Genomic DNA, 53,578 nt, shown 5'->3' on the forward strand with positions numbered 1-53,578 from the left:
TCTTCACATCACCGCCCTTAACCTCAACAAACCCAAGATATACGGCGGCATTTAACGCGGGCATCAAGTCATCAATGTCGGACTCCATCTCCTTCGCAATCATGAATATGTCGGCCTGCCCCTTAAACTCATTGGCGAGTGTATCAATTAATCCAAGCACATCGGCAAACCTCGCATCTAAGGGCATAAATGGCAAATCGGGCATAAAACCTGCTTCCATAGGTTATCACTTTAGTGGTTAATAAGTATTATTTTCGAGTAAAACCCACCATTATAATCATGAAAGAATTAACCTATGTGAAATTACCCTACACTTATCACAAACCTCAACATACTCATTAACCCACGTCCTCCACCTACGTGAGTAATACCTTGAGGAGTATACTAGGGTCATTGGTGAGCCACAGCTTGGGCAGGCATCCCCCATCAGTACTACGTTACTGGCCTCCCTATAGAAGTTCGTTATTGCAAGGTTAATGCCATCCTCAAGATCCTCCTCAAGCCTATCAATGTTTATTGTGTATACCTTAATATTCAATTCCTTATTAAACCAATAACGCGCCCTTGACAAATTATTAACTATGTAATCACTGATTACGTAAGGCCTTTCAGAAACAACAAACAATGCATTGATATCGTTAAGCTCAAGCTCCTCAATCATGTCAAGCGGGTTCGACCACCATGGGAAGTAATCTCCAGGAACGACCCAGACCTTAGCCCTTAACCTATTAAGGTCCGCCTTCACTGAATCGTCATGGATAATCCTAATCCTAAACCCCCTATTCCTCAATACCTCAATAACCCTATCAATAATCCTCATGGTATTTCCTCAACTAATAACCATGACGGGTTAATAAATTATTTATTACCTCCAGGAAAGTACTAAATGAGTGATGAGGACCGGAGAGATGACCAATGAAGAGACCACGCAGGACTGACTCACCTCCTACCCAATCGAAACACCGATAATGTATTCTCAACAATGATATTACCCAGTTCTATTGGGTCAACGTTCCGAATCTTTGAGAGCTCCATCAACACAACCCTAATGTGAACAGGTCTCGATGCCTCATCAGGGCTAGGCCCAAGCTCTGGCGTGTCGCTTTCAAGGAGTACTCGATTTAGGGGTAGTACCATGGCTAGATCCCTCTTTTGTCTCGACCTGGTTATGGTTGGTGGTATTGAGAAGTAACAACCAAGTTCGAGTAATCTCATTACCTGCTCCTTACTGCCATTAAATGCATGCATTATGCATTTAACGGGTCCGTACTTACTCAGTAATTTAATAACGTCATCCTCGGCATCCCTTGAATGGATTATTAATGGTAGGTCAAGGTCCTTAGCCAGTAATATCCACTTGGTGAATATGTGCCGTGAAATCTCCCTAAGCATTCTATCTCTAACAACGCTATAGTCGAGCCCGACCTCACCAATACCAACAATTAAATCCCTCCTCTCATTAATGATCCTAGTGATTTCCTGAACCTCCCTAATATCGAAACCCCCATAGTCATACCCCAACGCTGTATAGACGAACCCACTATGCCTATTCACGAGATTCAGGGCATTGCCCACTTCGTTAAGTCTCATGGTCACATTAATTATGGCTAATAATCCACCCCTACGAGCCTCATCAATTAGCTCATCCGCGTGTTCGTACACATCCCACCTACTTAAATGGGCATGTGTGTCTATCAAGGCCCCAAGCTTCGTGGTAGTCACTCCTATAAATTAATTTATTTTGAACTTATAGGGCTGGGGCGTTAAGTATAGGTTTTTAAAGAGCCATTACTGCGTAACTCGATGTCGGCACTCAACATAAACCCATTAATCTACAGGTTTGTTAGGTACTGCCTAAACAGGGCTTACCTGGAGCTTGACGACTCTAGCTATCGGCTGATGAGAGGTATAGCCTAGAGACTATATTATCGATAATTAGGCAGGCTGAGGATAATTGGCAGGACATTGATGATGTCGTGAAGTTCATAAGTAATGAATTACCAAGGATCTATGGAGAGGCTCTCGAGAGACTCCCTGATAAGATAGTTGATGATTTATTTGAGAAGATTTTAAATAATTGTAAGGACCTTGATGAGGTCAAGACGGACCCGAGGGTGCTTAATGCAATTGATAACGCTCTTGAGAGTATGAAGAACATAAAGAAGAAGTTCCTTGAGGGTTCCAAGACGAGGATTTACGAGCCATCAGCATAAATCAGTGCCTAATTAATTGGTTTGAGCATAATTATACTGAGTAATGGATATTACTGATTACGTATACTCAATATTGAGGGAGAAGGATATAGTCCTACTAAATGCCTATCCAGGCTTTGGTAAGTCTAGGATAGCGGTAGCAGTGGCTAAGAGGTGGGTTGATGATGGTGGTCAAGTATTAATAATAACTAGGTCTAGGGCAGAGGCGCTGCAGCTTTGTGAATTCGCAAGGCAGGTCGGTATTAGGGATAGGGCATCATTGTTCCTTGGCAGGGAATTAATGTGCCCATTTAGTGCACGTAACTCTAAGCAATGCCTACTATATAGGTTAAGCGGTAAGTGTAGGGTTTGGAAGACCGAGGTAACGGCACCCATAATGACCTGCAATCCCCTTGACTTATTTAATGATGGTTTATGCCCATACGAGGTTAATGAGGCCCTTGCCCATCAATTACCCATAGTCATATCAACCCACGCATACCTATCGAGCCCTGAACTTTATGGTAAAGTAATGAGCATAATCAATACCTGGGATAAACCCCTTGTAATAATTGATGAGTTCCATAATGTTGCCGCTGGTCTTGAGGAATCAATAGGTATAAACCTCGATGAGTTAAGGCAGTGGGCGCTGCATGGTAATGACATAGCCAGCAAATTGCTTGATAGGGTGAGTAATTACGTACCGCAAAGGGAGGTTGTGGTTTTAAGGAGGTTTGACATTGATGACTTACTAAAGGGGTCGGAATTAATTAATGATAAGGTTATTGAAATACTAACGCACTTTGGAAATGACCTATGCGCATTTACGTATGACGGTAAGCTGGTCAGGCTTAGGTGCCTCTCGCTTAAGCCCATCCACGATTTAATAATGAAGTCACAAAAGGCCCTCCTTCTAACGGCCTCCATTAGCAAGAGATTCTCCTACATTATGAGCATTTACTCTAAGCCATCATACTACGTGGCAGTGGATTCCCTGCCAATGGAATACCGGGAAAACCTAACAATCATCTCCATAGTGGATGTTGAGTTCACGCATAGGAATAGGTTATTGAGGGAGTACCTGGAAATCGTTAATAGGAGTATTAAGGCATTTATTGATTCGTCACCACCAACCGGTGGTTTAGCCATTTTCTTCCCAAGCATTGAGTACCTAAGCACCTATGTTAGCAAATACGCCCCACCAGTTTGGGGAGTACCGACCTTCGTGCTTAGGGATAGTTCTGAAGCTGTGAATGCCATTGGGGCGTTCAAGGAGAATGCTAGGGTTACTAAGTCACTAATAATAACGTATGCGCAAAACCCAATTGGTGAAGGCGTTAACTTCCTTGAGCAGGAACTGGTCGGCGTCATGATCATAGGGTTTCCACTGCCCCAATATAGTCAATGGAGTTTCCTAAAGTCCCGTTATTACGGAAGGCTAGGGATCAATGGATTCACGACCACCTACTTATTCCCAGCCGTATCAACGACTACGCAGATAATTGGTAGGTTACTGAGGGACTTGGATAGGCATAGAAAGGTCGCTGTACTGCTTGATGGGAGATTCTACCGCTACAGGAGGTACATGCCTAAGTGGCTCGTGTCCAGGATGAAGCCGTTGAGGCTGTCTCAATTCCTAAATGCATCATTATGGAAATAAATGAGTTCATTATAGTGCCTTATAAGTCCTGTTGGGATTTTCATAATGAAGTCTATGGACGTGTTAAGTATTACTGCGGTAGCAATACCTGCCTCATTAGCCATTGCATCATTAGCGAGGGAATTCTCTGGAGATAAGGTTACGGTAGGCACGCGCATCATGATACCCTACAGGGTACCGCTCGATAAGCATCTATGCATACTAGGCCCTACCAGGGGTGGTAAATCCTCCTGGTTAAAGCCATGATTAAGGAGCTCAGTCGAAAGTACGTGGTCACCGTGTTGGACTGGCACGGTGAATATGCAGGATTATTACCGACATTACCAACCTCTGCAATTAACATAGACCTTGAGAAGATACCGCCGAAGTTATTAACCGAGATCCTAGCTTCGGCCTGGGGCTTAATGAGCCAAGTATGTACATGCTATATAGGATGATCCGCGATGGTAATTATACAAGCTTTAATGACTTAATAAGTAAGATAGATAATTACCTCGTAAACACGAGGACAGAGGCCGAGATGAAGGCAGCCATATTGAGGAGACTTGAGTACTCGGCAATGAATATCGGCAAGGGCATCATAGGCATTGAATCGCTCATGGAGGGCGATGCTGTCATAGACCTCAGTGACCTAACGATTATTGAGGAGAAGAGACTTGTCTCCTCATTAATACTAGCCGCTCTATACATGCATTACATGAGGAGGGGCTTGATAGAGAAGGGCGTTAAGCATGTATTAATCATTGAGGAGGCTCAAAATCTACTTGACATGGGCGGTCCCGGTTACTCAATTATTGATCACATAATAATGGAGTTGGCAAAGTACGGTTTAAGGACCATCCTTGTGAGCAATGCCGTGCCGAAATCATCAATACTAAAGCATTGCAATGTAGTGCTATTTAAGATAAATCCCGAACTCCTGGATGAGGGTGTGGTTTTTTTCCAGGAACTTAATTAATAAATTAAATGAGATGTCCACGGAGGAAGCAATAGTAATAACGAGTAAGGGTGTCACTAAGGTAAGGCCCTTGAGGGCGATTATCGAACCAACCCACATAATCATTAGGGGGTCTAATGATTTAAGAAATGCGTCGTCGCAGGAAGCCACCTTTTCAACAGGCAATGGAGGATTTAATGAAAGATTAGGTGGTAGAGTAAGTAATGATGGGACTGAGGTTAAAGCCATTAATACTAAGGCAAGTGTGAATCTGGGTAATGGCGATGATGGTAGGGCATCCGCGAAGCAGGTTAGCCCTAATAATGAGTCCGAATTAATTAATGACTCAACTATTAGCAACGGTGACTCCTTATTTAGAAAGCAGGTAATGGAACTTGAAAGGGAGGTTGCCAATTTACGTGATAAGGTTAATGAAATAGAAAGAATACTAGACGCAGACGAGAAACTCATTGAAAAGATACTGGAGCTTGATGGTAAATTGAAAAATAACCTACACGGTTGATTATAAAGGGATTTCATGAAACTCTAGCGTTTATTTATTACGAGAGTGTCTCCAATTCTCAATTTATTTATTTAAGTAGATATATACGAGAACCCTGGTGCCCTAATGACGGTCTCGGAAAATTTAATGGTGGATACAAAGAAGGTGAAAATCCTAATACTCCAGATGTTAAAGGACATGGTTCTTAACGCAAAGGGTCAATTAATAACCTTCAGACCCGCCAAGGTTGCCCAGGACATATCAATCTGGACTAGGAAAAGTCCACGCTCAGAGTCTGTGATAGTTAGGAATTTCCTTGAGGAGCTCGTTGAGCTCGGCCTCATTAGGGTTATTAAGAGGAGTGCCAGAGGTAAGGTTTACGGTATAATGAGGAATACAGAGTTCTGGTTAATCCTTGAGCATAACAACGTTCATGAGATATTATCCTTCATCGACGGTTATAAATCGGCAAGGAGAAGTAATACAAGTATAAATATGCTGAGGGAATTAACTAATGCCCAAAAAAATAAACCTGGCACAGACAGCCACGAATGGTGGGAATAAAAACATATCGGGTAATCCGTGATTTAATTAAAGATCCTCAATCCATAATCAATTACGTAGAAGATTACTTGCTGAGGATTGCTGAGTTGACATACGTGACTAAGGAGATAAATGGTGATACCGCTAAATTAATGGTGCATGGAAATAATGGAGATGCTGAGTTGAGCATTAATCATGAGGTTAGGGTGAGAGGACGAGGTAAAATGAGGGATCTCGTGAATGCCCTGGTCCTAAGGTACCTGGGCACCGATGGCATGCGTAGAATAACAATACTGCTGGTGCAGAGGGATAATAGAATTTATAGGGTTAATGACCTGCCGAGGGCCTATTCACCGTCAATTGGTTTGATAGGACTTATGTTGGTATCTATCATGGCATTATCAATAATCGTTGCGGTACTGAGGATCATCAATGTAATACCGTCAATACACCTAATACTAATACTGCTTTTATCACCGCTCCTCATACCAATAATATATTCATACGTTCTCCAGCTAAGGGTAAGGCACGGTGATTTAAGGAATTCACGAATTATAAAATTCGTCCTGGAATATGGGGATTTTGAGGAGAGGAGGTTTAATGAGGCCCTACGGCTTTTATCTAGAATAGAGAACACTAGATCGTTAAGCGAGATCAGGAGGTTCCTAATCTCGTTAGTTAATGATGTTAGGACGAAACCACAAAATTTCTATGAGGAGTATATTGACATTAATTCACTAATCAGTAAATTGGGGATTAGAAATAACTATGGTATTTACCTAGTTAATGTAAATCAATGCAATGCGGCGTCTATAGGACTGCCTGGTATTAATTACATAGTCCTAACCTCAAGGCTTGTGTCATGCCTAAGCACTGATGAGTTGGCCGCCGTAATAATGCATGAAGTTGGTCATATAGTTCATGGAGATTCTGCGAAGACGCTCTTTTTAATATCGCTGGCTCAACTGGTGAATATTGCATTAATAACCTATATAATCCCATTAATGAGCCTACCGGCAATACCAATACTCATGGCTGCAATACTCCTTGAGGTATTCGGCATAGTCTCCGTAATGAAATTGAGCGAGTATTCGGCGGATAAGTATGCACTTAGGTTCGTACATAGGAGAAGCTTGGCCATGGCGCTTATTAGGGTTACCTGGAAGGAACTGCATAATGAGTTGGTAAGTAGAAGGTTTGGTGTCTTTGCGTCACATCCTTCGGTATCAAGTAGGTTGGTCAGGATTCTGCGCTGACTTACTATATTTCGTTGTTATTTAGTGGTTAGTTTAATTTTTGTTCCTAATTACGGCGTATACATGGACTTAATTGAGAAAATGAGTGAATTGAGGATATTAATTAGTAGGCTAGAGACTAAGTATCCTGAATTATCGGAATTGTCGTCATTAATAAACGATGTAATAACCAAATGCGTATCACTATCAGACGTATTAATAAGCATATACTCAATCACGGACTCGGCGATTCACGAGCTCATGCTTGAGGGGAATTCACCATTTATTAATTTAAACTCGGCATTGTTAAGGAAGTACCTGGACGTAATTAATAATTCTGAGGACCTAAATGATGCGTTAAGCAGGGTAACACCACAGGAGAGACAATTATTAATTGATGCGATTAGGATTCTTAAGAAGAAGGGCGCCATTGACCTAGATATTAATTACGATAGTGAGGGGCTTAAGGTAAAGATAATAAATAGGGTTGGTGACGTAAGTCCGTGAGCGACTTCGATGATTATTATAAAGACGCACTGGAGAAGGATATATATAGCCCCAGCTTTTTTTGCGTATTTCAATATGCCCTACGATGTTCCATTCGTACCCACGCCAGAGGTCGTGGTCAGGAGAATGCTTCAATTAGCCAATGTTAAGAGGGATGAGGTTGTTTATGATCTTGGTTGCGGTGATGGCAGGATCGTAATAATGGCAGCCAGGGAATTCGGCGCACAGGCAGCATGCATTGAAATTAGGAAGGATCTATATGAACAAACCCTTAGGAGGGTTAAGGACCTAGGGCTTGAGGATAGAATTCGTGTGATTTACGGAAACTTCTTTGAGGAGGACTTGTCCGAGGCCGATGTGGTTACGATGTACCTACTTACAAGCGTTAATGAGAGGATAAGGCCTAAGCTTGAGCGTGAGTTAAAACCCAGTACTAGGGTTGTGTCTCATGACTTTGAGGTTCCTGGTTGGAAACCGTTAATCGTAGAGGATCTATACGAGGAGTGGAGGAGCCATAAGATTTACCTATACAAAATACCTGGCCTTGAAATACCAGTACCGTTGAGGGTTTAGAGGATAAATTGAAGAATACTCAGCTCAATGAGAAATACTTGGAAATTCTCGAGTTAATTGATGGTAATAGGTCTATTGAGGAAATATCGAACAAGACACAATTGACGATAAGGAGCGTTAGGAATATAGTGAGTGAGCTGATGAAGCAGGGACTTATTAAGGAGGTAAGGGTCATTAAGTAATTTAAATTCGTAAAACATTAAAAATTGGTAAACCTGCATCATTCAATGAGTGGTTCGCCATTCATATCGGGCGAGGTTTACGATCTAGATGTTGGAATAAGCACGATAGATGATTTAATAGAGGCTTATAGGCGAATCGGAGGTTTTCAGGGTAGGTACATAGCCGAGGCTGCTGACGTATTGTTAAGTATGTATAGTGATTCGAATACTACCGTCTTTCTCTCCTTCACGGCAAACCTGATCTCGACTGGTCTCCGAGGCCTAATAGCTAAGTTTATTGAGAGGGGTTTTGCGGACGTAGTAATCACGACGGCCGGAACCCTGGACCATGACATAGCCAAGTCAATGGGTGGTAAGTATTACCAGAGTTACTTCGATGTTGATGATGTTGAGATGAGTAAGGCTGGTATTCACAGGATTGGCAATGTTGCAGTTAGGAAGGAGCATTATGGGCCATTAATTGAGAAATTCGTGCATTCCGCACTTGAGGATTTATCCAGAATTAAGGAGGAGTGGGGTGTTAGGGAGTTGCTTTGGGAGATGGGTAAGAGAATTGATGATGATTATTCAATACTGAGGGCAGCGTCAAGGGCTAGGGTACCCATTTACGTGCCTGGATTTGTGGATGGCGCATTCGGTACGGCAATACTCACGTACAACGATACGCAGAGGGCGAGGACTGGGGGTAGGCAAGTCAGGGTCGATGTTCTTAAGGATGAGCATGAGTTAATGGACATCGTTTACTCAAGTAAGTCCCTTGGCGCGTTAATAATTGGCGGCGGCATATCCAAGCACCACGTGATTTGGTGGAGTCAGTTTGCCGGTGGGCTTGATTACGTGGTCTACATAACAATGGCTATTGAGTGGGATGGGTCGTTAAGTGGTGCCCGCCCGAAGGAGGCAATTACGTGGGGTAAGGTGAAGCCGACGGCGAGGCAAGCCTTTGTTCTTGAGGATGCCACTGTCGTACTGCCAATATTGATACCCTATGTGGTGAGGAAGACTGGATTTAGGAGGGGTGTTAGGGTTATTGCTTAGGCGTAGTGCCTTATATATCGAGTTGAGTATTACTAATTGATGGGCGTAAAAATGAGGAAGGCTGGGAATAGGGGAGACATATTCATTGAGGAGGTCCTACTAATAGCGATATCGATGGCCGTGCTCGTGGCCCTAGTATCACTAATAAGTGGTTTATTCGGTAATGCAGTCACCGGAATAATGCATTTGCAGGGCTCCGTCAATAATGCATTGAGTGGTTTCATTAATGACCTTCAGAAGGTGGTCTCTAATGCTTTCAATTTCACAGGCTAAGGACATAAAGAGCATAGTAAACGAGCTAAGAAGCAAGGGTTTCAGTAAGCTAGACATATACCTAATACTTAGGACATTAAAGCCGGACGCCAAGTTCGAATACCTACTATCACCAAGCGAGTTAGACCTAGTCAATAGAGTTAATGGATTAAGGATTGAACTTTACAGGATGAGGACCGAGCTTTATGACCTAGAAAGAAAGGTGAAGAGGAGGCATGAAATAATCATGGGAGTTTACGATGAATTAATGAAGGGCAAAAATAAGTAATGACCTACCAGTATAAGAGTAAGTATTAAATATTAAGCTATACCGTGCTTATTATGACGACAAAGTACATCTTTATAACCGGCGGCGTATTATCAGGCTTAGGTAAGGGCATCACGACAGCATCAATCGGAAAAATACTACAGGCCAGAGGCTATCACGTAACCGCCATTAAGATAGACCCATACCTAAACGTTGATGCTGGTACAATGAACCCGTTCCAGCACGGCGAGGTTTTCGTAACATTTGATGGTGGCGAGACCGACCTCGACCTCGGGCACTATGAACGATTCCTCGACATAGAGGTTCCAAAGTACCACAACATAACCAGCGGCCAGGTATACTACACTGTCATTAGGAGGGAGCGTAAGGGTAAGTACCTTGGGCAGACAGTTCAGTTAATACCGCATGTTACTGAGGAGGTTAAGAGGAGAATACTGTTCGTAACGAGGAGGGAAAAACCTGACATAGTGTTGATAGAGATTGGCGGTACGGTGGGCGATTACGAGGGATTACCATTTCTTGAGGCGGCAAGGCAGATGAAGCTTGAGATGCCTAACGATGTACTCTTCGTCCATGTCGCTCTGGTACCAATACTATCAACAACAGGCGAATTAAAGACAAAGCCATTACAGCACAGCGTTGCTGAGCTTAGGAGGGTTGGTATTCAACCAGACATAATAATTGCCAGGTCTCCTAAACCACTAGATGAGCAGACGAGGAGGAAGATTTCCCTGTTCACGAACGTACCCCTTGATGCCGTGTTCACGTCATACGACGTAGACACGATATACAAGGTGCCATTAATACTTGAGGAGCAGGGCTTGGGTAAGTACGTATTGAGCAAACTTGGCTTGGCACAGGTGGAGCCTAAGCTTGATGATTGGATAGCCTTTGTTAATGCCCTTGAGAATGGTAAGGAGGAGATCAATGTTTATATGTGCGGTAAGTACGTTAAGCTTCATGACTCCTACATAAGTATTGTTGAGGCTATTAAACACGCAGCCGCCAAATTGAGCTTAAGCCGAACATCATCTGGTGCGATACTGAGGAGATCGAGAAGGATCACGTTAAGGTCACCGAGCTTAATAATGCGGATGCCGTAATTGTACTACCTGGGTTTGGCGCTAGGGGTGTTGAGGGTAAGATCGAGGCTATAAGGTATGTACGTGAGAATAACATACCATTCCTAGGCATATGCTACGGCATGCAACTTGCCGTTGTCGAATTTGCGAGGAATGTCGTGGGTCTTAAGGGCGCCCACACGACTGAGGTTGATCCTAATACGCCCTACCCCGTCATCGACATAACACCCGAGGAGAAGAATGTTGAGGAATTAGGTGGAACTATGATACTTGGTGATAGGAGGATAAGCATTGTTAAGGGTACGATAGCCCACGCCATCTATGGAACCACCGAAATCAGGGAGAGACATAGGCATAGGTATGAGATTAATCCTAAATTCTTCGAAATACTTAGGGAGAAGGGCCTAGTGTTCTCAGCATGGAGAATTGACGTGCCCAGGGTTGAGATGATTGAACTACCAAACCATTACTTCTTCGTGGCTACGCAATTCCACCCAGAGTTTAGGAGCAGGCCTCTTAGGCCGCACCCATTATTTGTAGCCCTTCTGAATGCAGCCTATAATAGAAAGCATGGGTTGCCATCACCGTATAGTGTTAACACGACTGTATATGCGTGATCAGTTTTCGAAGGCCCTGTCATTCAATCCTCCGCGAACTGCATCATCACTTGGTTATTTTACGTGTTTGTATTATTTATAATCCCTTCTTAGCTATTTACCGTGATAAGGCGCTTAGCTGGATAGTAATTATTGCCATATTCGTGATACTGCCCATTCTCAGTTATGCGCAGGTAACCATTAACTACATGGGCATTAATATTTACTATGGCAATCAGACATATACCGAGACAATCAATATAACGAGTAATCAATTAATAATACCAATATACCAATACTGCTCACAGGGGGGCAATGCATTATTCAGCGCATACCTGGATCCCCTATCGAACCTAGGCATAGTATCTGTGTCTCTAGTATTGTATAATGGCTCATTAATAAGCATCCCCGTCATTAATTACAGCCCTAAGTACGTTGATGCACGGATTGACTGTTCATTACCCGTATACGGAATTTACCTCAGAATTAGTTCATATGGTTCATACCCACTTGAGGCCTTAGTAATACCTGGCTCGAACATCACGTATACGCTAACCCAGGGTTCCTTGAACATATCAATACCGTCAATTCCCGGGCTGAACTACCTATTCTCAATTGTTAGGTTAATATCGATATCACCAGCTAAGGCCAGCATTAGCAATTACTTAACGGCGGAGTTAGGTATGGAGCATTCAAACATTAATATTGATTCGATAAGTACTTACGCCGAGATAGCCACGTATGTCACATACTCAAGTAATGTGGATGTTACAGCCAATGGTACGACGTACATAGTGATAACGCCGTATTACTACGCACCAGCAGTAAATACGCAGAACCTAATAATAACTACTTCATCAAGCCCCATGATAATGCTTACTGGTGCGCCGTGGATTAAGTACCACTATAGTAACTGCTCATTGGTTAATCCAGGGATGCCAAGAATAACCCCATGGACTACCTACCTATCATACACACCTTACTGCGTAGTCAACGAGTCAATCAGCCCAGTGACTGTGAATATAGTTGGTGCATCAATGCAGGGATTGAGGTGTAATAACGTATTTATAACGACGGGGGGTGGTTCAATAATGGGTTTAACGGGTAGCCTAGCAATAAACCTGTGTTGAATAGGGTGTTATACGTAATTATCAGCGGTATAAAGACTATAGGCATTTACCTAAACTCAATACCCACATCAACAGTTACGGTGAGTCTCCCCTTAATTCCGCGTTCAGAGGTATCAATAGTTGATGAAGCAGGCAACCCATTAAGTGCCTTAATATACCTAAACATTAATGGGACGCTGATACCGTTCACAAACGACTCATGTATTTACCCAGGCACTTATGACGTGTATGCGTTAATGAACGGCGAATTAATGAACCTGGGCCCGAGCACTATTTACCAGGGCAGTTCATTAAAGGTCCCCGTATTCTCAAGCTATACCTTAAACATAACAATACCCAGGGAATGCCCAGACCTGAACCTAGAATTGCTAATTAAGTATGGTGGTAATCAATACGCTATTCCACTAAATGGTAATAACCAAGTGGTGAGTATACCCAACGCCATTATTGGTGATCAGGTACAGGTTGAATTGCTTGGTAATGGATCATTACTTTACCAGCGTGAGATAGCAATAAATGGTAGCAACCCGGAGACTCTCCTCATTAATCCACGTATGATTAGCTTCACACCCGTTGACCTACTAAATAATGAATTACCAAATGCCGTGCTAAATATTGGTAGCCTATACTACGTAGGCCCAGGTAAATACTGCATACCCATTAATTCCTCAATTGGTATGGTAATCTATGGTAATGACGTATACGTGGTTAACATAACTAGCGATAATGTCTACGTCAGGGTTTGGACGTTTGGGGTATTAGGCATTAAGTCATTATTAGTAATACTTGGCTTATTAACGCTCCTTATAATAATTGCATCAATAATTAAGGGATTAAGTAATGGCAGATCTGACGGTGGCGAGTACGTAATCATTAAGTAGCCATGATGATATCACTCAATGCCTTTACACCCTCCTTTATTAAGTCGATGCTTATTGAGCCAATGCTAAGCCTAGCTGTGTTCTCCAACCTCCTATTGATGAAGAATCTACCACCGGGAACGAACACTATACCCTGCCTAACACTCTTCCTCAGCAGCTCCCACGCATTTACCCTGGTATTTATGAATGCGTAAAATCCACAATGGGGCCTATACATTAGGGCATTCGGTAAATACTCATCCAACGCACTAATGAGTTCCTTGAGTTTCCTAGGATACAACTCACGTGCCCTTTTTATAACATCATTAGCAACGCCCCTCCTCAACATATCATACACCAGGTATTGACTAAGCGTTGATGCAGCAAAGTCATGCTGCTCAAGCTTTTCCAAGTCATTCCTTAATACACCATTGACTACTACGAACCCAATCCTTAGGCCGGGACCTAACACCTTTGATAGTGTTCCGACGTAAATAACATCGTTACTCATGGATTTAAGGGTGGGCTCTGTATTGGGGTATAGCGATGTGTATGGGTCGTCCTCTATAATTATTAATCCATGTTCCTTTGCAATCTCGATTAGGTGCTTCCTCCTGTCCATGCTGAGCGACACACCCGTTGGGTTATGGCAATTGGGCACTGCATACACAATGCCAGGTCCGTATTTCTTAATCAACTTCTCCAGTTCGTGCGTGTTCATTCCCTCATTATCGACGGGAACGCCGATTAATCGAGCCCCTTGAAACCTCATGGGCGCCACGGTCTCTACGAACGTGGGATCCTCAACATAAACGGTAGTCCTCCTCCTCATTAATAATTGCGATAGTAGTTTAATGGCATGTTGAGCACCGGCGGTTATTATTATATCTCTCCAATTAGTGTTTATGCCAAGTGTTCTACCGACATACCTCGAGAGTTCAATCCTCAATTCCCTTAAACCACCGGCGCCTGGATATGCAATGATCGCCTTGCCATACTCCTCATAAACCCTCTCGAAGGACCTTCTCAACTCATCGATTGGTAATAAACCTGGGTCAGGCGCACCGCTGGCGAAGTTATACCTCATGCCCTTCCTCGCTAACCTACTGGCTAACTCAACGGGTGACCAGTATAGCCTCATTAAGCCCTACTATTTTATAATTTAATAACTTATTTATGTTCTTCCTGCCAACGCCTCATTAACTCCCTCCTCGCCCTATAATACTGCACTATTGAGAATATTACCAGGGCTAGGAATATTAGGAAGATTACATACGTGAACCAAATCAGGGGCTGAGTTATTTGTGGTTTACCGAAGGTTATGAGTATTGGTATTGGCACGATTGGGAATATGACGATGGCACCACCCACATTGGATGGTGCCGTGTACGAGCTACTCACTCCTGCGGCTATGGCCATTACGACGGCTATAATGGGTATGAGAATCGCAAGAATTATTAGTAAAATGCCAAGTTGGTAAAGTCTCATGGGCAATCACCTCATAAAATGCCAGGTAGTAACGTTAGTATTACGAATAATACGACTATTACTATCGTAAGCACTATAGCCCACTTAATGATGGATGGGTCATTACCAAAGATTATTGGTACGGGCCCTATCAAAACAACGCCACCAACCCCGGACTTCCTCTCCTCCCGCCTTTCCTCGCCCTCCTCCTTATCCTCCTCCTTATGGCTTCTCAATATGTCAATCATTATTAATGCAATGCCCAGTAACGCTAATACTATTGATAATATCACCGCAATGCCGATTATATAGGCCGTATTCATACCTCACCTACTATCTATTAAAGGGGATTAAAACCTATTTCTCCTATACAGCTTAAAATTTAAAAGGGGCGGTCAACCGGTTCATAGTCGATGCCATTTCAGAAGGGTGACTACGTATTGCTTGAGTACACGGTTGTTGATAAGGATGATAATAAGGTTGTGGAGACTACGGTAGAGGACAAAGCTAAGGAGGCAGGCATTTACAAGCCTGATGAGGTTTACGAACCGCGATTGATAATCATCGGTGAGACTAAACTCTTCGAACCATTGGAGCAGGCAATAATGAATTCAAGTGAGGGTCAGGAAATAACCGTGGAGATACCACCGGACAAGGCCTTTGGCCAGAGAGACCCGAGTAAGGTCAGGGTTATATCCATTAGGGAGTTCTATAGGTATGGTAAGTTACCTAAGGTCGGTGATGTTGTTGAGATTAATAATCAACAGGGTAGGGTGGTCAGCATAACCGGTGGTAGGGTCACCCTAGACTTCAACCACCCGCTGGCTGGTAAGACGTTGGTGGTCACGGCTAAGGTTGTTAAGAAGCTTGAGACAGTTCAGGATAAGGTGAGGTACATAATTAAACAGTACATGCCAAGGATCGAGATCGATAAGGTCAATGTTGAGCTTAGCGAGGGTGGTTCCGCCGTGACTATTAAGTTGCCCATCGAGACGCTATTCATGGAGAACATAGCACCATAAAAGCCAGAATAGCGGATGATATTGGGAGTAGGTTCACGAATGTGAATAAGGTGGTCTTCATTGACGAGATAGAGATTAAGAGGGAGGCCGAGACAAAGCCCGCAGAGGCTAAGGCCGAGGAGAAGCAGGCCGAGTCGAAGCCCGAAACCCAGCAGGCTCAGCAGTCATCTCAGTAATTAGAGGATCAGGTTAAGATTTATTAATAAAGCAGTTCTCATTGGGATTGATGTTCAGTGCAGGTGATAATGAAAGACTTAGCAGATTAATGACTGGGACTACCACAGTGGGTATTGTGGTTAACGACGGCGTTGTGTTAGCCACGGATAGGAGGGTCACCGCAGGCTACTACATAGCCCATAGAAGGAAGGGCGTTAAGATTTGGAAAATTGATAATCACGTGGCGGCTACGATGAGCGGCGGCGTCGCTGATTTGCAGAAGGTGCTTGATGCATTAACGGCAACCGCAATACAGTACAAGATAGAGACTGGAAAACCGATATCGATAAGGCCTTAGCCAATTACGCATCTCTCATCGTATTCTCGAGTAGGCCATTCATCTACCTGGTCCACATGATATTTGGTGGTTGGGATCCCGATGAGGGACCGTGATATACATGCTCGACTTCTTCGGGACGCTAACTAGGGAGGCGGAGTTCATGGCCACTGGCAGCGGTTCGCCAACAGCATTTGGCGTTCTCGAAGATGGTTATAGGAAGGACATGAGTATTGAGGATGCTGTTAGGCTTGCGGTTAGGGCCGTTAGGTCAGCCATTTATCACGACCCAGGGAGTGGTGAGGGTGTTGATGTCGTGACGATAACCAGGGAGGCTATAAGGAAGTTGATGCCGAGCCATACCTTAAGGAGCTTATTCGATAAAAATTACCGACTAACCTTACCCTTAACATTACTCATGTAATAGTTACAGACTTCCTTAAACCCGCACACATCGCACCTCGGGTTCCTGGCCCTGCACACATCCCTACCGAACTGAATGAGCTTGAGGTGGATCTCTAAATACCTGCCAGGGTCAGGCGTTAATATGCTCATCCAAGCCCTCTGTATCTCGCGGTAATTCCTCGACCTGGCAATACCAAGTCTAAGGGATATCCTGGTTATGTGGGTATCAACGGGGAATGTCGGTTTACCCAGGTTAACGAGTATCACGTCCGCGGTCTTCTCACCAACACCAGGAAGCTCAAGTAACGCCTTCCTGGCATCGTTGAGGGGCAGGTCCTTAATCCATGTTAAGTCACCACCATACTTCTCAAGTATCACTCGGGATAACTCAATAATTTTCTTAGCCCTGATCCTATGCATTCCGGCAGGCTTAATGGCATTGGCTAGGGCGTCTTCACCAATACCCACCAATTTCTCTGGGGTTATGTCACCAACAACCTTAACGAGGTTTTCATAGGCCCTAAGCGCATTCTTATCATTCGTGTTTTGTGTCAGTATCGTCACAACGAGCGCCTTAAAGATGTCATTGCTGCTCCTAAACACGTAGAAGGCCGCAAACTTCCTAGCCTCAATCCTAACGTTGGCAAGAGCCTTAAGCACAAGTTCCTCGGTCAATGCCATATAAAATCACGCTCTAAGCCCCTTCTTAAGCATATATAGCGTTATTGCCAACGCTGACTTAGCATCCTTAATATTACCACTGAGCAGCATATTCACGGCATCTCTAAAATCAATAATCAACCTATCAATAACCTCATGAGGCTCAGGCCTTGGTTCCCTCAGGTTCTTAACACTGGCGTAATAAATCGTGATGTACTCGGTTGAGTACCCAGGAGATGTGAATCCCTCGAACAATTTCTCGAAGTAATCAACCTCAGCCCCAATCTCCTCACTCAACTCCCTAATTAATGCCTGCTCAGGCCTTTCGTTGCTCTCTATGATGCCAGCCGGCACCTCAATAATGTAATCATTAACGACGGGCCTAAATTGACGTAGTAGCACAACCTTATTACCTTCATAAATCGGTAGTGCGGCTACGGCATGTGGGAAAACGACCTTTTCCAGGTTCATCTCATGCCCATTTGGTAGGGTTACCCTAGATACGTCCAGCGTGACACGCCTGCCTTTATAAATTATGACCATTACTAAGGCGTCGGGGTAATTCCCTTAAAAGGCTTCTCATTTCTGCGCCTTGGCGCTCTTCGCCTCCTTCCTTACCCAGGCCAGCTTCCTTGGGTCGCGGTTATACTTAATGGCGCTTACGAAGCACTTCCTACTGCAAAATCTGAGTACCGTACCGTCAGCCTTGACATACATTATCCCAGTACCCGGCGGTATTGGTCTTCCGCAGAAGGCGCATGTGTAAATTCTCATACAGCGTCCGTACTCAATAATGATTTTTAAAGTTTATGCAGTTAAATCCTCCTGAGAACCCTCTTAACCAGCGCCATGAACCTCCTACAATCAACCACCCTATTACCATACATACCCTCCTCGAACAGTCTCACCAACTCCTCAACGGTCTGTCTCTCATTAATGCGGTCAACTATGTAATTACCCAACTCCCTATGTGTTATCCCCGGCTCATTAATCCTCATCTTCCGCACGATCCTCGTAATACCATATTCAAGGCAATCAGGATACTTCATACCCCTCCTTATATACATCGATACTAATGACACCGAGATTATCAGAAGCGTTGCCGTAATGACTATCAAAGGATAGCTAATGCTCCAAGGAGTCTCACGCTTACTAACCTCCTTAGTACTCTCCGTCCTGTTTAAATTGCCCGTTGATGAGCCAGGGACTGAATTACCCACACCGCTTGAACTTCCCCTGACAACGCCTTTCTTAACCGTCCCATAGTACTGACCGTACTGAGTATTGATTAAGCTTTGATTGGGCATTCTCTCAATACTAACTATGTATATTGATGAACTACCTAAGAAGCCTGTGATTACGTAGGAGGTATTGTTTGGTAATACGAGCAATCCCGTGAAGGCTTCATTTATTGATTCAGTACTTGGAGAAACCACTATTACTATACCATTAATTACTGATTTATTCACCGCAAGGGTCACATTAATTATCGGCCACACTATAGGCTCGTAATTACCACTGTATAGATAATTCAATTGCGTCAATGCCTCAATGCCTGGCGTATTTATTAATAATCCAATGATTAATGCGGTGAGGATTAGGGAGTGCAAAAGAAATTTTTTTGAGGTTCATTAAGGGCATAATTAATGAATGCATTAATAATGCTTTTGCTAGGAATAATGCTAGCGATTAGACCCGCAGCATCCGGCTCGTCTATGTCTTACTCAATATCGATAAGTGCTCCTTACTTCGTAGTGGCGAGCACAAATAGTGACGTAATTATCGAGTTACTAACGCAGCAGAGTAATATTAAATATGCAGTAATTGTAATGCCGAGGTCATCCATTAAATTAATAGGCCCTAATGCGGTTGAGGGGCAGGGGGTCTTTCCAGGAATTCTTGATTTTAATAATGGCACTGATTATGTGGGTTTTTATGACGGTTCAGTGAATAGTACCTCATTTACTGGCACCTTCACACCAATAATTGAGGTTAATAAGCCAAGCGCATTGTCATACTCTAGATTGCTCAATCCAATTGGCGTTAACCTCACGATATACGTCAAGTCAGGAATACCCGTATTACTGAGGTATTTAGTATTTGATGGCTATAACTTGACGAGTAATGATTTAATTAACACGTTAAATACAATCCCGGTAATTACGGGTTATCCCCCAATAACGCTGGATCTCGCTGTTGGTACTGACTGCAATTCCTACACTATTTACGAGAATTTCTCACAACCTATTGAGGCAATCCCAATACCATTCATCATAAACATGGGCGGGTCATTGATATTCGTGGTTTCGAACATCACGTTGATGAACGTAGTCCCATTTTCTGAGGTTAGTGTACTTGAGCCTGGCGATTTATTAGTGAGTAAGGAACCTATTAATGCTGCGGTTTTTAAATTAACGATATGCCGCATATCTCAAGACCTTAATTATACCGGCATTGAGACATTGTACGCCAGGGATTATGTAGAGCCGCTGGACACCAACATATCATGGGGTTTAATACCTGTGCCATTTAATGCAAGTGGGGTTTCTGCCATTAGGGAGTTATTGAGTTACTTCAATAGTGGTCATTTTACGGTCTCTAACACGACATACCCCATTGATTATACACTGGTTAATGGCACTGGTAACTATATAGATTACGTGATACTGACCATGGCAATACTTAGATCATTGGGGATACCGACCAGGGCAGCGCTGGCTTCGCCGGGGAACCACTGGGTGATGATGTCTACGTGTATCACGTAGGTGGTAGCGCGGTGGTTTGGATTGAGGCATTTACGAACTCCGGTTGGGTCGCCTTTGAACCAATAAGTACTTCTCATTATCATGATTATGCACAATTATTATCAATTATACTATATACGGCATTGGCTTCCCTCTTGCTAATGATTCCATGGGTAATAGGATACTACGTCTACTACTACTTAAGCAGAAGGTCTTAAGGTTCCGCATCTCCTTTGCTGATAAAATCTACGCATCTTAATAAAGTAATTAAAAAGGATTGTATGCTGAAAGATTAATGTGGGTATAGGGAATGAGCTCTATTGTTAGAAATAACGCGGCTTTAATAATCTACGTAGCATTGGCACTACTAATGTACCTAGGGGTCTACGCAGGGAATGAAGCACCATTATTGATTGGTATTGGTTTATTCCTAGCGCTTACGTCGTACTTCTTAACGTGGGATCTCCTAACCAGTGCGGTCCTAAGTACGCTTAGGATTATCCACGAGATGACCTACGCCGGGCAAAGCGCAGTATTAAGTATTGCCTTTGCGTCGCCACTACGCATAAGACTACCTGCACGCATGCAACTTGTTTGTTCACCCCACCTGCTATGTAATGATGATTATCACGTGGTGATAAACGGACCTCAGGAGCAAATCAATATAAGGGCCAGGTGGTTCGGAGTTGCCGAAGTCCTAGGAGTAATAATCAAGGTCTCCGACCCGCTCGACGTTATTAGGAATTCCCGCTTTATTAAGATTGGGCGTGAGGTTCCTATAGAGCCTGGTAAGGAGGCATTGCTGGGGGTTGGTGATCAAAGGGCGTTTGGGGATTACGTGAGTAATGCGGCATTGACGGAGTCTAGAATGGGTGATTTCATGTACTTAAGAAATTACAACTTCCTTGAACCCGCCAGTAATATTCACTGGATAACCAGTGCCAGGGTCAACGATTTAATAAGTGCGGCTAGGTCTGAAGTGGGTAACGTACCTAGGCTTATCGTGATGGAATACACACCGAGAATGCTCAGGCCTGTGGGCAATAGAAGACCAATCGATGAGGCATTAATGTATTTGGGCCATCTAAGGGGTTCATACTTCATGCTAATACTTATTGGTAATGGCTTAGTGAGGTCATTAAACGTAACGTCAAACACCTCACTGGCCGATCTAGAGCTTAAGCTTAGGGAGTTAGTAATGGGTTTTGAGGATAGGCAGGAGTTAATTAGTAAGGCCATGGGCATTCTTGGGAGGTATGTGATGGAGGTTAGTATTGAGGAGCTTATGCGACTTCTTTACCCAATAAGGACCGATCGTGGTTTATCGATGGATGATATAGGCATTATTAATAGGTATTTACGTAGGAATTCCCTACTATTAATAACTAAGGAGTCACTTAATGATTTGGTTAAGGCTAATGTTGACCTAAGGAATGTGAATGTTATTATTCTCGGTGAATGAGTTATGAGGAACCCAAGGTTATCTGTGGCTGTGGGGGTTACAGTCCTATTGATGGTTAATTTATTAATTTATAACCTGGGATTAAGGATTCCTAGCATAATTGGTTTTCTGATGATATTATCGTCATATATAGTGGTTGTATTAAGGCCCATATACTCACGATATCTCTTCATTATTACTGAGGCGTATTCAATTGCTGAATTATTCCTGGCGCACATGGGTATGGGTTACGCATTACTTCTTTCGTTATTAATAATCTCAGCTCTTGTGGAATTTCTATTGCTGAATGAGTTTGTGAATATTCCCATTTTCCTGGTATCATTAATAGTCCTTGCATTTTCCATAGCGCTCACGTATTATTTATATACGTTATTAGGTCATGTTGTAACCACGTACATGGTAATACTCGGTGTTAACATCGACTACTTCGTATTGATGCTTTCATCATCACTTTCCATACTAATTCTGTTCCTAATGACCATAATACTAAAGAGGATAATACCTAGGCTGCATCGTCATAGAGAAAAATGATTTTTAAATCAAGCCTACCCATCATTCTAGATAATTATGAGTAAGACTGAGGAGTCATTGATGGATTATAGGCCGCCAATCACCGTAGTAGTTGGCCATGTCGATGTCGGTAAGACACTACTTCTTGATAAGATAAGGGGGACCTTCGTAGCCTATAGAGAGCCTGGCATGATTACACAGCACATAGGCCTATCATTCATACCATGGAGCGCCGTGGAGAGGATAGCCGATCCATTACTCACGAAGTTTAGGCTTAAGGGTAAGGTATGGATTAAGGGCTTCCTCATGGTGGACACCCCCGGTCACGCAGCGTTTTCAAACCTGAGGCGTAGGGGTGGTTCCGTGGCCGATTTAGCGGTTCTCGTCATAGACATCACCAAGGGCTTTGAGGAGCAAACCTATGAGAGTCTCACGTTAATTAGGTCTAGGAATATACCGTTCGTGGTTGCGGCAAATAAGCTTGATAGAATATATGGTTGGGAACCCCATGAGAATGCGCCATTCCTCGACTCATACGATAAGCAGAGGGAGGATGTCCAGGGTAGGGTTGAGGAGGCCATTGCAAGGATAATAGAGGAATTTAATAAGTTGGGTATGGATGCCGATAGGTATGACAGGGTGAGGGACTTCAACACCCAGGTGCCCATTGTACCCACGAGTGCGGTCACCGGCGAGGGCCTGGCCGACCTGCTAGTCGTGCTTGCTGGGTTAAGCCAGAGGTTTAGTAGGGAGAAGTTAAGGGTCACCTATGGACCAGGTAAGGGCGTTGTCATGGAGATTAGGGAGGAGAAGGGTTGGGGCGTCACGGCAGACGTCGTGCTTTACGACGGCGTGATTAGGAAAGGTGACTTAATAGTAACGGCGGGGCTCGAGGGCCCGGTAAGCACTAAGGTTAAGATGCTCGTTATGCCAAAGCCGCTTGATGAGATGAGGGATCCTGAGGATAGGTATATGTTCATGGATGAGGTTAGGGCAGCGGCTGGCGTTAAGGTGATTGCTGATGGGCTTGATCAGGTTGTTCCAGGCGCGCCCGTTCTTGTTGTTCCACAGGGGGCTTCACTGGATGAGTATGTGAAGTTGGTTAGGGAGGAGGTTTCGGAGGTTAAGATAGAGACTGATAAGGAGGGTGTCATTGCTAAGGCCGATACATTAGGTACTCTCGAGGCGATGGTCATTTACCTCAGGAGTCAGGGTATACCTGTTAGGAAGGCTGATGTTGGTAATGTGAGTAGGAGGGACGTTGTTGAGGCCTCCATAGTTAGGAAGAAGGACCACTTTATGGGGTTGTCTTGGCATTCAATGTTAAGGTTCCCCATGATGTTGAGGTTGAGGCTATGCAGTACGGGGTGAGGATCTTCAGGAATGAGATTCTGTATAGGCTCGTTGAGGAATTCACCCAGTGGTATAGGGAGCAGAAGACGAAGCTCGTAGAGATGGAGCTCGATAGGTACATAAGGCCTGGGAAAATAAGGATACTTCCTGGTTACGTATTTAGGAGGAGCAATCCCGTCATTGTCGGTATTGCGGTGCTTGAGGGGTTGATAAAGCCTGGATATCCATTGATTAGGGGTGATGGTAAGAGGGTGGGTAGATAATGCAAATACAGGATAAGGGTAAGAACATACCAGAGGCTAGGAAGGGTATGGAGGTTGCAATATCGATAGAGGGTAACATAATGGTTGGTAGGCAGATTAAGGAAGGCGATGAATTGTACGTGGACGTACCCGAGGAACACGCAATAACCCTAATGACGCAGTTTAAGGATCACCTAACGGAAGATGAAATATCGCTGCTTAAGGAGATATTGAAGATTAAGCGTTCTTCAAAATAACGCCTTTGCAATCGCGCATTTCTACCGATGATAGTCGACGTAAATATTATCCATAACAGCATCTTTAAAGTATAGTAGTTTATGTATTAATGGATAATGCTTATAAAGGAAAAATAGGCAGATGAGCACGGTGGTAAATATCTGGGACTGGAAAGGTATCGAATAGACCTTCCCGTAGATGAAATGCCCACACACTGGTACAACATACTCGCAGACCTACCAGAACCATTACCACCACCATATGACCCAGACAATGGTAAAAGACTCGAACTCCTAAAGCAGGTAATACCCTCAGAGCCCCTTAGGCTTGAATTCTCCACGGAGAGGTTCGTGAAAATACCCGAGGAAGTCCTGGAACGCTACTTACAGGTGGGTAGACCAACACCTCTAATCAGGGCGAGGAGGTTTGAGGAATACCTAACGCGCCCGTTAGAATTTACCTATAAGGTTTTAGTGATGAGAAATTCCTATCTATAAAACTCGAGCTCTGTTAAGCAATAATTACTTAATTTTACTAGTTTTACTTCCTACTTGCTGACCTCGTTATCACATGAGTCCTTATCCTGATTGTCCTCGGCTCGTTACTCGTTATTATACGTGCTACTTTTGTGCCTTGGCTTAACAATATCATTACTCAATATCTTTACCTGCCTAATTACCCTAATCTCCCTATCAAGTCTTTACGTGGTAATCGTCATTGCAATTCGTTGTAATGCCTCACCGTCAGTGACTTATTAATTCGGTTGATGAATTAATTTAATGAATGCCTCATGACTCCTGGCTTGAGGATTTGCCGGGGCAAGAAGGTCAGGGGCGAGAGGAGACTAAGGTGCGGTGAGGAAGTTGATGATCCAAGGGTCGTTGAGGAGACAATGAGGTTGATTAACGAGTTCCTTAGTCGAGTAGAGAAGCGCAGAAGCGTGCTGTTAAGTGATTTGCTACGCCGTTTGATTACGCCATCAACGCATTGAATGATTGGCTATCGAGGATTGAGGCTAAGATTGGGGAGGACGGTGACAAGGACGTAGTTAAGCTGAGGATGGCAATGTTTGATGTCGGCGAGAAAATGCTCGAACTCCTAAGGAGGGCAAGGGAAAAATGGCTAAGCACCTACAAACAAGAGCTCGAGGAGTTGATCAAGAAATTAAGGAGGGGTGAAACTGAGATAATCATAACAGGAGAACCACTCAACAACAATAAATCATTCATGGTACACCTATACATTGGACATTCGACGATTGAGGTAGCGAGAGTTGCTAAGTCAGGCAACATTACGATAAGCATATCGCTAACAGGCCTTAAGGGTATTGATGTTTTCGTACCCAAGTTTCTTGACGACAAAAGACTCAGGGCATCACAATACGGGTTATTGTTGACCGATGGGACGACCAATAAGAAGGGCTACCCAGCAATGGGTACAAATCGATTATGGCAAGCCATTATTTTCTCACTGATATTCCCAGGTAAAAGCAATGTGAGCATACGCGGCTTAAGCCTTAATAATGACGTAAAGGTTACCTGGAATTTAGTTGCTATCGACATAAAGGCTTATTCAAAAGTAAGGCTAAAATCGCTTGGCAAGTCCTTGATCTCGATAATAAGGAATTCCTAGTATTCTTATTATTTGCTGTGCTTGGAGATGGCGATATCTGCATTAAAAAGAGAAGAATTAAGCTTAACCTCGGTAATTCGAAGCATGAAATATGGGGTAATATTATTAAGAAGTTAACGAGTCTCGGATTCAGGAATAAGGATAATGAATATAAGAGGACTTACACAGTTTGGTCTTCAAAAGCCATCGCCCTGACGCAGAGAGTTCTCGATGATTCTATTATTAAATTAATGATTGAGGATTTAAGTAAGTTAGTAGACGCCGAGAAGCTTAGGCGATTAATCATATTAGCTAGCACGAAAGTTAAGCCGATAGGTAATTCGTCAGTTGAGGTCGTCGGCATAAGGATGACTGTAAGTATTAATAATAAGGGTCTCGTTAAACTTATAGTTGGGCGTAAGGACTACGAAAATGCTATAGAAATTCAGAAGAGATTGAGGGAGGCTAAGTATAATGCTGAGTTAAAACATTGGGGTGAGAGATACGTGGTTTACCTAAACCATAGTGAAATTAATAAGCATCCAGAGCTCATTATCAAGGTCTGTGAGGTCCTAAAGAGAATGCTCAAGGAAGCAATCAGCGAAGGCGAGGAAAAGAGGGCAAGGTCAATAGCAAGGGCGATGGCGAAACTAAACTGCCAAGACCCCGCCCAGGGCCCACGGGCTTAACATAATTCCTCTATAATATATTTTTACTTTTACTCAGTTTTTATGCATGATGTTAATGTTCATTTAAGTCCAAGCAAGTTAACGAAGCACGACAAAGAGACATTAAAGATCAAGCTAAACCAGCAAGCGGTTTAAAGCTCGCCATTACCGTATTATTTTACATCGATTACTTGGGGTGGGGCGTTCTTCCCATTCATTGGTGAGGAGCTTAGGAGTGGTAAGGTTAGGAGGAGGTACATAGCTGTAGGTGCCCTGGAGGTTCCTAAGGTGACTAGGGGCGTCTATAGGTATGATGACCCTGACACTGGTAGGGTATTGCCTCAATTGAAGATGTATACTATTGGTGCCGACTTCGTGCCGCCACCAATCTACGCAGGTGGTTTGAGGTATCATGCAGTGGCGCCGACATTATCCTACTTAATGAGTAAGGGATATGTTGAGGGGCGTGATTATGATCAAGAGACTGTGTTTAGAATGGCTCAGATATTCGCTCAGGTTGAGGGTTATGTACCTGCCCTGAGACTGCCAATACACTACCCGTAATTAAGGAGATTGCTGATGAGGCTAGAAGGACCGGTGAGAGGAGGGTCATTCTCGTCAGTTTTTCAGGGCATGGACTGCTCGACTTAAGTAATTACGCGGACGTGCTTGGCTTTGAGAAGGCGTGAAGCGTTCATATGCTTAGCCCCGATAAAAATACGTAGGCGGGGACTACATCAACATTCTCCGTATCTCTCGATATTGTTATTACCCTCTTCATTTTACCCGCCCTAGCGCTCACATGCTCACTTCTTCTTCCGTACTTTACCTCATAACCTGTGAAGTCACTGAGCGAAATAACATCGATTTCCCTACTGCCAATCGTGGTATAACCAACCTCACTAATCCTAGCCAGGTGCGACGCTACAACTCCCTCAACGATTATTGACTCATCAGGTACCTTCACACCAGTCCAGAACGAAACTACTCGGTATATGAATGGATCCATGAAGTGGATCTTAATCAATTTCCTATAGTCTTTATTCCCTGTGTTAACATCAATGTGGTTAAGCACAGTAATTAAGAACATCTTATTTAGTAAATTTATGTATTCTGAAACGGTTCTGTGCGAAATGCCGAGATCCTTAGCTATTGAGTTATAGCTTATTTGAGAACCAGCCTTTTCAAGCAGTATCGAGAGTATTTCCTTGAGCAACCCCTCATCCTTACCAGCCCTCTTAGTGTCATAAATTATCCAATCAATGTATGACTTATAAACATCACTCGTTATCATGCCGAAACTAAAGTAGGAATTTATTGATAAGGGAAAACCACCAGTCACTAAGTATTTTTCGAATAGGTTCTTAATCTCCTCATACCAACCAGGCGCCACCTCGATCTCCGGCCTTAGGGCCTTTATGTATGATCGAAAGCTAAGAGGATACAGAATAACATCCGCGCCAAAGCCTCTCCTGCCGGGAAATGTTTCTATATCACCCCTTAAAGCAATGCTTGTTGAACCCGTTATGGTAATAACGTCATTTTTGAATAATCCCCTATCTATGCCATACTTGATTGCCCTAAACCAATCACTTACGTAAGTTATTTCATCAAGGAATATATAACTTGTTTTGATACCACGTTCCTCCTTTACTTTAATATACCTCTTTAAAACATTGATTAATTCCTCATAATCAGTGAGCAAGTCACAGCTATAATAAAAAAATGGCCTCAGGCCTAACCTCATGAAGTAAGTCCTTAATGATTAACTTAATCATTGTAGTCTTACCTACCTGCCTAGGTCCATAAATAAAGTTTAGAGAAAATGGCTTAAGTGACACAGCATTAACTTCTCTGGGCATCCACCTGACCCTAGCATTACGCCACCTAATGATATCGGGATCCTCATCAATATATTCCCTACCCCTCCACCAGGGATTAAACTCTTCAAGACTCATATTTGTTATTTCTAGTATCAAGAAATTTAAATACATTTGTTATTTCTAGTATCAAGTTCGATCACTTTTTTTACAATTAATAATGCAATAATTAGTATTTTATTTTTATTTTACGAAATATTTATTGATTATAGTTTTATTTTATTCAATATTTTATTTATTAATTCTTCTGCCTCCTTATAATTGTACTCCCTCAGCATTCCTATCTTACTAGCCGCTTCAGAGCCCTCAGCATGTATCATAGCCGTTAATAGGTAACCCATTAGGTGGCTCGCACCTAACTCCCTGACTAAACTCATTATCTTATACCTCGTATCACCATCAACCGCGCCTCTGAGATACTTACTAATGTATTGCCTCTCCTCTAGGTTTATGTAATCATCGTGTGAGGGCATTGTGGCTATTAAACCACCTGCAATGTCTATGAGCCATGCACGACATCTATGAAGTGGGCATTAGCGTACAGCTTACTTACGTTTGTGTATATGGGGTTTGGTACCGCAATGCCCTCATCAATCCAGGGCTCCAGGCGGCCGCCATGGCCCCCATCCTCATTATCTCCTTATACATGATCATCTGAACTAGCCAATCCCTAACATGTGGTGCGTTCTCAATCCCATTAGCCCTGGCGGCATAGAGCGCGGCGCCCAGGTATAAATTAGCCGTGGCTGCCCTGTAGGATATTGCCGTGAACCTGTGATAAGTTGCGAAGGTCCAAGCCAACTGCCCAGCGAAATCCCACTCTCTAAACAGGAATACCCTGTCCCAGGGTACGAAAACGTGGTCAAAAATCGTTAATGATTCAACCTCAAACCTACTCGCTGCATTAACCGCGTTTGGATTGCCGTCATACTCAAGCACGGGCCTAACAATAAACTTGAGCCCCTTCGTGTTTGCGGGCACGGCAAAGGCAACGGCGTAATCCCTATCACCTTCAACCATAGCCCTATAAGGTAATACTATTATCTCATTGGCCACGTCCCTGGGTCGTGTGTATCTTAGCCCCATTAACCACAATACCATCATCACGAACCTCAACAACCCTAAGATACATGTCCTTATCCTCCTGCTCATGAGGCCTCCTAGCTCTATTACCCTTAACATCCGTTTGAGCAACCGCTATCGCTAAGTCATTCCTAACAACATACTCGTAATACCTCATGACCCTATCATAATAATTAGTGCCGTACTTCCTATCAACTTTCTTGGCAATTATCATTAATGAGAAGAGCGCATCACTACCTATTGCCTGGACTATGTTAAATAAGCCATCAAACCTAAGGGTATCCTCATAAATCAACTTATGTCTTTCGAGTAGGTCATTCGTATTCCTAGGCACCTTAAAGTACTTACTTATACGCCCGTAGTTAGGGTCTTCATAAAGCCTATCCACGACATCGAAAAGATCCGCTGCATGCTTAACGGCTATGCTAATTACCGGGTGCGTGGTTATATCATCAACCCTCTTACCCCTATAGTAAACGACCCTACCATCCCTGACGGAGTTTATATACTCTACGGCCGACCTAGGCATAAGTAAAGCATTTAGGGAAATAAATTAAATCTAACTTATATATAGCATCAGAGCGAACATTAAAATTAGGAGGTAAGGTTAGAGGAAATTGTAGGTTGTTTTAACTATGGTTTCCATACCCCCCTTCTTAATGCGTCGGTTATTGTTAGTAGGTTTATCTCATTCGTTCCCTCGTAAATCCTCGTAACCCTGTGATCCCTCCAATACCTCTCCACATCAAATTCCTCAAAGTATCCATAACCACCATGTATTTGTATGGCCTCGTCAATCACGTAATTAGCAACCTCAGTTCCATAAACCTTAGCAGCACCTGCTAATGCTCCCATGGCCCTTGGATCAATCTTAAACTTTAAGTAGTCATCAACATAATACGCAGCTCTATATATTAATGACCTAGCTGCCTCAATTAGCATAGCCATTCTGGCTAGTTTTTCCTGGATTATTTCGAAGTTTATCAGTGGTTGACCAAATTGTGTTCTCTTTTGGGCATACTCAAGGGCCTTATCAAAGGCAGCCAATGCAATGCCAAGGCCTAAGCTGCTACGCCGATTCTCGATACGTTGAAGTACGCTAATGTCCAGTAGAAGCCCTGGTTCAAGCCCTTTTCTTCACCACCAAGTACGTTCTCCGCGGGAACCTCGACATTATCGAGGTAGATCTCGCCAACAGGGATTGTCCTCTGTCCCATCTTTCCTGTTAGTCTCCTAATGGTTACTCCAGGCCAGTCTGTGTGTATTATGAATAGTGTCTGGCCTCTATGCCTCTTCTCGGGGTCTGTCTGTGCAAGGAGTAGGCCGTACTTAGCTGTTGGTGCGTTTGTTATAAAGGTCTTCATACCCTTAATTATGTACTTATCGCCCTTCTTCACAGCCACCGTATTTAACTGCGTGATGTCACTACCATGCTCGGGCTCAGTATATGCGCCGAAGAATGTATTCTCACCTTTATAGACAGGCGGTAAGTACTTCTTCCTCTGCTCCTCAGTGCCAAAGAAATAAAGCATATGGGATGTGAATGGGCCGGACATCACTGCAACGCCCAGTGTTGGTTCTGCCCTAACCAATTCCTCAGTAACAACTATGTCGCTAGGTATGTAGTGAATCCACCACCGCCGTACTCAGTGGGTATTGATGGGGCTAGTAGCCAAGCTCGCCAGCCTTTTTGTATAAGTCCCATGGAAACTCCTCCTTCTTCTCATATTCCCTGGCAAGCTCCGGCGAGAAATTCCTCTGGGCAAATTCCCTAGCAGTCTTCCTAAGCAATTTCAACTCCTCAGCATACTGCGGAAACAAATCCAAAATATCCGTCATCAAAGGTTAATTCAATCGCCAAGCACTTAAGCCTAATTAATAAATACACTATATATACACAACACCGTTAATGAACTCGTTGATACAATGCTTTAGCGACCTTATACCCTATATACTCAACTAATGATATGTCTTTTGTTAATTGCTTCTTAATTATTTAGTTCTAGTAATATTATTGCTTGTTAAATTTAATTTTTTTATTTTTATTAAATATCTAAATAGAGCTATATATTAATAATAAGGATTAAGCCTAAGGTTACTCTAATTTATTAATTTAATGATGTCTGCTGAGGAGTTTGTAGAAAGGGCTTCGGAATTTTACGATTTTCCATTAACACTAACCAACCTTATGAAGTGGGGCGTTGATACATTCCCTGAGCAGGAAATAGTCTATGCGCCACCGGACGCACCTAGCTTAGGCTTACGTTTGCCCAGGTCTGGGATAGGGTTAGGAGACTCGCCACGGCACTCGAGCAGCTCGGCGTTAAGCCAGGTGATCCTAAGAGATTGGGTACCAGGGTTGGCGTGCTGGAGTGGAATTCGCACAGATACCTGGAGCTGTATTACGCGGTTCCAGGCCTTGGTGCGGTACTACATACGGCGAATGTGAGGTACTCACCCGAGGATTTAGCATATACTATTAATCATGCTGGCGATGAGATATTATTCGTTAAGGACGAATTCCTACCATTACTCCAGGCAATAATGCCAAGGCTTAAGACTGTTAGGAAGGTAGTATTAATGACGGATAAGCCAGAGCCACCACAGGTAAAGCTTCCTGGGGTTGAGGTGTATAATTATGAGGACTTAATAAAGGATTCGAGCCCATACGACTTTAAGGACCTTGATGAGAGGACTGTGGCCACGTTATTCTACACCTCGGGAACCACCGGATCGCCGAAGGGTGTATTCTTCACCCATAGGCAGTTGGTGCTTCATGCAATGGCCATAGCCATATCAACTGCGGCGCCACCCTACGAGCTTAGCATTAGGGATGTGGTAATGCCGCTGGTGCCCATGTATCATGTGCATGCATGGGGAGGCCCGCATGCAATGTTCCTTGCCGGGCAGAAGTACGTATTTACTGGACGCATGGATTGGGGCTACATACTGAGGACAATAAGTGAGGAGAAGGTAACGTACGTATACGGAGTCCCCGTTATATTATATCTACTACTCACACACCCTGACTCACCAAAGTATGATCTTAGGGGTCTTAAGTACGGCAATGGTGGCTCAGCAATGCCTGAGGGACTTTACAAGCTGGCCAGGTCTAGGGGCATCATAGTAATTAATGGCTATGGTTTATCCGAAACAGCGCCTGTGATCGCCCAGGCATTATTTAAGGCCTCAACACTAAATTGGCCTGAGGATAAGAAGGAGAATTACCTAATGAAGGGGCTTAGACAAATACCACTGACATTCATTAGAGTTGTTGATGAGTATGGTAGGGATGTTCCGAGGGATGGTAAGACCATCGGCGAGATCGTGGTTAGATCACCCTGGTTGACACCAGCTTACTTTAAGGATCCTGAGAAGACGAGGGAACTATGGCGCGGTGGTTGGTTGCACACGGGCGATGTGGCTGTATGGGATTCTGATGGTCATATATGGATTATGGATAGGCTTAAGGACGTGATTAAGAGTGGTGGTGAGTGGATCGTGAGTACGAAACTGGAGGACATAATTAGTACTCACCCGGTGGTTGGTGAGGTTGCTGTTATTGGTGTTCCTCATCCTAAGTGGGGTGAGAGGCCAGTAGCCATAGTCGTGCCAAAGCCAGGCCAAAGAATCACAGAGGATGAAATCAAGAACTACCTAATGCAATTCGTTGAAAAAGGCGAAATACCAAAATGGTGGATACCAGACAAAGTAATAATTAGTGAGAAGGAACTGCCAAAGACAAGCACGGCAAAGGCGGATAAGAAGGTGCTCAGGGAGATGTACAAGAATGTGCTTTCGGCATGAAATATATAGAGTATGTATTGATTAGTATTTAAAAGCACAGCTGCTATATGCATTCTATATGATAATCGATTTCCATGCATGTCCATCGGTAGACTTATCCTTAATTAAGAATAGACTTTCATTAATGAAGGTTACAAGGGTTGTTTTACAGCCGATAGATGCATTGCCATTATTTCATGTATTACCCAACGATTTCTTTAGGAAATTGTCAAGTGAGGATCCATACTCAGCACTACTCTGGAGTAAATTTATCCTTAGGTTGACGAGTATGTGGTCGCCGAGGATGTATGATAACGTTAAGCTTTGGCATGAGGCCTCGCATTACGGCGATTTCTTTATATCACTCGCCAGTATTAATCCATCCCTTGGCATTAAGTACGTATATGAGAAGCTTAATGAATTAGAGGGTCTCAATGTTAGGGGTATTGTTGTGTCACCAACGCTTCAATTATTTGACCCAGTAAGTACGAGGGCCTTTAGGGCTGTGCTCGAATACGTCGAGAAGAACGACATGCTTCTCATTATGCACCTAGATCCTTGTCCATACAATGTGAATGTATGCTTTAAGAGCCTCATGCCGGACATCCTCAACGAGATACTTGAAAGATATAGTATTAACCTGGTCTTATCCGCCCTGGGTATTTCTGAGGGCATGGCTTACCCATGCTTGAGAGAGTAGCCAAAATAATGAAGAGGTATGACAGGGTTTACATGGAGTCCACAGGCATTTCCTGTATATTATTTAATACATCAATGGGCAGGGGCTTCGTGAAGTCCGTGGGCACTGATAGAATACTCTATGGCGGTGGTTACCCATACCTAAGGCTTGGGCAGGTGACTAAGAACCTAAACTGTATTGAGTCATCAGGATTGCCCAGGCGTGATCTGGAGTCAATATTATATGACAATGCCGCCTACCTATTGAGGGATATGGGTATTGATATTGAGAGTGGGGAGATAGAAAATAAAATTAATTGATTTTAACCTAGGTTATTCATGCATTTCATGGCGGTATCACACCAAGAGGTGGTGGTATTCCTAGCGATACCACAGCACCGAGTATCAGAAATAATGCGCCATCAATAATTGCCAAGAGACCCGAGGTCCAATGCAACTTGGCGTTCGCCTTATAACCTGCTATTGCCGCGGTTAATACCTGGAGCGCCAGGAAGAGCAGTGCCAATGCCAATAATATTTGCCCAGTTAAACCCGCTAGGACAGTGACAAATAAGAAGTAGATCCCTGAGTATAGAAGCACGTGGTTCATGGCAAATAAGTTACTCTTACCAATAGTTGCTGCTATACCAATCATCCAGAGAAGCGCGTCAAATACGGCGGTGGCAGCCGCGGCTAAGGCATCACCTGCGAGCACATCAAATAAAGTACCTATCAATAACATGATCCCCCCACTTATGAATACAATACCCAAGTCCCTGGCTCATTCTTCTTCCCAATATTCATATTGACGCCGCCAACCGTTATAAGCATGGCACCGCCAACTATGTACACAAGGTCTGTTGTCGCCAGAGCCATGCTGGATATGGCATTCATACAAGTTAATGAATAATTAGTACTTAGATTAGAGTATATGTTTTACTTTTTATATTTATATTATTTATATTATCAAAAAGATATATACTATATTGAGCACGTAAATGGAGAATTTACGATAAAAAAATAAATGCTATGTAAAGCAGTGGGTCTAAAATGAGGAGGACCATTACTGCAGCGGTCATAATATTGGCCAGGGTAATATACAGCGCCTATTGGTTTTACTTAGCCCCTGCACTGCCAATAATTGGTACTGAGTTTAGAATTAGCAGGGCATTACTCGGTTTGGTCCCGTTCATGTTTATTGTCGGTGCCGCATCATTTCAAATACCCGCAGGCATCATCGCGAGTCACCTGGGTAACGCTAGGACAGCAGGTATTGGCCTGCTCACCATGGCAGTTACAGGCCTATTAGTGCCCTTTAGCGTTAATTTCTATGAGGTATTGATCCTCAGGTTAATTGCAGGTGTTGGTGCCGCACTATTCTTCTCAACAGGCGCCGCAATACTGTCAACGGCATACCCTGAAAGGGTTGGTACATTACTCGGTATTTACAACGCAGCCTTTGGCCTTGGATCTGGGATAGGCTTGGCATGGGGTGTTACATACACCTTACTTGGGTGGAGATTATCAACACTACTGCTAAGCATTGTCGGAATTCCAGTGGCATTGGTTGTCCTCCTTATCCAGGGTGGTTACATGCGCAGATTACGCATTAGCTTTAGCCGTGATGCGATAATGATTGGCGTGGCAACAAGCGGCTTTTGGGGCGCGTACTACGCGGCCGGTAGTTTATTACCTACCTACGCCGTTAGTAGGGGTTTACCCCTTTACACATCCTCATTATTAACATCAATAATGCTATTCTCGAGTATATTCGGAGGACTTTCTGGGCGAATTATTGATGTTATTAAAAGCAGGGTTCTATTAATAGTGGTTTTAACGATAGTAGGCACCGTACCACTAATCTCAATACCCACGTTAAACATAATAGCCATAATAATTGCTGGAGGTTTAATGGGTTTCACAAATGAATTAGCGCTAACTGCGGCTTACACATTGGCAGCTCGGCATGAAAACCCAGCCCTATCCCTCGCCACACTAAATGCCCTGAATATGATCATTGGCATGTGGCTTAGCGTAATATTTACGGAGACTATGGTAATATCATACTCACTACCCTGGATATTAATGATAATAATATCCCTAGCCCTCCTACCGCTACTTAAACTTGTAAGGGTTACTTAATCATTCTGTAACCATGAACTCTAGATCCGAAGAATGCTCCTCGAACTACTAATACCCTTACCGTTAAATAAACTATGACTATCGCGAGGAGTATGAAGTACGGTATTAACTCGACTATGTTTATGCCAAGCACGGACTCCGTTACCGTAAATATCGTTATTAAGGCCGCCGCCACGGACACGGCCTTATCTAGACTCCTCATGGTGTCAACACCGTAAAGCACGGCCTTCACCTTCATCGTGGCTGCCCTAAGCAGGGCAAAGTTAGCCGATAAGTGGACTATTAAATTAGCGAGCATTGATAGGAAGCCAAGGAGTAGGAAGGCATTGAATGGCCCAAGTAAGTAAGTGGTTACTAGCGCAATTGCGTCGAGGGCCAACGCACTGATTAACACCGAGATTACTGGGTTACCCTTACTATTAACCAGGGATAACGCACTCGGTAATTGTCCATCATCAGCCATGGCATACAGCGTCCTTGATGATGCGAGTACATAAGCCAAAGCACCAAGCACGCCATCATTAATCATCGTAAAGATTACTATTGGGTCGAGTAGTACACCAAGGAAGTGGTGCAGTACTATTACGACGGGTGATAAGCCCCTGCCTGTGGCTTCATTTAGGAACTTAATAAAATCGTGAATATTCATGTATGATAAGCCGGCAACCGCCGTTGAGTAAATGGCGAGTGCTGCCAGGGCGCCGCCAGTTATTATGACGGCCTCCACTGCCCGGCTAACGGTTTCCCTAGCCTCTTAACCTCGCCGCTCAGTGGCGCTATTGTGCCATAGCCCGTGGGGATTGCTATTGCGTAAACCACCGCAACCATCAATGTTGATAACGGTACTGAGCCCATGTAAGCAAAGGGATTGAAGAACACTCCATGGGGAATCAGAAGTAATACCGTGGATATCAATATGAGGGCCGCCATCTCAAGGGAGCCCGCGAAAACTGCGTACCTAGCCGATATTCTAATGCCCAGGTATGCTAGTACGGTCATTATTGCCAGGGATATGGGTAAACTAACCTGCCAGGGAATTCCCAAGATCCATTGGGCGAGGTATGAGGCACCAATCACGTAGGCAGCGCCGTAGGGAATGGCATAGAATAGGTAGTTCCAACCAATGAAGAAACCCGTTGATTTACCACCGAGGTACTTAACGGCGTACTTATAATAACCGCCGGCCTCCGTAACCCTCTTACTGAGTCGCGCAACCACGAAGCCGTTAATAAATGCTATGAGTGTCCCAATTATTATAGCTACGGGGCCCGCCAATCCGGCTATGGCTAGGGTCGCAGAGGCGTAGGTTAGGTCGCTAAGAAATGGTGATTGCCCGCCTAGGCTTGCGAAGAATACGTCCCAGAATCCCAATACCCTACGCAGGCCGACCTCGCTCACGTTATTACGCAAATTATTACTTACATGATTGTTCATATTTATGACTTTATGATATCATAGAAACGTTGTCTTTAAAAAAACTAACTGCTTTTTACTGAAGTATCCATTGCGTATGACCGTGAGGAAGCCGTATTATTCATGGTTACTTTTAAAAATTTTCTATTTAGAATAATTAGAAATAGAAGGACAAGTCTCAATTAATAATCTCCTAAGCACTGATTGAGAATCACCAGGCCCCCTAATGTGATGATTAACAGCATTACCGCAGTTGAGGTCCATGCCCTTGCCAGCAATCACATGTATTTCACTCCCCAACCCACAGGGGTTGGGCACTAATCTTCTGAGGTATTTCATGTACGTACTCGACACCCTAATGATCACGCGATCCCACCTGCCACTAAGTAGTCTATCTAGGTCGGGATTACCATAGGCCATCCATTTGCTCAGTATGGATTCATCAGCAACCCCTAGGTAGGCGTCGTAAGGTATTATCCACCTCTCACCGCTTATGATCCCGTACCTAGCCGAGAGTATGAAGACGTCGACGCAGCCCCTGAACTTCCTGAGAACCCTGAACTCGGGCCCGTCATACATATCAAGGGCCGGCTTCATCAAATCCATCAATTTACCCCTATACTCATCCTCCCTCTCAAGGTCAAAACCAGGTATGAGACCAAGCCTCCCCCTCACCAATTCCATACTAACTGATTTCCTCTTACTACAATTAATAATAACGAGGACGTTCTTACCCATGAGAATCCCTCACAGACACGTACTTGAACAATAACCCCCTCCTATCGAGCAGTCGGTAACCTGCGCCTAGCTTAAGTAATTCAATAACTAAACGAGGCTCCTTAACTAGGGAGCTCCCAACAACGTCGATGCCCAACCCATGAAGTACGGGAGGGTATGCAGCCGCCGAGGGGCCGCTCAATATAGTAATTGCTCCATCCCTCCTCATAATCAGCAATTGATCAATCGTATTATTGATAATCGCGGAACCCGTTATTACTAATAAGTCGCACCTCGGTATTATAAGCGGCGCATCAACATCTGGGTAACTATCATGCCTCAAATCGCTCCTCCTCTCGAGCTGGTAAACGGTGCACTGACCCTGAGCGCCTCGGCGACTGGCGTAATACTACCAATGAAGCAGGCGGTGCATGGGGGCTTAGCATACCTCAGGATCTCTCTCTTTAAATCACCCTGGGTAAGCCTAAGTCCCTCACGCACGACGAGGTAGTGAGATACTGCATTAACCAATGCGATTCCCAAGGTCCTAACTAATGAGTCAAGGTTGGTGACAAGTTCGGGTAGTTCCTCAACCCTTGGAATGACGCCGACCTCGCCAGCCCTTAAATCCTCAACCGGGGTATAGGCGATACCGAGGAACTCCCCAAGCCTAGTCCCTATGAGCACGTATGTATAGTTGAGGCAGTTGCATTGGTCAAGGACCCTAACATCATCATTACCGAGCAGTTTCAAGACACCCTCAGCGACCTGCCTACTGAAGGTGCTCACCATATATCACTTCCCAATTAGCTTCATGAACCTGATGGCATCATCAAGCATGTGCACGTTATTGAACATCACGTAAACGGTGGATGAACCAACACCATCAATGAAACCCTTAAGCCTGCTCAGGTCATCATCAGTGTACTTATATGAGTAATTAACCTCACCCTTACCAATCCCATGAAGCCTAAGGTAGGCTGTACCACGGGTGACCAGCATCTCATGCTTAAAGGGGTCAACAACATGCACAATACCAGTCTCCTCAAATACCTTTTTTTAGTAAGTTGACATTATTATAACTAACGCCCCTAGGCTCCCAACCGGTCCTATCGCTATTACCTATTGTGCGGAAGAACTCAATAATGTCCCTAACGCTATCCTCAGTCACCTCCATGGAGGGCGGCGTCTGAAAGACATAGAATACGGGGTTAAGGGGCTTGGTTACGTTGACAAATTCATCCCAGAGCTCGAGATTCTCCCTCGTGGGCCTAAGCAAGCCGTAATTACCCAGGTTACCCGTTAACTTAGCCCTCCTTATTCTACGCCAGGTCGGCGAATCACTCGTGTGAGTTAACCCCTGAAACACCTTAACGGCAAACTGAAAATCAGCAGGAGCCTCCCTCCTCAGGCTACCCATTCTTTCCTGCGTTGGTAAGTCATAAAAAGTCTCCTGCAGCTCCACAACCTTAAATAATGAATAATATCTTGATCGTGCCGTGGGAAATCCGCAAGTGCCTACTAGGATGTTCTTCATTAATTAATAACTAATTATGGGCTATATTATGCTTTATCCTGCTTTCTCTCGATAATATGGCTCTTTAACGACTTTTATTAGCTATTTCCTGTTATAGATTTAATTACTCCTTTAATTATTACTTATACATGTTATGGGTTATGTTAGGGTTAAGGGTGTTATAGGCAATGCGGATAGGTCAAGGGTTAGGGAGGTTGATTTCCTAGTTAATGCTGGCGCGTTTTATACTGTAATAAATCCAAACCTTGCCGAGGACTTGGGTATAAAGCCCATGGCAAGTATAAGGCTTAGGCTGGCTGATGGTCGCGAGATCGCCGCTAGCCTATCGCTGGCTTACATGCGATTCCTTGATAGGGACGGCGTATTCCCAGTAATTATTTTGGAGTCTCCCGAGCCATTACTTGGGGTCGTAACCCTCGAAGGTCTTGGTCTTCGTGTTGACCTAACCACTGGCCGATTAGAGTATTCGAGACCATATGGATTGGCGGTACTTTAAGTCATCTTTACGCAATAATGGCCATGAAGTTACGTATTTAATTACTTAAAGATTAAATTATTACTTAGAATAGAGTGCCATTAATAGAGGTGCGCCATATCGCTATGACGTCCGTAATACATCACGTGGTTCTAACCTCTTTATGTCTGTTTTATCGAAGTCCTTATCGAATGATATCAATTTAAGGCCTATCTTCTTAGCGTAGTAATAATGAAGGCCATCGTCAAAGTCCAAGCCTACCTTAAACGCAAGCTCCGCGGCCATAGCCTCCTCATCAACCGGTGAATCGATTATTACGAGCCCACGCCAAGTACTTATCTCAGACAGGAACTTACTTACTAAGTCAGGCTTACCTAGAATGGCCGATATGGCATGTATAGTGAAATGAAGAGCGTAAGCCTAATGTCTCCTTTCTTAACCCTGTTAAGGAACTCATAGCATTCAGCCACTTATCCCTTCTATATATTACCTCCAGGAATATGTTGGCGTCAATTAGGTACATGGGCCCTCCTCCTTAAGGCCTCGACGAGGTCCTCACCACTCCATTGATAATCAGACTGAAGGCCAAGGCCCACGATAGCATCAATACTACCACTAGTCTCGCCATAAAGCGCGAGTTCCCTGGCTATTAAATCAGCGACAGCCTCGATAACGAACCCCTCCTAAGCCCATACCTCTCAGCCACGTACCTACGAAATCTCTCAGCCAAATCCCTAGGCAACTCAACCTTAATAACCTCAACATCTCTCTTACCCTTACTCATAAACCAAACACTAAGGAAATATAAGTACAAAAGTACTTAAGAACCTTTTTATTAAGCAACGCCAAGCGTTTAATGACATCAACCATAATTAATAATATTAAAGATTTAGGAAACATCAATAATGGTTTCTTTGGCAATCACGACCATCGCCATTCCTGGCGAAGTTCATATTGATGAGTAACACCTCTCAACGACATAGTTAATTATAACCTCCTGACCGCATTCGCATACGTTGACGGACTTAAGCCTTAACCTCGGCCCCTCCATCGTTGTTGGGTACCCCTCACCCTCGATGAATGATGTGCCCGCCCCAAATACATATGGTGATATTGTGAGCCTAACCTCATCCACAAGCCCCTCCTTAATCAATTCCCAATTAAGGTGCCCACCACCCTCCACAAGGACCCTCTTAACGCCCTTCTCCATGAATAGTCTCTCGAGGACTTCCTTAAGGTTGACACGTTCCTTACCCATTATCCATACCTCAACACCCATGTTCATTAATTGAGTAATCTTACTACGGTCAGCCTGTTCTGTAGTGACTATTATCGTTGGCGCCTCCTTATTAATGACAACCTTAGCCATCAATGGTATTCTCAATTTCCCATCAATAACAACCCTTATGGGGTTTTTAACAGCCTTAACATACCTAGCGTTAGTGTTGGATCATCATTAATTATGGTATTAGCCCCAACCATTATCGCATCAACACTTGCCCTAACCTCATGGAGTCGCCTGAGGTCGAAGGGGCATGAAAGCTTGAATAACCCGTCTTACTGGCTATCCTGCCATCTACCGAGGCTGCCGAGACTATAATGACGTAGGCTTAGGCATTACCCGGTCTCATCATTGAGAATAATTTTAACATTGCTAGCTTATACTCATCATTCACCGGTATGGCGATTAGGTAACCGGTATAGAGACCGTACAACACCAGGGAACCTCTCGGTGCCAGGAGTACGGCGGGTATTGCGAGTAAGTCCTCCTCACCATCAACCTGAATGAGAACCCTCAATCCACCCACCGCCTCCCTCATTGCACTCCTCACGGCATTAATCACGTCAATACTTAGCGTGGCCGGCCTATTAACCACATTAACGACCTTATCGAACCCCTTAGTCTCCATACCCATGCCAATAGTCCTCCTTGTCTTTAAGTCCATGAAGGCCAGGTTAGGCACCTTCCAATACCTGATCGCGTTAAGCGTCACCACATCACCAACAGTTATTAGGAAGTGGTCATCATACTCACTCCTTACCCTGATAATTGACTCAGGCGCCTCCCTACTAATCGCTATACCAAGTGGCCAAGCCATCATAGACCTAGCCCACTTACTAACGAGTACATACACAGCAATGGCTTATTAACAAGCCATTAATAAGGAGTATCGCGTGCTCGCATACATTGATTACCCCGATTGGCGACACACGATTGAGGATTACGTAACATTAGACGAGTTACTGATGAGGAATATGAAGCAGGCTCTCTCGCTTATTGTGATGGTTGGTGGTGGTTATGATGAGTCAATTAATAGTGCATTTTTGAGGGTTTGGAATGGGTTGACGGGTAATAAGGGCTTTATCGAGGATGTTCACGCATTGGCTGTTCAGTTTAGGAGGGGGTTGATTGAGGAGGTTGATTTAATTAGGGCATTGATTGACCTGTTCAGTAGAAGGAGCTTTTCTCTGGCTGATTTAATAATGATGAATAACTACCTCAAGCTTGTTAATGATATTAATGTCCTGGACCTTGGGCTTGTCATATTCTATGAGAATCCCGAATCCATACTGGCCGGCGTTAGGGAGCCCCCTGACCTAGTGCCGAATAAGTTGGTTAGTAGGGAGTTGACTATAGACCTGGAGGCTAGGTGCATGGTTGTTAAGAGGACGTTCTCTGTACACCTGTCCAGGCAGTATGAATCAGGTATTTACGTGGTTGACTGGTCCAACCCTGGCTTGATACCGTATAGTAAGTTCGCAATACCTAGGGTTGAGGGTGTTGAGGTTTCAGACCCTGTCTTCTCAGCCATTGTTAGGTTTGGCGTTAGGGCCGTGAGTAGGATTGTTGGTAAGGAATTCGTACTCACCTTACCAAAGCCCATGGATGTTAAGACGGACTCTGATTACTGCGTTGGTAATGTATTTGTCTCCCTGCCCCAGAGCATGGGGCTTAGTGATTACTTGTCCCTGATTGGTAAGTTAATGAGTATGGGGTATAACGTGCGTAAGTCGCCATTTACCCGCGTTGATGATCTTATCGAGCACTGCCTATCGAGTCGTGGACAGGAAGTGAAGTGAAAGTTTCACTAAGCTCTGTTACTTGTTGTATACATGGGTCTGGAAGTAATTTATTAATCGCAGAGAGAGTAATTAACTGATGAGTAGCTTCAGAAAACTTTCACTAATGAGGGTTAGGGGATTGGTCGTTGCCGTGGCCTCAATAAATGGTGAAAGGCATGTCCTAGTGAATAGTGAGACTTATGAAATAGTTAAGGAGGTGCATAGGCTACTTGGGCTTAGGAAATGCTCAGTATGTGGTCGTTGGATTAGGCCTGTGGAACTTGGTTACGTTGAAATAGTGAGTAATAAGGTTGTTAGGACGGTATGCCAGGACTGCCTTAACAAGGCCTATTCAGCATTGCCGAATTAATGAATGAATGCCCTTATTAAGTGATAAGTCCTCCCTCTTTAATACCAGGTTAGTAAAATGCCCCTAGCTTCGGAGGCCTGGCTTGATAGGTATGTTGGGATGAATTACTACATCACTGACTGCGAGGGCGTTGGTGGTAGAGTTAAGGAGAGACTTGAGGACTTCATTGTTGAGGAGGTGCTGATTGATGGGCAGGTCGTGCCCACAAGCATTACCGGTAAACCACTGCCAAGGATTGTCGGTAGGCCCGGTCCCTGGGTCTGGATGATTATTGAGAAGAGGGGCATTGATGCAATAACACTATTGTTAATACTAAGTAGGAGACTCGGCGTTAGTCCTCGTGACATCAGTTTCGGAGGCCTTAAGGACGCGGTGGCCGTAACATCGCAGGTAGTTTCTGTGCGCGGAATCTCGATTAATGACATACCCAGCGACTTTGGTAGGGGTATTAAGGTGCTTAATGCGGTTAGTATGGATAGGGCATTCATAACGAGCGATATTTGGGGAAATGAGTTCACCATAAGGGTTAGGAACATTGATGTATCCAGGAAGGACAACATTAACTGCATTATTAATCAATTGATGGAGAGGGGCCTACCCACATATTATGGTTATCAAAGGTTCGGCTTAAAGAGGCCGAATTCCCACGTAATAGGTAAGCACATAGTTTTTGGTGAGTTTGAGGATGCGTGAATGAGTTGCTGGCTCATGCATACCCAATGGAGCCTCCAAGGATTAGGGAGGTCAGGGAGTTCATTGTTAGGACGGGTGATTACTCAAAGGCCCTTGAGTTAATGCCCAGGAATTACCGGTATTACCCGGAGAGGGCTGTGCTTAGGCAGTTGGCCAGTAATCCCAGGGACTTCGTAAACGCCCTAAGGAGGCTGCCCCGTGAATTACTGAACCTCTACGTTGAATCTTATCAATCATACCTATTTAATCTAGCCCTAAGTGAGAGGATTGGCAGGGGCCTACCGATAAATAGGGCATTGCCTGGCGATATTGTCGTGCTACTTGATGAACATGGGTTACCGACTAAGCACGTTATTTATGTGAATGAGTCTATGGTTGATAAGGTTGATGAATTAATAGTGAAGGGTCGTGCAATCCCCGTGGGGCATTTAATAGGTTATAACACTAAGCTTCTACCGGGCCCCCAAGGCGATATAGAGCTTAGTGTGCTTAGGAGGGAGGGTGTGGATTTATCGATGTTTATGGTTAAATCAATACCTAAATTATCAGTTAGGGGTGGTTATAGGCCGTTATTTACCAAGCTATAATCATTAATATTAACTTGATTGGTAATGAATTGAGCATGGTCTTTAGACTGCCCCGTGGTAATTATGCCACAGTACTTCTTAGGGAGTTGATGAAAAGTGGGCAGCCTGAGGTTGACTTCACGTGAGTTGTTTCATCGCTAAGTCATAAATGTGACTAAGAAATGATATTAAAGGCAAATCAGTGACGCAGTAAGATGCAACCCATATTATTGGGTGTCCTGGGGCTTGAGTATCAGGGATTTATGGAGTGCGAGACCAACTTCCTACTGTCACTAATGAACTCAATAGAGAGGGGCGTTACTGAGAATAAAAAGCCACAATATCCAGACAGGTCATGGTGGTCTGTGCTGATGATGGAGCCTGTGAAGGAGGTACCGAACATAGACCCAATACAGTCACCACTCGTCAAGTTGACGAGGGCATCGCTAATAAATATACCAATAACGGACCCAACATATGGAAAATACAGCATTAGGATGAATCAAGAGGTTGACCCAGCAACGGAGATAAACAATGTGATAAATGCCATAATAGCCGAGGCCCAAACAAGGCCTGTGATAGCCTCAATTAACGCGCTCGAAAGGTTCCTTCACACAAAGCCGCAACTAAAGTGCGAAATTTATAATCAACTCGATAGGCATTAAGGTCATTAATAATGAGGAGTGGTATAACGCACATAATACTATTTTCACCTTACGGAAGTCCACAGGGGCCAGATGAGGGTAACCACTCGGACTACGGTGTTTATATAGCCACAGTAACGAGACCCAGGCATGAGGACACGGTTAAGGTTCATGAAATAGGCTACCTATTTAATCAGGCCGTTGAGGATGTAATGGCAAGCCAGGGATTCTAGGTATAAAGAATTACTATTAATTTTTCAATCCCAAGTAACGAGTCACGGCATTATTAATGTCCTTAATGCTGATTAAATTAATCCCATGTACGACCCTAGTTGGTATTGGTATTGATAGGTAATCATCCTCAAGAAGCCTTGTCCAGGTTTGCGATATTTTCCTCCCAAATACCGTCAGTAATTCCCTGAACACTTCCGAATTATACCACGCGGCGATCATTGGGTTATTGATTCTAACTATGTAGAAGTTCTTCGAGGCGCATAACGGCTTGTCACTATAGTTGGCGATAACCCTGTGCCTGGCTAGGTCGATCTTGTCGTGGATGAACACGTAACCATAGGGTTTCTTACTCTGTAATTGTCGCCATACATGCTGATACCACTTATTACCAAACTTCAGGCAGGCACTCCCACCTTCTCGCCCCACTTTACGTACCTTAAAACATCGCCACTTGGCTCATTACCTATGGCAAGTGCGTAGAACCCAGGGTCATGAATTACAACCTCACTTTCGTAGTACTCAGGCTTTCTTAAGCATGGTATTAAGTAACTCCTTGGCAATTCTAATTGCTCATCATTATTAGTAATAACTACGTAGTCACGAGCCTCCTCAGCAATCCTCCAATACTTATTTGGTATGAAGAAGAATTCAGGACCATACATTTCAATACCTCTAATAATCTCGTCTCTCCTTAAATAACGCATCAACCCATTGTTAAGGGACCCCTCTATTATCGAGATTATGTTTATCATCTTATCGTAATTGAAAAACGACAGCCAATTCCTATCCGCAAACTTAGGTAATTTCGCCAGATTAATCGTGGCAAGTCTCCTTAATGCGCCGTCATACCTATAAATCGTGGTTTCAGCAAAATTATTAATCCTAGTAATGACCCTCTTCCTTAGGAATATCACAACCTCCTTAAAACCACTACCAACACTAAACGATGGTTCCTTACCATTCTCAACAAAGGCCAATACGTCATACTTAGCCCTAATTAATTCCTTAAGTCCTCGTCCCTGGCTTGTGTAGAATGCCGAGGCAGGCATCACGAGTAACATATAACCACCACTCCTTAATATGTAGTCCATCAGGAAAAACGACAGTATGTGAAGCCCCGGGTCACCCCTACTTATGAACCTCCATAGCCCCTAGAAACAATGGCCTTGAGAACCTCATCTCTATTATGTACAAGGTGCCACCTGACAAAAGGTGGGTTAGAAACGATGATATCGGCTTTGTAATTCCACGCTATCTTAAAGGCATCACCACAAATAACCTCGGTACTTGAATATATCGAGCCTAAAATCCCACGCGCCAACTTGCAGGGCTCCTCATTGATTTCAATACCAATAACGGCCCTTGGCTTTATAAGATCATTAATTGCGGAGAGCAGGACACCAGAGCATGAATGGGTCCATAACCGTAACACCAACCCTCTCCTTCTCACTTAAAGTACTGAGTAGGGTTCTAATCACGGCAATGCGTCAGGGCTCGTATAATACGAGGAGGTCTCCTTCCTATTAGGTAACCTTTCCTGAACCCTGTACTGTTCATCAACCAGGCGCATAATAACCACTGAATCAACGCGATCAATGCACTACCACATTAATTTGAAACGCAATAAATCACTAATAAACATAAATCGCCAATGATTAGGGTAATCACGAAAAGCTTAAAATTTCTCAGGGGGATCACATTCCTGCCCCGGTAGCTCAGCCGGTCGGAGCGCCCTGGGGCATCAGCCGTGCAAGCCTTGTAAGCGGGAGGTCCCGGGTTCAAATCCCGGCCGGGGCTCCACGCAGGTTGTTGGTTTGTGTTTTGAGGCTTGATTTCGTGATTTCACGGCCTTTATTACCAACGTCTTTAAGGTAATAATCACCTTCGGCAGTTGCTTTTAGGGGAGTTTTTATTCGTAGTATTTCTGGCTTTTCACGGTCTTTTCATGGGTGCTTCCTTAAATATATCTATTTTTAATTCAAGGTTTGATGAGGTTCCTGGTACTCCTCATAATCATGGGAATAACCCTATTAGGCATTATCGGTGTTACCACCCTGTACGCTCAAGGTGTTAATTCCTCGATTAGCGTTAATGGGAGTGTTAATCCCACCGGTCTCGTTGCATCTTACTATGTTCACTTAATAATTGCTGAGCATTGGGTCGAGGCTCTGAATATGAGTGGTATTAATTCAACAGCCATTATTGAGCTGATTAACGAGGCCAGGTTCTACGCAGATGCGGGTAATTACCTGGAGGCTATTAATACGCTGAATAATGCGATTAACCTTGCAGCCCAATTAATGGCTGGTGCACGTATTAATTCAACGCAGGTGGTGATTAGTAATTATGCCTCATTTACGTCGACGGTAAATAACACTGTGGTTAGTAATTTATTGAGTAATGAAACTATCGCCAACTTCACATTGAGGGCTTTATCGGCATTGAGTAGGAGTAATAATACCACGTACTTAATAAACATGAGCATGGCAGTATTGAGTAATGAGGAGGAGTATTTACGTCCTTACATACCACCTAACGCCCTCCTGGGTTTGAATACGGCAATTAACGCATTAAACATGGCATATAGTGAGTTGATGAGTGCTGGCTATAACTCAACGATTAAGCAGTTAATGATTGTTAAGATCGAGATAATAACAATATCATTACTAACACCACCAAGTGTTAGGGCTCATGAGTTATCGCAGGTGGTGATGCCATACGTGGCATTGCTAAGTGGGAATGCCTCGAGAGCCCTTAATCAATTATCAATGATACTGAACACGACAATACCCATGCCTCAACAACTCACCCAATGCATGAGTAGAATTAATGAGTCATTAGCTCCATTAATGAACGAGTCATTGAGTGAACCTGAGGTGTATGTTAAAGCTAATGATTTTATTAGCAACTATATTGCCTGCCTAGGGCAGGTCAGGGCACTCATAAATGAAGTAAATACCACGCAACTGATGGTCATCGGATTTATCAACATAACCAGGGAATTAAGTGGTGCTGGTCTATCGAATTTAACACCGTACATGCTAAGCTCATATCTTCAATGCAGGCAGGAATTGATTAATGCATTCAGTAGTGGTAATGCTACATTGATAGGGCAGATACTGAATCAATGCAGGTTGAAGATCCATAACTATGAGGAAGAGGCCTACTACGCTATTTGGGTGATGAATTCGACGAGGAATTACTTATTATACGTAAACTCCACTGTTTGGGGCTTGGCAAGGCGGTACGGGATTAGTGGTGTAACGCCCATGTTATGCTACGTGAGACTTAATAATAGTATAATAGGTAACATAACATCAATACTCAAGGCAATGTTTAACGGAACAATAACGCCAATGGAAGCACAAGCCCTAATAAACGAATACCTGAGTAGTGCCATAAACTCAACTCCATCATTAGCCGCGGGTTGCCTTGGAATACCCACGCGCCCCATACATATGTTCCAATGAGTGGTTGGGCATCAATGGGGCTCGGTGCGAGTGGCGAGTTGTTAATGAGTTATAATGGGGGTGTTGACTTAATAATAAACATAACGAATCCAACTCAGGAAAACCTATACATAAGTGGGTTTAGCATTGGGAGATTGGCATGCACGTTCTCCAGCGCCATTGAGGTGAAAGCTGATTCCCAGGGAACCCTTGAGTTAGGGCTATCAGTTAGTAATGGCGTGATCACGGGAGTTTCGAGTTTAAGCGTGTCAGGAGGTGTTGAGTCCTCGCAGGGGATTACTGTGAATTGTGTTGGGCACTTACCAATCATGTATATGCCCGCGTTAAGTGGTAGGTTGTACCTAAGTAATGGTTTGTGGGTGCCATTCTTCGTAATGATTAATGGAGGGACCAATACAATGATTAATTATGGTTGGTGGTAGAGAGGAACGCTTAGATTTTCAACCCCATTGATACGACGGGCTTATTCCTCTCAACATTAAGCATTTCGGCTATTAATGGGCACTTAGCCCTAAGCAGGAAAAGCACGTTGTTAAGTTTTGGTCTTTTCTCCATAAAGGTTTCCAGGTTATCAAGGCCCTTGGAAATAACGAGGTCATAATTCATCAACTCCCTCACCACGTCATCATACCAAAAGGCCGAGTAATTACCAGGTAATGCCCTAACATCGAACTCTCCGGCAAAGCCAATGACGTAATCATAAGTAACATCAACCTCATACGGCCTACTCCTAGTATATACCACGACCTTAACACCCATTGATGATAATTTCCTAATGAGCAGTAGGTCAAACTGAAACTCACCAGCATTATCGACCAGGTAAGCAATACTCCCTGCACCGCTAAGCCTACTCCTTAGGTCCTCAGGATTAGTACCCAACCAGGTTGGTTCCTCAAGTATATTCCTAATGAAATCACCAACACTGAAACTATAACCCCTCATTGGTATATCTACGGAATTGGCCGAAGCCGCAAGCTTCACGTAATTAACAATATCATCACCAAGCCCTAACTTACTAATTAACTCGCTTGCGGTTTTCTCGAGCATCAACTTCTCATCGGCATGAGGATCGACATTATTGGTAATCCTCACAATATAATTAAATGATTCAATAAATACGGTGGCTCTACCCATTGACGCCAAGTCCATCACAGCTCTACCCAAGTCAGCAAATGCCCTAACATCATTAACCCCAAGTCTCCTTAACTCGCTAAACCTAGACTCAAGGACGCAAAGCAGACAATCGTTAATGCTCACGTACCATGGACCACGCACTCTAATCACCTCACCACCCTAACCCTTCTCCTCATTGCCGTAAGGCACCCTCACTAAATCTCTCCTCGAGCCATGGATCGCCATTGTCGTGATAACCAAGTGACTCCCAATAACCAGGTTCATTGCTATCCATAACCACCAGCTCGCTGAGGTACTTGGCGCTTTTCCAGCCGTAGCGTGACGGCACAACAAGCCTTAACGGAAAGCCATGCTCCCTAGGTAATATCTTCCCATTCATTGCGTAGGCAATTATCGTTGTTTCCTCAAGAAGAGCACTTAATGGTAAGTTAGTTGTATAGCCATCAATGCCTATGGCCATTACGTAATCGCCCCTGGGCTTTACCATATTCATTAAGTAATTAGTTGGCACCCCCCTCCATGTCACGTTTAATACGCTCCAACCCGTAACGCAGTGAAAGTCAGCGACTAAGTCAACACAAGGCGCTTTCATGAGTAGGTCTACATATTGTATTTCGACTTTATTCTCAACGAGCCAGTCACCCTTAATTTATAATTAAATACATTAATGCTTTCGGGAGGATCATAAACATCGTATATTATGAAGCGAGGAATAACCTTTTGGTTAGGCGGTAATTCACGCCTGAAAATTATTTTATCGCACGACCTACTTAATGCGGTTCTAACGATTTCATCAATTTCATTAGTCACGGGTTGTTGAAATAACATGCTTTAATAAATCTATGTCTAAGCTTCATTGAAATTAACGTTAAAAATTATACTAATGATAATACTTAAATGCTTGAGTTGAGTATAGATCAGGGATTATGGTATTTTCTAAGAATCCAGTGGATATTGTTAGGGATAGGAAGTTCTCGCAGGGTGAGGTCGCTGATTCACTTAGGCTTGCCATAATGGCCGAGCTTGATGCCATAAGCCTATACCTGCAGTTAGCCAGGTTGATCGATGATGAGAGGGTAAGGAGGGTCTTTGAGGATATTGCTAAGGAAGAGAGGACCCACTTTGGTGAGTTTCTTACATTGCTTAAGTCATACGACCCGGAACAAGTCGAGCAGTTAAAGGCTGGTTCCTCAGAGGTTAGTGAATTAACGGGCATTAAAGCACCAGCGAATGACCCAATAATGTTCGGGGAAATGCAAATAATGCCAATAAGTCTAGCGACCCTCTACCTGACGTAACCTCATCATCAACTAAGCCCTGAGGAGCTTAGGCACCTACAGGATAGGGTTAGGGAAGTCGCCAATGGTGTGAGGAGGTTTAGGAAATACCTAACTTTTATGAGGCTGGGGCTGGGCTTGATGCTGTGCCACTTGATGAGGTGGTAATTAGTCCTTCAATAACGGCAACTAGGTCTGTGGTGCCACTTAAGGAGTTGAGTGTAAAGTTCTCAATATCGCAGAGACAGATTGAGTACGCCAGGGCTAGGGGCGAGAGGGTCTACTCAGTAACCGCGGATCAAGCAGCAATTAGGCTTGGTTTTGAGGAGGACTCGGCAATACTCAGTGATGTTCTAGGCAATCCTAAGGTCAAGACCATGAGCATCTCATCATGGGATGCGCCGGGCTCGGCGGTTAATGAGGTATCGAATGCTGTCAATACGTTATATAGTAATTACATACCCGAGCCGTACATACTATTCGTTAGTTCTGGCAGGTATACGAAGCTTTTAATGGTAATTGAGAAGACGGGTATTATGGAGTTAACGAGGGTTAAATCCCTGGTTAAGGATGTAGTTATTATCCCTCAGTTAAGATGATACCGCATTATTACTGTCCATGCATCAATCAATTATTGATTTAGCACTGGGTGTTGATACGGCATTGGTATACTTAGGCCCTGAGAATGGGACTCACGGCTTCGTACTATGGGAGACACTAGCCGTGAGGGTTAAGGACCCCAGGGGTGCTCATCTTAAGGCAGGGCTAATTAAATGGATAGTTAGGATTAAATACTCAGTACGTGCATCACCTCTCGTGGGTTTCGTAAACCTATTAATAAACATATTTAATTATATTGGAATAATGGCATTCGCAGCCTCGGGCGCCTTTAAGGCGTATGAGAAGAACCTAGACATACTGGGTGGTATTGTCCTTGGATCCTCAGTGGCCCTTGCCGGTGGCATAATTAGGGACGTCCTCATTGGCATATTCCCACCAACAAACATTGTTTACCTGCCATACCCAGTAACCGCGATTGCAGCGTCATTAATTGCTTACGTATTCTACCCATGCATTTCTAAGTATAGGAATGCCCTCATGTACGCTGACGCAATAGGTCTTGGCACATTCTCTGCCGTAGGCGCTGAGATCGCTACTGAGCATGGTCTCAACGTACTTGGCGTGGTATTAATGGCCGCCGTAACCGCGGCAGGCGGTGGCGTCGTTAGGGATGTACTGGCCGGCGAGATCCCTACGATATTTCGACGAGATATCTACGCTACAGTGGCGGTTCTCGGCGGTATAATATATCTCGTGTTTAAATCATTATTAGGTAGCGAAACAGCGGTTCTCGCTACAGCAATCATCATAGTGATTACTAGGTTCGTAATAATAATGAGGGGTCTCGATAAGGCTTACATAACAATACATGTATCATCGCATAGATCGATTAGGTCAATAGAAAGTACAAGAGATGCAAAGCGTTATGTTAATCATCATTCACGTTGATTCCCAATTCACGGGCTATATTCACTAACTTGTTTATCCGGCTCCATGATCTATCCCTAACCACCACGATATTACCCATGAACTCAACATCGAGGCCTAACCTATTAATTGACTGATTTAATAGTTCATAGTCTCTAAATCCATTGCTACTACGTAATTACCCTCTGGATCTTTTCGCCGACTCACGTTTAACCCTCTCACCCTCGCCACTGGCGCTCACCCCCTCAATACCGAGGGTCTTCTCAACACTTTCCAGTGAGTATCCCATGATCTTCATTAAGCGTTCAAGGAGTTTCTTCTTGAAGGTGTCACTCGTTGCCATTAACCTGAGCAATGGCATATAGTATAGAGACACCTCGGTGCTACTGACGTGGAGCTCGGTCCTAAGTCTATTGACCAAGGCATCCTTCATCTGCCTAACCTCCTTAGTCTTAGCTAATAACCTAATCCTTTCA

59 protein-coding genes, 1 tRNA gene and 15 pseudogenes (1 of these 75 only partly in view) are annotated in these 53,578 nt (G+C 43.9%); 43 read left to right on the top strand and 32 right to left on the bottom strand.

The window, feature by feature from the left end:
* From JCM16161_RS10900 to JCM16161_RS10910, 3 genes are all read right to left on the bottom strand, one after another.
* Nucleotides 1–187, bottom strand: the 5' end (the start) of a protein-coding gene (locus JCM16161_RS10900) for an AAA-associated domain-containing protein (RefSeq protein ID WP_243671443.1). The gene continues 281 nt to the left of window position 1, outside the view; only the first 187 of its 468 coding nucleotides appear in the window; it begins with the start codon at nucleotides 185–187; the stop codon falls past the left edge of the window.
* 90 nt (nucleotides 188–277) lie between these two features.
* A complete protein-coding gene (locus JCM16161_RS10905) occupies nucleotides 278–820 on the bottom strand; it encodes a hypothetical protein (protein ID WP_054855857.1) in 543 nt (180 codons plus the stop codon).
* Nucleotides 821–939: 119 nt separating this feature from the next.
* Nucleotides 940–1,722: a TatD family hydrolase gene (locus JCM16161_RS10910; RefSeq protein ID WP_243671444.1), complete on the bottom strand. Its 783-nt coding sequence runs from the start codon at nucleotides 1,720–1,722 to the stop codon at nucleotides 940–942.
* 254 nt (nucleotides 1,723–1,976) lie between these two features.
* On the opposite strand from JCM16161_RS10910, the gene JCM16161_RS18315 reads away from it, so the two are divergent.
* From JCM16161_RS18315 to JCM16161_RS18345, 16 genes and pseudogenes are all read left to right on the top strand, one after another.
* A complete protein-coding gene (locus tag JCM16161_RS18315; protein WP_243671445.1) occupies nucleotides 1,977–2,213 on the top strand; it encodes a hypothetical protein in 237 nt (78 codons plus the stop codon).
* Nucleotides 2,214–2,256: 43 nt separating this feature from the next.
* Nucleotides 2,257–3,852, top strand: a complete 1,596-nt coding sequence (locus JCM16161_RS10920) for a helicase (protein WP_054855858.1) — start codon at nucleotides 2,257–2,259, stop codon at nucleotides 3,850–3,852.
* A gap of 45 nt (nucleotides 3,853–3,897) precedes the next feature.
* Complete coding sequence (locus JCM16161_RS18320) at nucleotides 3,898–4,098, top strand: hypothetical protein (protein WP_243671446.1); 201 nt, start codon at nucleotides 3,898–3,900, stop codon at nucleotides 4,096–4,098.
* A 23-nt stretch (nucleotides 4,099–4,121) separates the two neighbouring features.
* Nucleotides 4,122–4,289 carry an ATP-binding protein gene (locus JCM16161_RS18325; protein WP_243671447.1) on the top strand — a complete coding sequence of 56 codons (168 nt, stop codon included), beginning with the start codon at nucleotides 4,122–4,124 and terminating at the stop codon, nucleotides 4,287–4,289.
* A complete protein-coding gene (locus JCM16161_RS18330; protein WP_243671448.1) occupies nucleotides 4,274–4,810 on the top strand; it encodes a hypothetical protein in 537 nt (178 codons plus the stop codon). Before JCM16161_RS18325 ends, JCM16161_RS18330 begins: the two co-directional genes overlap by 16 nt.
* 13 nt (nucleotides 4,811–4,823) lie before the next feature.
* Complete coding sequence (locus JCM16161_RS18335; protein WP_243671449.1) at nucleotides 4,824–5,312, top strand: hypothetical protein; 489 nt, start codon at nucleotides 4,824–4,826, stop codon at nucleotides 5,310–5,312.
* A 105-nt stretch (nucleotides 5,313–5,417) separates the two neighbouring features.
* Nucleotides 5,418–5,855 (top strand): hypothetical protein, encoded by a 438-nt coding sequence (locus tag JCM16161_RS10930; protein WP_243671450.1) that lies wholly within the window; start codon nucleotides 5,418–5,420, stop codon nucleotides 5,853–5,855.
* A gap of 68 nt (nucleotides 5,856–5,923) precedes the next feature.
* Entirely contained in the window at nucleotides 5,924–7,090 is a 1,167-nt protein-coding gene (locus tag JCM16161_RS10935) for a M48 family metalloprotease (RefSeq protein ID WP_243671451.1), read from the top strand.
* 24 nt (nucleotides 7,091–7,114) lie between these two features.
* A complete protein-coding gene (locus tag JCM16161_RS10940; RefSeq protein WP_243671452.1) occupies nucleotides 7,115–7,576 on the top strand; it encodes a hypothetical protein in 462 nt (153 codons plus the stop codon).
* A 75-nt stretch (nucleotides 7,577–7,651) separates the two neighbouring features.
* Nucleotides 7,652–8,331: pseudogene (locus JCM16161_RS10945) on the top strand (class I SAM-dependent methyltransferase).
* Between the two features lie 45 nt (nucleotides 8,332–8,376).
* On the top strand, nucleotides 8,377–9,369 hold the full coding sequence (locus tag JCM16161_RS10950; protein WP_243671453.1) for a deoxyhypusine synthase: 993 nt from the start codon (nucleotides 8,377–8,379) through the stop codon (nucleotides 9,367–9,369).
* 39 nt (nucleotides 9,370–9,408) lie between these two features.
* The gene (locus JCM16161_RS10955; RefSeq protein ID WP_054855861.1) at nucleotides 9,409–9,642 is read left to right on the top strand and encodes a hypothetical protein; all 234 of its coding nucleotides are present in this window, start codon (nucleotides 9,409–9,411) and stop codon (nucleotides 9,640–9,642) included.
* Entirely contained in the window at nucleotides 9,620–9,910 is a 291-nt protein-coding gene (locus JCM16161_RS10960) for a hypothetical protein (protein ID WP_054855862.1), read from the top strand. Before JCM16161_RS10955 ends, JCM16161_RS10960 begins: the two co-directional genes overlap by 23 nt.
* 53 nt (nucleotides 9,911–9,963) lie before the next feature.
* A pseudogene (locus tag JCM16161_RS10965) lies at nucleotides 9,964–11,609 on the top strand (CTP synthase).
* Between the two features lie 143 nt (nucleotides 11,610–11,752).
* Complete coding sequence (locus JCM16161_RS18340) at nucleotides 11,753–12,718, top strand: hypothetical protein (RefSeq protein ID WP_243671454.1); 966 nt, start codon at nucleotides 11,753–11,755, stop codon at nucleotides 12,716–12,718.
* Complete coding sequence (locus JCM16161_RS18345) at nucleotides 12,712–13,599, top strand: hypothetical protein (protein ID WP_243671455.1); 888 nt, start codon at nucleotides 12,712–12,714, stop codon at nucleotides 13,597–13,599. Before JCM16161_RS18340 ends, JCM16161_RS18345 begins: the two co-directional genes overlap by 7 nt.
* On the opposite strand, the gene JCM16161_RS10975 is transcribed toward JCM16161_RS18345, so the two are convergent.
* Genes JCM16161_RS10975 through JCM16161_RS10985 form a run of 3 tightly spaced genes read right to left on the bottom strand, consistent with a single transcriptional unit; the run spans nucleotide 13,592 to nucleotide 15,368 of the window.
* On the bottom strand, nucleotides 13,592–14,719 hold the full coding sequence (locus JCM16161_RS10975; RefSeq protein WP_054855863.1) for a PLP-dependent aminotransferase family protein: 1,128 nt from the start codon (nucleotides 14,717–14,719) through the stop codon (nucleotides 13,592–13,594). The genes JCM16161_RS18345 and JCM16161_RS10975 overlap by 8 nt on opposite strands.
* Before the next feature lie 29 nt (nucleotides 14,720–14,748).
* On the bottom strand, nucleotides 14,749–15,066 hold the full coding sequence (locus tag JCM16161_RS10980; protein WP_054855864.1) for a hypothetical protein: 318 nt from the start codon (nucleotides 15,064–15,066) through the stop codon (nucleotides 14,749–14,751).
* Nucleotides 15,067–15,077: 11 nt separating this feature from the next.
* Nucleotides 15,078–15,368 carry a DUF131 domain-containing protein gene (locus tag JCM16161_RS10985; protein ID WP_054855865.1) on the bottom strand — a complete coding sequence of 97 codons (291 nt, stop codon included), beginning with the start codon at nucleotides 15,366–15,368 and terminating at the stop codon, nucleotides 15,078–15,080.
* A gap of 90 nt (nucleotides 15,369–15,458) precedes the next feature.
* Here JCM16161_RS10985 and JCM16161_RS10990 point away from each other — a divergent pair.
* Both JCM16161_RS10990 and JCM16161_RS10995 read left to right on the top strand, forming a co-directional pair.
* Nucleotides 15,459–16,243, top strand: a pseudogene (locus tag JCM16161_RS10990) (peptidylprolyl isomerase).
* An 89-nt stretch (nucleotides 16,244–16,332) separates the two neighbouring features.
* Nucleotides 16,333–16,984: pseudogene (locus JCM16161_RS10995) on the top strand (proteasome subunit beta).
* Here JCM16161_RS10995 and JCM16161_RS11000 read toward each other — a convergent pair.
* The 4 genes from JCM16161_RS11000 to JCM16161_RS11015 are packed head-to-tail and all read right to left on the bottom strand — an operon-like array spanning nucleotide 16,948 to nucleotide 19,235.
* Nucleotides 16,948–17,646: an endonuclease III gene (locus tag JCM16161_RS11000; protein WP_054855866.1), complete on the bottom strand. Its 699-nt coding sequence runs from the start codon at nucleotides 17,644–17,646 to the stop codon at nucleotides 16,948–16,950. The pseudogene JCM16161_RS10995 and the gene JCM16161_RS11000 sit on opposite strands and share 37 nt — an antisense overlap.
* A 6-nt stretch (nucleotides 17,647–17,652) precedes the next feature.
* A complete protein-coding gene (locus JCM16161_RS11005; RefSeq protein ID WP_054855867.1) occupies nucleotides 17,653–18,168 on the bottom strand; it encodes an NUDIX hydrolase in 516 nt (171 codons plus the stop codon).
* Nucleotides 18,169–18,204: 36 nt separating this feature from the next.
* The gene (locus JCM16161_RS11010) at nucleotides 18,205–18,399 is read right to left on the bottom strand and encodes a 50S ribosomal protein L24e (RefSeq protein ID WP_054855868.1); all 195 of its coding nucleotides are present in this window, start codon (nucleotides 18,397–18,399) and stop codon (nucleotides 18,205–18,207) included.
* 41 nt (nucleotides 18,400–18,440) lie between these two features.
* The gene (locus JCM16161_RS11015; RefSeq protein ID WP_054855869.1) at nucleotides 18,441–19,235 is read right to left on the bottom strand and encodes a hypothetical protein; all 795 of its coding nucleotides are present in this window, start codon (nucleotides 19,233–19,235) and stop codon (nucleotides 18,441–18,443) included.
* A 69-nt stretch (nucleotides 19,236–19,304) separates the two neighbouring features.
* On the opposite strand from JCM16161_RS11015, the gene JCM16161_RS11020 reads away from it, so the two are divergent.
* The 10 genes and pseudogenes from JCM16161_RS11020 to JCM16161_RS18365 all read left to right on the top strand — a co-directional run bounded on the left by JCM16161_RS11020 (nucleotide 19,305) and on the right by JCM16161_RS18365 (nucleotide 27,016).
* Nucleotides 19,305–20,390, top strand: a complete 1,086-nt coding sequence (locus JCM16161_RS11020) for a transglutaminase-like domain-containing protein (protein ID WP_243671456.1) — start codon at nucleotides 19,305–19,307, stop codon at nucleotides 20,388–20,390.
* Entirely contained in the window at nucleotides 20,378–20,587 is a 210-nt protein-coding gene (locus JCM16161_RS11025) for a hypothetical protein (protein WP_054855871.1), read from the top strand. The genes JCM16161_RS11020 and JCM16161_RS11025 overlap by 13 nt, the downstream gene beginning before the upstream one ends.
* Nucleotides 20,588–20,679: 92 nt before the next feature.
* Complete coding sequence (locus JCM16161_RS11030) at nucleotides 20,680–21,831, top strand: DUF58 domain-containing protein (protein WP_054855872.1); 1,152 nt, start codon at nucleotides 20,680–20,682, stop codon at nucleotides 21,829–21,831.
* Nucleotides 21,832–21,834: 3 nt separating this feature from the next.
* Nucleotides 21,835–22,362, top strand: a complete 528-nt coding sequence (locus JCM16161_RS11035) for a hypothetical protein (RefSeq protein ID WP_054855873.1) — start codon at nucleotides 21,835–21,837, stop codon at nucleotides 22,360–22,362.
* 36 nt (nucleotides 22,363–22,398) lie between these two features.
* Nucleotides 22,399–24,193 (top strand): annotated as a pseudogene (gene infB, locus JCM16161_RS11040) (translation initiation factor IF-2).
* 183 nt (nucleotides 24,194–24,376) lie between these two features.
* Complete coding sequence (locus JCM16161_RS11045; protein ID WP_054855874.1) at nucleotides 24,377–24,670, top strand: hypothetical protein; 294 nt, start codon at nucleotides 24,377–24,379, stop codon at nucleotides 24,668–24,670.
* 293 nt (nucleotides 24,671–24,963) lie between these two features.
* Nucleotides 24,964–25,164, top strand: coding sequence for a hypothetical protein (locus JCM16161_RS18350; RefSeq protein ID WP_243671457.1), 201 nt, complete (start codon nucleotides 24,964–24,966; stop codon nucleotides 25,162–25,164).
* Nucleotides 25,161–25,805 carry a hypothetical protein gene (locus JCM16161_RS18355; protein WP_243671458.1) on the top strand — a complete coding sequence of 215 codons (645 nt, stop codon included), beginning with the start codon at nucleotides 25,161–25,163 and terminating at the stop codon, nucleotides 25,803–25,805. Before JCM16161_RS18350 ends, JCM16161_RS18355 begins: the two co-directional genes overlap by 4 nt.
* A 17-nt stretch (nucleotides 25,806–25,822) precedes the next feature.
* On the top strand, nucleotides 25,823–26,473 hold the full coding sequence (locus JCM16161_RS18360) for a hypothetical protein (protein ID WP_243671459.1): 651 nt from the start codon (nucleotides 25,823–25,825) through the stop codon (nucleotides 26,471–26,473).
* Nucleotides 26,474–26,740: 267 nt separating this feature from the next.
* Nucleotides 26,741–27,016 carry a hypothetical protein gene (locus JCM16161_RS18365; RefSeq protein WP_243671460.1) on the top strand — a complete coding sequence of 92 codons (276 nt, stop codon included), beginning with the start codon at nucleotides 26,741–26,743 and terminating at the stop codon, nucleotides 27,014–27,016.
* 130 nt (nucleotides 27,017–27,146) lie between these two features.
* On the opposite strand, the gene JCM16161_RS11060 is transcribed toward JCM16161_RS18365, so the two are convergent.
* The 6 genes and pseudogenes from JCM16161_RS11060 to JCM16161_RS18385 all read right to left on the bottom strand — a co-directional run.
* Entirely contained in the window at nucleotides 27,147–28,157 is a 1,011-nt protein-coding gene (locus JCM16161_RS11060) for an ATP-binding protein (protein ID WP_243671461.1), read from the bottom strand.
* Between the two features lie 7 nt (nucleotides 28,158–28,164).
* The gene (locus JCM16161_RS18370; protein ID WP_243671462.1) at nucleotides 28,165–28,410 is read right to left on the bottom strand and encodes a hypothetical protein; all 246 of its coding nucleotides are present in this window, start codon (nucleotides 28,408–28,410) and stop codon (nucleotides 28,165–28,167) included.
* A 128-nt stretch (nucleotides 28,411–28,538) separates the two neighbouring features.
* Nucleotides 28,539–29,944, bottom strand: a pseudogene (locus tag JCM16161_RS11065) (4-hydroxybutyryl-CoA dehydratase).
* Nucleotides 29,945–30,048: 104 nt separating this feature from the next.
* A complete protein-coding gene (locus JCM16161_RS18375; RefSeq protein ID WP_243671463.1) occupies nucleotides 30,049–30,462 on the bottom strand; it encodes an acyl-CoA dehydrogenase in 414 nt (137 codons plus the stop codon).
* Between the two features lie 14 nt (nucleotides 30,463–30,476).
* Nucleotides 30,477–30,947 carry an acyl-CoA dehydrogenase gene (locus JCM16161_RS18380; RefSeq protein ID WP_243671479.1) on the bottom strand — a complete coding sequence of 157 codons (471 nt, stop codon included), beginning with the start codon at nucleotides 30,945–30,947 and terminating at the stop codon, nucleotides 30,477–30,479.
* Nucleotides 30,942–31,254 (bottom strand): annotated as a pseudogene (locus tag JCM16161_RS18385) (acyl-CoA dehydrogenase family protein); the annotation flags it as partial. The gene JCM16161_RS18380 and the pseudogene JCM16161_RS18385, both read right to left, overlap by 6 nt.
* 280 nt (nucleotides 31,255–31,534) lie before the next feature.
* On the opposite strand from JCM16161_RS18385, the pseudogene JCM16161_RS11075 reads away from it, so the two are divergent.
* The 3 genes and pseudogenes from JCM16161_RS11075 (at nucleotide 31,535) to JCM16161_RS18390 (ending at nucleotide 34,200) form a co-directional block, all read left to right on the top strand.
* Nucleotides 31,535–33,222: pseudogene (locus JCM16161_RS11075) on the top strand (long-chain fatty acid--CoA ligase).
* Between the two features lie 58 nt (nucleotides 33,223–33,280).
* Nucleotides 33,281–33,901 carry a hypothetical protein gene (locus JCM16161_RS11080; RefSeq protein WP_243671464.1) on the top strand — a complete coding sequence of 207 codons (621 nt, stop codon included), beginning with the start codon at nucleotides 33,281–33,283 and terminating at the stop codon, nucleotides 33,899–33,901.
* Nucleotides 33,886–34,200, top strand: a complete 315-nt coding sequence (locus JCM16161_RS18390; RefSeq protein ID WP_243671465.1) for an amidohydrolase — start codon at nucleotides 33,886–33,888, stop codon at nucleotides 34,198–34,200. The genes JCM16161_RS11080 and JCM16161_RS18390 overlap by 16 nt, the downstream gene beginning before the upstream one ends.
* Nucleotides 34,201–34,225: 25 nt before the next feature.
* On the opposite strand, the gene JCM16161_RS11085 is transcribed toward JCM16161_RS18390, so the two are convergent.
* On the bottom strand, nucleotides 34,226–34,615 hold the full coding sequence (locus tag JCM16161_RS11085; RefSeq protein WP_243671466.1) for a hypothetical protein: 390 nt from the start codon (nucleotides 34,613–34,615) through the stop codon (nucleotides 34,226–34,228).
* A gap of 17 nt (nucleotides 34,616–34,632) precedes the next feature.
* On the bottom strand, nucleotides 34,633–34,773 hold the full coding sequence (locus JCM16161_RS18395) for a hypothetical protein (RefSeq protein ID WP_243671467.1): 141 nt from the start codon (nucleotides 34,771–34,773) through the stop codon (nucleotides 34,633–34,635).
* Between the two features lie 156 nt (nucleotides 34,774–34,929).
* On the opposite strand from JCM16161_RS18395, the gene JCM16161_RS11090 reads away from it, so the two are divergent.
* Nucleotides 34,930–36,021, top strand: coding sequence for an MFS transporter (locus JCM16161_RS11090; RefSeq protein ID WP_054855875.1), 1,092 nt, complete (start codon nucleotides 34,930–34,932; stop codon nucleotides 36,019–36,021).
* Here the strand turns inward: JCM16161_RS11090 and JCM16161_RS18400 are convergent.
* The 5 genes and pseudogenes from JCM16161_RS18400 to JCM16161_RS11115 form a co-directional block, all read right to left on the bottom strand.
* A pseudogene (locus JCM16161_RS18400) lies at nucleotides 36,014–37,455 on the bottom strand (APC family permease). The gene JCM16161_RS11090 and the pseudogene JCM16161_RS18400 sit on opposite strands and share 8 nt — an antisense overlap.
* A gap of 123 nt (nucleotides 37,456–37,578) precedes the next feature.
* Complete coding sequence (locus JCM16161_RS11105; RefSeq protein WP_054855878.1) at nucleotides 37,579–38,172, bottom strand: hypothetical protein; 594 nt, start codon at nucleotides 38,170–38,172, stop codon at nucleotides 37,579–37,581.
* Nucleotides 38,165–38,494, bottom strand: coding sequence for a DUF364 domain-containing protein (locus JCM16161_RS18405; protein ID WP_243671468.1), 330 nt, complete (start codon nucleotides 38,492–38,494; stop codon nucleotides 38,165–38,167). The genes JCM16161_RS11105 and JCM16161_RS18405 overlap by 8 nt, the downstream gene beginning before the upstream one ends.
* Nucleotides 38,491–38,943 carry a hypothetical protein gene (locus JCM16161_RS18410; RefSeq protein WP_243671469.1) on the bottom strand — a complete coding sequence of 151 codons (453 nt, stop codon included), beginning with the start codon at nucleotides 38,941–38,943 and terminating at the stop codon, nucleotides 38,491–38,493. Before JCM16161_RS18410 ends, JCM16161_RS18405 begins: the two co-directional genes overlap by 4 nt.
* A gap of 3 nt (nucleotides 38,944–38,946) precedes the next feature.
* Nucleotides 38,947–39,688 (bottom strand): annotated as a pseudogene (locus JCM16161_RS11115) (DUF72 domain-containing protein).
* Nucleotides 39,689–39,821: 133 nt separating this feature from the next.
* On the opposite strand from JCM16161_RS11115, the gene JCM16161_RS11120 reads away from it, so the two are divergent.
* Nucleotides 39,822–40,184, top strand: coding sequence for an aspartyl protease family protein (locus tag JCM16161_RS11120; RefSeq protein WP_054855879.1), 363 nt, complete (start codon nucleotides 39,822–39,824; stop codon nucleotides 40,182–40,184).
* Between the two features lie 102 nt (nucleotides 40,185–40,286).
* Here JCM16161_RS11120 and JCM16161_RS18415 read toward each other — a convergent pair whose 3' ends face one another.
* The 3 genes and pseudogenes from JCM16161_RS18415 to JCM16161_RS11140 form a co-directional block, all read right to left on the bottom strand.
* Nucleotides 40,287–40,475, bottom strand: a complete 189-nt coding sequence (locus tag JCM16161_RS18415) for a PIN domain-containing protein (RefSeq protein ID WP_243671480.1) — start codon at nucleotides 40,473–40,475, stop codon at nucleotides 40,287–40,289.
* A gap of 637 nt (nucleotides 40,476–41,112) precedes the next feature.
* Nucleotides 41,113–41,764 (bottom strand): annotated as a pseudogene (locus JCM16161_RS11135) (2,5-diamino-6-(ribosylamino)-4(3H)-pyrimidinone 5'-phosphate reductase).
* A 9-nt stretch (nucleotides 41,765–41,773) separates the two neighbouring features.
* Nucleotides 41,774–42,298, bottom strand: a complete 525-nt coding sequence (locus JCM16161_RS11140; RefSeq protein WP_054855881.1) for a GTP-dependent dephospho-CoA kinase family protein — start codon at nucleotides 42,296–42,298, stop codon at nucleotides 41,774–41,776.
* A 40-nt stretch (nucleotides 42,299–42,338) separates the two neighbouring features.
* Here JCM16161_RS11140 and JCM16161_RS11145 point away from each other — a divergent pair, with 40 nt between their 5' ends.
* The 5 genes and pseudogenes from JCM16161_RS11145 (at nucleotide 42,339) to JCM16161_RS18420 (ending at nucleotide 45,732) form a co-directional block, all read left to right on the top strand.
* On the top strand, nucleotides 42,339–43,244 hold the full coding sequence (locus tag JCM16161_RS11145) for a hypothetical protein (RefSeq protein WP_054855882.1): 906 nt from the start codon (nucleotides 42,339–42,341) through the stop codon (nucleotides 43,242–43,244).
* A 79-nt stretch (nucleotides 43,245–43,323) separates the two neighbouring features.
* On the top strand, nucleotides 43,324–43,596 hold the full coding sequence (locus tag JCM16161_RS11150; RefSeq protein WP_054855883.1) for a hypothetical protein: 273 nt from the start codon (nucleotides 43,324–43,326) through the stop codon (nucleotides 43,594–43,596).
* 99 nt (nucleotides 43,597–43,695) lie between these two features.
* Nucleotides 43,696–45,001, top strand: a pseudogene (gene truD, locus JCM16161_RS11155) (tRNA pseudouridine(13) synthase TruD).
* A gap of 69 nt (nucleotides 45,002–45,070) precedes the next feature.
* On the top strand, nucleotides 45,071–45,520 hold the full coding sequence (locus tag JCM16161_RS11160; RefSeq protein WP_243671470.1) for a hypothetical protein: 450 nt from the start codon (nucleotides 45,071–45,073) through the stop codon (nucleotides 45,518–45,520).
* Between the two features lie 11 nt (nucleotides 45,521–45,531).
* Nucleotides 45,532–45,732 carry a hypothetical protein gene (locus tag JCM16161_RS18420; protein WP_243671471.1) on the top strand — a complete coding sequence of 67 codons (201 nt, stop codon included), beginning with the start codon at nucleotides 45,532–45,534 and terminating at the stop codon, nucleotides 45,730–45,732.
* A gap of 16 nt (nucleotides 45,733–45,748) precedes the next feature.
* Here JCM16161_RS18420 and JCM16161_RS18425 read toward each other — a convergent pair whose 3' ends face one another.
* The 3 genes from JCM16161_RS18425 to JCM16161_RS18435 all read right to left on the bottom strand — a co-directional run bounded on the left by JCM16161_RS18425 (nucleotide 45,749) and on the right by JCM16161_RS18435 (nucleotide 47,183).
* A complete protein-coding gene (locus JCM16161_RS18425; RefSeq protein WP_243671472.1) occupies nucleotides 45,749–46,063 on the bottom strand; it encodes a hypothetical protein in 315 nt (104 codons plus the stop codon).
* 65 nt (nucleotides 46,064–46,128) lie between these two features.
* Complete coding sequence (locus JCM16161_RS18430) at nucleotides 46,129–46,824, bottom strand: hypothetical protein (protein ID WP_243671473.1); 696 nt, start codon at nucleotides 46,822–46,824, stop codon at nucleotides 46,129–46,131.
* Between the two features lie 41 nt (nucleotides 46,825–46,865).
* Nucleotides 46,866–47,183, bottom strand: a complete 318-nt coding sequence (locus tag JCM16161_RS18435) for a hypothetical protein (RefSeq protein ID WP_243671474.1) — start codon at nucleotides 47,181–47,183, stop codon at nucleotides 46,866–46,868.
* Nucleotides 47,184–47,437: 254 nt separating this feature from the next.
* Here JCM16161_RS18435 and JCM16161_RS11170 point away from each other — a divergent pair.
* The 3 genes from JCM16161_RS11170 (at nucleotide 47,438) to JCM16161_RS11180 (ending at nucleotide 49,625) form a co-directional block, all read left to right on the top strand.
* Nucleotides 47,438–47,533, top strand: a tRNA-OTHER gene (locus tag JCM16161_RS11170).
* Between the two features lie 188 nt (nucleotides 47,534–47,721).
* Complete coding sequence (locus tag JCM16161_RS11175; protein WP_054855884.1) at nucleotides 47,722–49,203, top strand: hypothetical protein; 1,482 nt, start codon at nucleotides 47,722–47,724, stop codon at nucleotides 49,201–49,203.
* Entirely contained in the window at nucleotides 49,200–49,625 is a 426-nt protein-coding gene (locus JCM16161_RS11180) for a hypothetical protein (RefSeq protein ID WP_054855885.1), read from the top strand. The genes JCM16161_RS11175 and JCM16161_RS11180 overlap by 4 nt, the downstream gene beginning before the upstream one ends.
* Before the next feature lie 10 nt (nucleotides 49,626–49,635).
* On the opposite strand, the gene JCM16161_RS11185 is transcribed toward JCM16161_RS11180, so the two are convergent.
* Both JCM16161_RS11185 and JCM16161_RS11190 read right to left on the bottom strand, forming a co-directional pair.
* Nucleotides 49,636–50,478: an ARMT1-like domain-containing protein gene (locus JCM16161_RS11185; protein WP_054855891.1), complete on the bottom strand. Its 843-nt coding sequence runs from the start codon at nucleotides 50,476–50,478 to the stop codon at nucleotides 49,636–49,638.
* A gap of 5 nt (nucleotides 50,479–50,483) precedes the next feature.
* A pseudogene (locus tag JCM16161_RS11190) lies at nucleotides 50,484–51,147 on the bottom strand (sulfite oxidase-like oxidoreductase).
* 116 nt (nucleotides 51,148–51,263) lie between these two features.
* Between JCM16161_RS11190 and JCM16161_RS11195 the strand changes: the two are divergent.
* Nucleotides 51,264–52,361, top strand: a pseudogene (locus JCM16161_RS11195) (encapsulin); the annotation flags it as partial.
* Between the two features lie 117 nt (nucleotides 52,362–52,478).
* Nucleotides 52,479–53,123 (top strand): trimeric intracellular cation channel family protein, encoded by a 645-nt coding sequence (locus JCM16161_RS11200; protein WP_243671481.1) that lies wholly within the window; start codon nucleotides 52,479–52,481, stop codon nucleotides 53,121–53,123.
* Between the two features lie 157 nt (nucleotides 53,124–53,280).
* On the opposite strand, the pseudogene JCM16161_RS11205 reads toward JCM16161_RS11200, so the two are convergent.
* Nucleotides 53,281–53,578 (bottom strand): annotated as a pseudogene (locus tag JCM16161_RS11205) (replication factor C large subunit); the annotation flags it as partial.

Source organism: Vulcanisaeta sp. JCM 16161, assembly GCF_001316285.1.

Excerpts from the sequence above, each read along its gene's own strand:
- JCM16161_RS10905 (WP_054855857.1), bottom strand. The coding sequence starts at position 820 with ATGAGGATTATTGATAGGGTTATTGAGGTATTGAGGAATAGGGGGTTT.
- JCM16161_RS10920 (WP_054855858.1), top strand. The coding sequence starts at position 2,257 with ATGGATATTACTGATTACGTATACTCAATATTGAGGGAGAAGGATATA.
- JCM16161_RS18320 (WP_243671446.1), top strand. The coding sequence starts at position 3,898 with ATGAAGTCTATGGACGTGTTAAGTATTACTGCGGTAGCAATACCTGCC.
- JCM16161_RS18330 (WP_243671448.1), top strand. The coding sequence starts at position 4,274 with ATGCTATATAGGATGATCCGCGATGGTAATTATACAAGCTTTAATGAC.
- JCM16161_RS18335 (WP_243671449.1), top strand. The coding sequence starts at position 4,824 with ATGTCCACGGAGGAAGCAATAGTAATAACGAGTAAGGGTGTCACTAAG.
- JCM16161_RS10930 (WP_243671450.1), top strand. The coding sequence starts at position 5,418 with ATGACGGTCTCGGAAAATTTAATGGTGGATACAAAGAAGGTGAAAATC.
- JCM16161_RS10950 (WP_243671453.1), top strand. The coding sequence starts at position 8,377 with ATGAGTGGTTCGCCATTCATATCGGGCGAGGTTTACGATCTAGATGTT.
- JCM16161_RS10955 (WP_054855861.1), top strand. The coding sequence starts at position 9,409 with ATGGGCGTAAAAATGAGGAAGGCTGGGAATAGGGGAGACATATTCATT.
- JCM16161_RS10960 (WP_054855862.1), top strand. The coding sequence starts at position 9,620 with ATGCTTTCAATTTCACAGGCTAAGGACATAAAGAGCATAGTAAACGAG.
- JCM16161_RS10975 (WP_054855863.1), bottom strand. The coding sequence starts at position 14,719 with ATGAGGCTATACTGGTCACCCGTTGAGTTAGCCAGTAGGTTAGCGAGG.
- JCM16161_RS10980 (WP_054855864.1), bottom strand. The coding sequence starts at position 15,066 with ATGAGACTTTACCAACTTGGCATTTTACTAATAATTCTTGCGATTCTC.
- JCM16161_RS10985 (WP_054855865.1), bottom strand. The coding sequence starts at position 15,368 with ATGAATACGGCCTATATAATCGGCATTGCGGTGATATTATCAATAGTA.
- JCM16161_RS11000 (WP_054855866.1), bottom strand. The coding sequence starts at position 17,646 with ATGGCATTGACCGAGGAACTTGTGCTTAAGGCTCTTGCCAACGTTAGG.
- JCM16161_RS11005 (WP_054855867.1), bottom strand. The coding sequence starts at position 18,168 with ATGGTCATAATTTATAAAGGCAGGCGTGTCACGCTGGACGTATCTAGG.
- JCM16161_RS11010 (WP_054855868.1), bottom strand. The coding sequence starts at position 18,399 with ATGAGAATTTACACATGCGCCTTCTGCGGAAGACCAATACCGCCGGGT.
- JCM16161_RS11020 (WP_243671456.1), top strand. The coding sequence starts at position 19,305 with ATGCTAGCGATTAGACCCGCAGCATCCGGCTCGTCTATGTCTTACTCA.
- JCM16161_RS11030 (WP_054855872.1), top strand. The coding sequence starts at position 20,680 with ATGAGCTCTATTGTTAGAAATAACGCGGCTTTAATAATCTACGTAGCA.
- JCM16161_RS11035 (WP_054855873.1), top strand. The coding sequence starts at position 21,835 with ATGAGGAACCCAAGGTTATCTGTGGCTGTGGGGGTTACAGTCCTATTG.
- JCM16161_RS11045 (WP_054855874.1), top strand. The coding sequence starts at position 24,377 with ATGCCCACACACTGGTACAACATACTCGCAGACCTACCAGAACCATTA.
- JCM16161_RS18350 (WP_243671457.1), top strand. The coding sequence starts at position 24,964 with ATGACTCCTGGCTTGAGGATTTGCCGGGGCAAGAAGGTCAGGGGCGAG.
- JCM16161_RS18370 (WP_243671462.1), bottom strand. The coding sequence starts at position 28,410 with ATGAGTCTTGAAGAGTTTAATCCCTGGTGGAGGGGTAGGGAATATATT.
- JCM16161_RS18380 (WP_243671479.1), bottom strand. The coding sequence starts at position 30,947 with ATGCTTTATTTCTTTGGCACTGAGGAGCAGAGGAAGAAGTACTTACCG.
- JCM16161_RS11080 (WP_243671464.1), top strand. The coding sequence starts at position 33,281 with ATGATAATCGATTTCCATGCATGTCCATCGGTAGACTTATCCTTAATT.
- JCM16161_RS18390 (WP_243671465.1), top strand. The coding sequence starts at position 33,886 with ATGCTTGAGAGAGTAGCCAAAATAATGAAGAGGTATGACAGGGTTTAC.
- JCM16161_RS18395 (WP_243671467.1), bottom strand. The coding sequence starts at position 34,773 with ATGAATGCCATATCCAGCATGGCTCTGGCGACAACAGACCTTGTGTAC.
- JCM16161_RS11090 (WP_054855875.1), top strand. The coding sequence starts at position 34,930 with ATGAGGAGGACCATTACTGCAGCGGTCATAATATTGGCCAGGGTAATA.
- JCM16161_RS11105 (WP_054855878.1), bottom strand. The coding sequence starts at position 38,172 with ATGGGTAAGAACGTCCTCGTTATTATTAATTGTAGTAAGAGGAAATCA.
- JCM16161_RS18410 (WP_243671469.1), bottom strand. The coding sequence starts at position 38,943 with ATGGTGAGCACCTTCAGTAGGCAGGTCGCTGAGGGTGTCTTGAAACTG.
- JCM16161_RS11120 (WP_054855879.1), top strand. The coding sequence starts at position 39,822 with ATGGGTTATGTTAGGGTTAAGGGTGTTATAGGCAATGCGGATAGGTCA.
- JCM16161_RS11150 (WP_054855883.1), top strand. The coding sequence starts at position 43,324 with ATGAGTAGCTTCAGAAAACTTTCACTAATGAGGGTTAGGGGATTGGTC.
- JCM16161_RS11160 (WP_243671470.1), top strand. The coding sequence starts at position 45,071 with ATGCAACCCATATTATTGGGTGTCCTGGGGCTTGAGTATCAGGGATTT.
- JCM16161_RS18420 (WP_243671471.1), top strand. The coding sequence starts at position 45,532 with ATGAGGAGTGGTATAACGCACATAATACTATTTTCACCTTACGGAAGT.
- JCM16161_RS18430 (WP_243671473.1), bottom strand. The coding sequence starts at position 46,824 with ATGGACTACATATTAAGGAGTGGTGGTTATATGTTACTCGTGATGCCT.
- JCM16161_RS11175 (WP_054855884.1), top strand. The coding sequence starts at position 47,722 with ATGAGGTTCCTGGTACTCCTCATAATCATGGGAATAACCCTATTAGGC.
- JCM16161_RS11180 (WP_054855885.1), top strand. The coding sequence starts at position 49,200 with ATGAGTGGTTGGGCATCAATGGGGCTCGGTGCGAGTGGCGAGTTGTTA.
- JCM16161_RS11200 (WP_243671481.1), top strand. The coding sequence starts at position 52,479 with ATGGCATTCGCAGCCTCGGGCGCCTTTAAGGCGTATGAGAAGAACCTA.